At 55.8% G+C, this 55,911-nt stretch carries 56 protein-coding genes (2 of these 56 running past the window's edge); 31 read left to right on the forward strand and 25 right to left on the reverse strand.

Annotated features, from left to right (window positions below; genetic code table 11):
- Positions 1-412: the 5' end (the start) of a phosphoribosylamine--glycine ligase gene (purD, locus tag DSD30_RS12050; RefSeq protein WP_114009938.1), read on the reverse strand. Its footprint begins 884 nt before the window's first position; 412 of the gene's 1,296 nt are visible here — the first part of the coding sequence; its start codon is at positions 410-412; the stop codon falls past the left edge of the window.
- A 318-nt stretch (positions 413-730) separates the two neighbouring features.
- Here purD and ubiA point away from each other — a divergent pair, with 318 nt between their 5' ends.
- The gene (gene ubiA, locus DSD30_RS12055) at positions 731-1,702 is read left to right on the forward strand and encodes a 4-hydroxybenzoate octaprenyltransferase (RefSeq protein WP_245418459.1); all 972 of its coding nucleotides are present in this window, start codon (positions 731-733) and stop codon (positions 1,700-1,702) included.
- Positions 1,703-1,708: 6 nt separating this feature from the next.
- Here the strand turns inward: ubiA and DSD30_RS12060 are convergent, their stop codons facing one another.
- From DSD30_RS12060 to DSD30_RS12085, 6 genes are all read right to left on the reverse strand, one after another.
- Positions 1,709-2,467 carry a TlyA family RNA methyltransferase gene (locus tag DSD30_RS12060; protein ID WP_114009939.1) on the reverse strand — a complete coding sequence of 253 codons (759 nt, stop codon included), beginning with the start codon at positions 2,465-2,467 and terminating at the stop codon, positions 1,709-1,711.
- Between the two features lie 37 nt (positions 2,468-2,504).
- The gene (locus DSD30_RS12065; RefSeq protein WP_157967680.1) at positions 2,505-2,672 is read right to left on the reverse strand and encodes a hypothetical protein; all 168 of its coding nucleotides are present in this window, start codon (positions 2,670-2,672) and stop codon (positions 2,505-2,507) included.
- A gap of 86 nt (positions 2,673-2,758) precedes the next feature.
- Positions 2,759-3,379 (reverse strand): SCO family protein, encoded by a 621-nt coding sequence (locus tag DSD30_RS12070; protein ID WP_114009941.1) that lies wholly within the window; start codon positions 3,377-3,379, stop codon positions 2,759-2,761.
- 175 nt (positions 3,380-3,554) lie between these two features.
- Positions 3,555-4,190 (reverse strand): LysE family translocator, encoded by a 636-nt coding sequence (locus DSD30_RS12075; RefSeq protein WP_114009942.1) that lies wholly within the window; start codon positions 4,188-4,190, stop codon positions 3,555-3,557.
- A 197-nt stretch (positions 4,191-4,387) separates the two neighbouring features.
- On the reverse strand, positions 4,388-4,831 hold the full coding sequence (locus DSD30_RS12080; protein WP_114009943.1) for a VOC family protein: 444 nt from the start codon (positions 4,829-4,831) through the stop codon (positions 4,388-4,390).
- A gap of 113 nt (positions 4,832-4,944) precedes the next feature.
- Entirely contained in the window at positions 4,945-5,316 is a 372-nt protein-coding gene (locus DSD30_RS12085; protein ID WP_114009944.1) for a DUF4189 domain-containing protein, read from the reverse strand.
- 360 nt (positions 5,317-5,676) lie between these two features.
- Here DSD30_RS12085 and dxs point away from each other — a divergent pair, with 360 nt between their 5' ends.
- The gene (gene dxs, locus DSD30_RS12090; RefSeq protein WP_114010418.1) at positions 5,677-7,596 is read left to right on the forward strand and encodes a 1-deoxy-D-xylulose-5-phosphate synthase; all 1,920 of its coding nucleotides are present in this window, start codon (positions 5,677-5,679) and stop codon (positions 7,594-7,596) included.
- 380 nt (positions 7,597-7,976) lie between these two features.
- Here dxs and DSD30_RS12095 read toward each other — a convergent pair whose 3' ends face one another.
- Together DSD30_RS12095 and DSD30_RS12100 are read right to left on the reverse strand one after the other, a co-directional pair.
- Positions 7,977-8,693, reverse strand: a complete 717-nt coding sequence (locus DSD30_RS12095) for an LrgB family protein (protein WP_114009945.1) — start codon at positions 8,691-8,693, stop codon at positions 7,977-7,979.
- Complete coding sequence (locus DSD30_RS12100) at positions 8,690-9,148, reverse strand: CidA/LrgA family protein (RefSeq protein WP_245418460.1); 459 nt, start codon at positions 9,146-9,148, stop codon at positions 8,690-8,692. Before DSD30_RS12100 ends, DSD30_RS12095 begins: the two co-directional genes overlap by 4 nt.
- Before the next feature lie 83 nt (positions 9,149-9,231).
- On the opposite strand from DSD30_RS12100, the gene DSD30_RS12105 reads away from it, so the two are divergent.
- On the forward strand, positions 9,232-10,167 hold the full coding sequence (locus DSD30_RS12105) for a glutaminase (RefSeq protein ID WP_114009946.1): 936 nt from the start codon (positions 9,232-9,234) through the stop codon (positions 10,165-10,167).
- Between the two features lie 391 nt (positions 10,168-10,558).
- Positions 10,559-11,128, forward strand: coding sequence for a DUF805 domain-containing protein (locus DSD30_RS12110; RefSeq protein ID WP_114009947.1), 570 nt, complete (start codon positions 10,559-10,561; stop codon positions 11,126-11,128).
- An 84-nt stretch (positions 11,129-11,212) separates the two neighbouring features.
- On the opposite strand, the gene DSD30_RS12115 is transcribed toward DSD30_RS12110, so the two are convergent.
- Positions 11,213-12,265 (reverse strand): M42 family metallopeptidase, encoded by a 1,053-nt coding sequence (locus DSD30_RS12115; RefSeq protein WP_114009948.1) that lies wholly within the window; start codon positions 12,263-12,265, stop codon positions 11,213-11,215.
- A 329-nt stretch (positions 12,266-12,594) separates the two neighbouring features.
- On the opposite strand from DSD30_RS12115, the gene DSD30_RS12120 reads away from it, so the two are divergent.
- Entirely contained in the window at positions 12,595-13,569 is a 975-nt protein-coding gene (locus DSD30_RS12120; RefSeq protein ID WP_114009949.1) for a DnaJ C-terminal domain-containing protein, read from the forward strand.
- 155 nt (positions 13,570-13,724) lie between these two features.
- The gene (locus tag DSD30_RS12125; protein WP_114009950.1) at positions 13,725-14,576 is read left to right on the forward strand and encodes a hypothetical protein; all 852 of its coding nucleotides are present in this window, start codon (positions 13,725-13,727) and stop codon (positions 14,574-14,576) included.
- Here the strand turns inward: DSD30_RS12125 and DSD30_RS12130 are convergent.
- Both DSD30_RS12130 and DSD30_RS12135 read right to left on the reverse strand, forming a co-directional pair.
- On the reverse strand, positions 14,561-15,214 hold the full coding sequence (locus tag DSD30_RS12130; protein ID WP_114009951.1) for an HAD-IA family hydrolase: 654 nt from the start codon (positions 15,212-15,214) through the stop codon (positions 14,561-14,563). The two genes, DSD30_RS12125 and DSD30_RS12130, sit on opposite strands and share 16 nt — an antisense overlap.
- A gap of 589 nt (positions 15,215-15,803) precedes the next feature.
- Entirely contained in the window at positions 15,804-17,030 is a 1,227-nt protein-coding gene (locus DSD30_RS12135; protein ID WP_114009952.1) for a winged helix-turn-helix domain-containing protein, read from the reverse strand.
- Between the two features lie 265 nt (positions 17,031-17,295).
- Between DSD30_RS12135 and DSD30_RS12140 the strand changes: the two genes are divergently transcribed.
- The 4 genes from DSD30_RS12140 (at position 17,296) to DSD30_RS12155 (ending at position 22,160) form a co-directional block, all read left to right on the forward strand.
- Positions 17,296-18,756, forward strand: a complete 1,461-nt coding sequence (locus DSD30_RS12140) for an OmpA family protein (protein WP_157967681.1) — start codon at positions 17,296-17,298, stop codon at positions 18,754-18,756.
- 140 nt (positions 18,757-18,896) lie between these two features.
- The gene (locus DSD30_RS12145) at positions 18,897-20,594 is read left to right on the forward strand and encodes an NADH-quinone oxidoreductase subunit E (RefSeq protein ID WP_114009954.1); all 1,698 of its coding nucleotides are present in this window, start codon (positions 18,897-18,899) and stop codon (positions 20,592-20,594) included.
- A 141-nt stretch (positions 20,595-20,735) separates the two neighbouring features.
- The gene (locus DSD30_RS12150; protein ID WP_114010420.1) at positions 20,736-21,143 is read left to right on the forward strand and encodes a VOC family protein; all 408 of its coding nucleotides are present in this window, start codon (positions 20,736-20,738) and stop codon (positions 21,141-21,143) included.
- 174 nt (positions 21,144-21,317) lie between these two features.
- Positions 21,318-22,160 (forward strand): M15 family metallopeptidase, encoded by an 843-nt coding sequence (locus DSD30_RS12155; protein ID WP_198662934.1) that lies wholly within the window; start codon positions 21,318-21,320, stop codon positions 22,158-22,160.
- 18 nt (positions 22,161-22,178) lie between these two features.
- On the opposite strand, the gene DSD30_RS12160 is transcribed toward DSD30_RS12155, so the two are convergent.
- Positions 22,179-23,207: an L-threonylcarbamoyladenylate synthase gene (locus DSD30_RS12160; protein WP_114009955.1), complete on the reverse strand. Its 1,029-nt coding sequence runs from the start codon at positions 23,205-23,207 to the stop codon at positions 22,179-22,181.
- 241 nt (positions 23,208-23,448) lie between these two features.
- Here DSD30_RS12160 and DSD30_RS12165 point away from each other — a divergent pair, with 241 nt between their 5' ends.
- Complete coding sequence (locus DSD30_RS12165) at positions 23,449-25,245, forward strand: acyl-CoA dehydrogenase family protein (protein WP_114009956.1); 1,797 nt, start codon at positions 23,449-23,451, stop codon at positions 25,243-25,245.
- 267 nt (positions 25,246-25,512) lie between these two features.
- The gene (locus DSD30_RS12170; protein WP_157967682.1) at positions 25,513-27,234 is read left to right on the forward strand and encodes a tetratricopeptide repeat protein; all 1,722 of its coding nucleotides are present in this window, start codon (positions 25,513-25,515) and stop codon (positions 27,232-27,234) included.
- A 100-nt stretch (positions 27,235-27,334) separates the two neighbouring features.
- Here DSD30_RS12170 and DSD30_RS12175 read toward each other — a convergent pair whose 3' ends face one another.
- Positions 27,335-28,825: a M16 family metallopeptidase gene (locus tag DSD30_RS12175; protein ID WP_114009958.1), complete on the reverse strand. Its 1,491-nt coding sequence runs from the start codon at positions 28,823-28,825 to the stop codon at positions 27,335-27,337.
- Between the two features lie 12 nt (positions 28,826-28,837).
- On the reverse strand, positions 28,838-30,682 hold the full coding sequence (locus DSD30_RS12180) for a M16 family metallopeptidase (protein WP_114009959.1): 1,845 nt from the start codon (positions 30,680-30,682) through the stop codon (positions 28,838-28,840).
- Positions 30,683-31,227: 545 nt separating this feature from the next.
- Between DSD30_RS12180 and DSD30_RS12185 the strand changes: the two genes are divergently transcribed.
- From DSD30_RS12185 to atpF, 5 genes are all read left to right on the forward strand, one after another.
- A complete protein-coding gene (locus DSD30_RS12185) occupies positions 31,228-31,584 on the forward strand; it encodes an AtpZ/AtpI family protein (protein WP_114009960.1) in 357 nt (118 codons plus the stop codon).
- Positions 31,585-31,709: 125 nt separating this feature from the next.
- Positions 31,710-32,459 carry a F0F1 ATP synthase subunit A gene (locus DSD30_RS12190; protein ID WP_425359463.1) on the forward strand — a complete coding sequence of 250 codons (750 nt, stop codon included), beginning with the start codon at positions 31,710-31,712 and terminating at the stop codon, positions 32,457-32,459.
- A 92-nt stretch (positions 32,460-32,551) separates the two neighbouring features.
- Positions 32,552-32,779 (forward strand): F0F1 ATP synthase subunit C, encoded by a 228-nt coding sequence (locus tag DSD30_RS12195; protein WP_114009962.1) that lies wholly within the window; start codon positions 32,552-32,554, stop codon positions 32,777-32,779.
- Between the two features lie 164 nt (positions 32,780-32,943).
- Positions 32,944-33,579: a F0F1 ATP synthase subunit B gene (locus DSD30_RS12200; RefSeq protein ID WP_425359464.1), complete on the forward strand. Its 636-nt coding sequence runs from the start codon at positions 32,944-32,946 to the stop codon at positions 33,577-33,579.
- 11 nt (positions 33,580-33,590) lie between these two features.
- Positions 33,591-34,073 (forward strand): F0F1 ATP synthase subunit B, encoded by a 483-nt coding sequence (atpF, locus tag DSD30_RS12205; RefSeq protein WP_114009963.1) that lies wholly within the window; start codon positions 33,591-33,593, stop codon positions 34,071-34,073.
- Positions 34,074-34,427: 354 nt separating this feature from the next.
- Here atpF and DSD30_RS12210 read toward each other — a convergent pair whose 3' ends face one another.
- A complete protein-coding gene (locus tag DSD30_RS12210; protein WP_114009964.1) occupies positions 34,428-35,156 on the reverse strand; it encodes a hypothetical protein in 729 nt (242 codons plus the stop codon).
- A gap of 337 nt (positions 35,157-35,493) precedes the next feature.
- On the opposite strand from DSD30_RS12210, the gene acuI reads away from it, so the two are divergent.
- From acuI to DSD30_RS21540, 3 genes are all read left to right on the forward strand, one after another.
- On the forward strand, positions 35,494-36,486 hold the full coding sequence (gene acuI / locus DSD30_RS12215) for an acrylyl-CoA reductase (NADPH) (protein WP_114009965.1): 993 nt from the start codon (positions 35,494-35,496) through the stop codon (positions 36,484-36,486).
- 385 nt (positions 36,487-36,871) lie between these two features.
- A complete protein-coding gene (locus DSD30_RS12220) occupies positions 36,872-37,492 on the forward strand; it encodes a TetR/AcrR family transcriptional regulator (protein WP_114009966.1) in 621 nt (206 codons plus the stop codon).
- Between the two features lie 561 nt (positions 37,493-38,053).
- Positions 38,054-38,206: a hypothetical protein gene (locus DSD30_RS21540; RefSeq protein ID WP_157967683.1), complete on the forward strand. Its 153-nt coding sequence runs from the start codon at positions 38,054-38,056 to the stop codon at positions 38,204-38,206.
- Between the two features lie 264 nt (positions 38,207-38,470).
- Here the strand turns inward: DSD30_RS21540 and DSD30_RS12225 are convergent, their stop codons facing one another.
- The 3 genes from DSD30_RS12225 to pdxH form a co-directional block, all read right to left on the reverse strand.
- Entirely contained in the window at positions 38,471-39,094 is a 624-nt protein-coding gene (locus DSD30_RS12225; RefSeq protein WP_114010423.1) for a LysE/ArgO family amino acid transporter, read from the reverse strand.
- A gap of 173 nt (positions 39,095-39,267) precedes the next feature.
- Entirely contained in the window at positions 39,268-40,206 is a 939-nt protein-coding gene (locus tag DSD30_RS12230) for a hypothetical protein (RefSeq protein ID WP_114009967.1), read from the reverse strand.
- Between the two features lie 188 nt (positions 40,207-40,394).
- The gene (pdxH, locus tag DSD30_RS12235; RefSeq protein WP_114009968.1) at positions 40,395-40,991 is read right to left on the reverse strand and encodes a pyridoxamine 5'-phosphate oxidase; all 597 of its coding nucleotides are present in this window, start codon (positions 40,989-40,991) and stop codon (positions 40,395-40,397) included.
- A gap of 91 nt (positions 40,992-41,082) precedes the next feature.
- Between pdxH and DSD30_RS12240 the strand changes: the two genes are divergently transcribed.
- Positions 41,083-41,544, forward strand: coding sequence for an RT0821/Lpp0805 family surface protein (locus DSD30_RS12240; RefSeq protein ID WP_157967684.1), 462 nt, complete (start codon positions 41,083-41,085; stop codon positions 41,542-41,544).
- 69 nt (positions 41,545-41,613) lie between these two features.
- Here DSD30_RS12240 and DSD30_RS12245 read toward each other — a convergent pair whose 3' ends face one another.
- Positions 41,614-42,834 carry an MFS transporter gene (locus DSD30_RS12245; RefSeq protein WP_114009970.1) on the reverse strand — a complete coding sequence of 407 codons (1,221 nt, stop codon included), beginning with the start codon at positions 42,832-42,834 and terminating at the stop codon, positions 41,614-41,616.
- A gap of 728 nt (positions 42,835-43,562) precedes the next feature.
- Between DSD30_RS12245 and nadA the strand changes: the two genes are divergently transcribed.
- The 3 genes from nadA (at position 43,563) to nadC (ending at position 47,420) form a co-directional block, all read left to right on the forward strand.
- Positions 43,563-44,639, forward strand: coding sequence for a quinolinate synthase NadA (gene nadA / locus DSD30_RS12250; protein ID WP_114009971.1), 1,077 nt, complete (start codon positions 43,563-43,565; stop codon positions 44,637-44,639).
- A 158-nt stretch (positions 44,640-44,797) separates the two neighbouring features.
- Positions 44,798-46,429 (forward strand): L-aspartate oxidase, encoded by a 1,632-nt coding sequence (locus tag DSD30_RS12255; protein WP_114009972.1) that lies wholly within the window; start codon positions 44,798-44,800, stop codon positions 46,427-46,429.
- Positions 46,430-46,526: 97 nt separating this feature from the next.
- Positions 46,527-47,420 carry a carboxylating nicotinate-nucleotide diphosphorylase gene (nadC, locus tag DSD30_RS12260; RefSeq protein WP_114009973.1) on the forward strand — a complete coding sequence of 298 codons (894 nt, stop codon included), beginning with the start codon at positions 46,527-46,529 and terminating at the stop codon, positions 47,418-47,420.
- A gap of 82 nt (positions 47,421-47,502) precedes the next feature.
- On the opposite strand, the gene DSD30_RS12265 is transcribed toward nadC, so the two are convergent.
- From DSD30_RS12265 to DSD30_RS12275, 3 genes are all read right to left on the reverse strand, one after another.
- Entirely contained in the window at positions 47,503-48,207 is a 705-nt protein-coding gene (locus DSD30_RS12265; protein WP_114009974.1) for a fumarylacetoacetate hydrolase family protein, read from the reverse strand.
- Between the two features lie 155 nt (positions 48,208-48,362).
- Positions 48,363-49,061, reverse strand: coding sequence for a DUF805 domain-containing protein (locus DSD30_RS12270; protein ID WP_114010424.1), 699 nt, complete (start codon positions 49,059-49,061; stop codon positions 48,363-48,365).
- Positions 49,062-49,134: 73 nt separating this feature from the next.
- Entirely contained in the window at positions 49,135-49,623 is a 489-nt protein-coding gene (locus DSD30_RS12275; protein ID WP_114009975.1) for a DUF805 domain-containing protein, read from the reverse strand.
- A 368-nt stretch (positions 49,624-49,991) separates the two neighbouring features.
- On the opposite strand from DSD30_RS12275, the gene DSD30_RS12280 reads away from it, so the two are divergent.
- The 3 genes from DSD30_RS12280 to DSD30_RS12290 all read left to right on the forward strand — a co-directional run bounded on the left by DSD30_RS12280 (position 49,992) and on the right by DSD30_RS12290 (position 52,336).
- Positions 49,992-50,927, forward strand: a complete 936-nt coding sequence (locus DSD30_RS12280) for a histone deacetylase family protein (protein ID WP_114009976.1) — start codon at positions 49,992-49,994, stop codon at positions 50,925-50,927.
- A gap of 260 nt (positions 50,928-51,187) precedes the next feature.
- Positions 51,188-51,424 (forward strand): exodeoxyribonuclease VII small subunit, encoded by a 237-nt coding sequence (locus DSD30_RS12285; protein WP_114009977.1) that lies wholly within the window; start codon positions 51,188-51,190, stop codon positions 51,422-51,424.
- 156 nt (positions 51,425-51,580) lie between these two features.
- Positions 51,581-52,336, forward strand: coding sequence for a crotonase/enoyl-CoA hydratase family protein (locus tag DSD30_RS12290; protein ID WP_114009978.1), 756 nt, complete (start codon positions 51,581-51,583; stop codon positions 52,334-52,336).
- A gap of 16 nt (positions 52,337-52,352) precedes the next feature.
- On the opposite strand, the gene DSD30_RS12295 is transcribed toward DSD30_RS12290, so the two are convergent.
- Positions 52,353-52,601, reverse strand: coding sequence for a hypothetical protein (locus tag DSD30_RS12295; RefSeq protein ID WP_114009979.1), 249 nt, complete (start codon positions 52,599-52,601; stop codon positions 52,353-52,355).
- A 227-nt stretch (positions 52,602-52,828) separates the two neighbouring features.
- Here DSD30_RS12295 and DSD30_RS12300 point away from each other — a divergent pair, with 227 nt between their 5' ends.
- On the forward strand, positions 52,829-53,044 hold the full coding sequence (locus DSD30_RS12300) for a hypothetical protein (RefSeq protein WP_114009980.1): 216 nt from the start codon (positions 52,829-52,831) through the stop codon (positions 53,042-53,044).
- Here DSD30_RS12300 and DSD30_RS12305 read toward each other — a convergent pair.
- A complete protein-coding gene (locus tag DSD30_RS12305) occupies positions 53,041-53,700 on the reverse strand; it encodes a GDSL-type esterase/lipase family protein (RefSeq protein ID WP_157967685.1) in 660 nt (219 codons plus the stop codon). The genes DSD30_RS12300 and DSD30_RS12305 overlap by 4 nt on opposite strands.
- Before the next feature lie 126 nt (positions 53,701-53,826).
- Between DSD30_RS12305 and DSD30_RS12310 the strand changes: the two genes are divergently transcribed.
- From DSD30_RS12310 to DSD30_RS12320, 3 genes are all read left to right on the forward strand, one after another.
- A complete protein-coding gene (locus DSD30_RS12310; protein WP_114010425.1) occupies positions 53,827-54,228 on the forward strand; it encodes a YchJ family protein in 402 nt (133 codons plus the stop codon).
- Positions 54,229-54,304: 76 nt separating this feature from the next.
- Positions 54,305-54,895, forward strand: coding sequence for a TetR/AcrR family transcriptional regulator (locus DSD30_RS12315; RefSeq protein WP_114009982.1), 591 nt, complete (start codon positions 54,305-54,307; stop codon positions 54,893-54,895).
- Positions 54,896-55,016: 121 nt separating this feature from the next.
- Positions 55,017-55,911, forward strand: partial view of an NADP-dependent oxidoreductase gene (locus DSD30_RS12320; protein WP_114009983.1) — the 5' portion only. 140 nt of this gene lie beyond the right edge of the window; 895 of the gene's 1,035 nt are visible here — the first part of the coding sequence; its start codon is at positions 55,017-55,019; the stop codon falls past the right edge of the window.

Genomic DNA, 55,911 nt, shown 5'->3' on the forward strand with positions numbered 1-55,911 from the left:
TCAGATAGGCCAGCGCGTCCTTTTCTGCGGTGAAACGGGCATAGGCAGCGGTCGGGATATTGAACTCGGCGCAGAGATCTTTCGTATAGCCTTTTGACCCCTCCAGCTGGGCGGCTTCCTTGGACGGACCGAAGGCTTCGATGCCCGCAGAAGTCAGGCTGTCAACCAGACCATCCACCAAGGGGGCTTCAGGGCCGACAACAACAAAGTCGATATTCTTGTCCTTGCAGAAGGCGATAACCGCCTCATGATCTGCTTCACTGACATCGGCTTTTTCGGCCATTTGCCAAAGCCCAGCATTGCCCGGTGCAACATAGAGTTTGCCCAATCTGGGCGATTTCTTCAGGCCGAAGGCGAGGGCATGTTCGCGGCCACCGGATCCGATGAGCAGAATGTTGAGGCGATCAGACATGAAAAAATCCTTTCCGAAAGGCAGAGCCGATGCTTGTTGCAGTTCAGGCTGTTGCCTGTCTGCTAACGCTCAAGACAGGCAAAAGCAAGCCGCAAGACGTGCATTTGCTGTCCATGATGAGGCAATCTGTGCAGTTTGTCTGCCTGTCGATCCAAACGCTCCCCTTGTGGCATCAATCAGGGGTAAATTGTCCGTTGATGGTTTTCACAATATGTCTACCGATGCATTCTTGCGGTTGACGCAAGGCTGTCGATGGGCGAAACCTCTCCACAAAGGAACAACAAAGGCCACAAATGGCACGAGGCGGGACAGAGGACTATGAGTGGGCATATCTCGATGAATGAGAAAAAAGGCACGATCGATGGTCGTGTGGCCGACGCGGTGTCTGACCATTGGGTCGATCGATTTCTGCCACTTGGCTTCCGTCCCTATGCGCGTCTTTCGCGGCTTGAGCGCCCCATCGGTTGGTGGCTTCTGCTCTGGCCCTGCCTGTGGTCTTTGACACTGGCCGTGGCCACCAAACCCGCAGATCAGCTCCCCCCTGTCTGGCAGATTCTTTGGTACGCCTTTGCATTCTGGCTTGGCGCCGTGGCCATGCGCGGGGCAGGTTGCACCTATAACGATCTGGTCGACCACAAGATCGATCAAAAGGTCGAGCGCACCCGCTCCCGTCCATTGCCAGCCAACCAGACGACCCGGATGCGGGCTTGGCTCTGGTTGGGCCTTCAGGCCCTGATCGGCCTGTTCGTGCTGTTGCAATTCAATGAATTCTCGATCCTGCTCGGCTTCTCGTCGCTCGGCGTCGTGGCGATTTATCCTTTCATGAAACGCATCACCCACTGGCCACAGCTGGTGTTGGGGCTGGCTTTCTCATGGGGAGCCTTGATGGGCTGGGCGGCGATCAATGGCTCATTGTCTCTTGCGCCCGTCCTGATGTATGCCGCTGGCATCGTCTGGACCATCGGCTTTGACACCATTTATGCCCATCAGGACAAAGAAGATGATGTCATGATCGGTGTGAAATCGACCGCCTTGCTGTTTGCCGATCACACCAAGCAATGGCTACTCGGTTTTTATGCGGTCATGGTTTTGCTGATGGCTGGGGCGTTTGTGGCTGCCGGTGTGGCATGGCCCGCTTATCTGGGCTTGATAGCCGCTGCCGCGCATATGGGCTGGCAGATCTGGAAGCTCGACATCAACAATTCTGCCCAATGTCTCGACCTGTTCCGCTCCAATACCCAGATTGGCTGGTTGCTGTTTGGCGGTCTTGTCGGTGCGCTGTTGGTCTAGACTTTCCTAACAGCGGTCCTTGATCGCGCCGAGCAGAAATTCCGCATTGCCGTCTCCGCCCAAAATGGGGGAGGGGACCATATCCAGCACACGCCAGCCGCGACAGGCTTGCTCTTCTTCGCTGTCGATCCATGCGGCAATGGCTTGCGCTGCCTGCAATCCTTCCGCAGGGTCGCGCACCAGCCCGCCCTTGCCAATGCCATCCTTGCCAACCTCGAATTGCGGCTTGACCAGCAACGCAGCCTTGCAGCCAGTCGACGCCATGCTCAAGGCGGGGGGCAAAGCCAGCTTCAGTGAAATGAAGGACACGTCGCTGACAAGCACCGAGAAGGGCTCTGGCACATGGCTTTGATCCAGATGGCGGGCATTGACCCCTTCGAGCACATGAAGTCTCGGATGGGATTGCAAGCTCTTATGCATCTGACCATGGCCGACATCGACCCCGTAAACACTGCGGGCACCGCGTTCAAGCAGCACCTGACAAAAGCCACCGGTCGAAGCGCCAATATCAACACAGATCTGATCGATGGGATCAAAGGAAAAATGGTCGAGCGCATGGAGCAGTTTCAATGCGGCGCGTGACACATAGCGGGCGGCCGGATCGTCATAGGTCAGTTTCGCATCCAGTCCGACCATCTGGCTGGCCTTGGTCGCAGACAGGCCATTGACCTTGACTGAGCCGCGCTTGATGGCGTCGCGAGCCCGAGCTCGGGTTTGCACCAGACCACGAGACACCAATGCCTGATCAAGCCGCAATTTGCTCATGATGTTACTGAACCTGCCAAGAAAGGGATATGTCGCGTTAGAAACAGTTGGCGATGGCACCGGCAATGCGGTCGTAGAAAACCGCAATACCAACACGAGACCAGATAGCCATGCCAACGAGCGCGACCACGGCCAGAATGCCTGCCGACCAATAGATCAGCCGGTTCACCTCGTCGGCCTGCTGTTGTTCGCTCAAGTCATTCATGGCCTGCTCCTGTTTGCCAGCACATGATAGCATAGAGGCAAGAGTTGCTCCAGCTATGCGCATGGCCATGCCCGCCTTGGAAAGGATCACTCGGCGCTGGCGATCAGTTTTCTCAGTTTGCCGACCGCACTGTCATGGCTCTCGCCATAAGCAATGGTGCCGGAAAAGACATTGCCTTTCTTCATCAGGAAGACCGAAGCGGTGTGATCCATCACATAATTGCTGTCCGCCTGATCGTCTTCCACCTTGCGGGCATAGACCCGATAGGCCTTGACCACAGCATCCGTCTGTTCACGGGTGCCGCGCAAACCCACCAATTGCTCAAAGAAGGCATCAGCATAGTCTGCCATCGATTGCTGGTCATCCCGCTCTGGGTCAACGGTGATGAAAAGATAGTTCAGCTTGTCAGCCTCTTCTCCCAGCTCCTGCACCCACATGGTCATTTCCGCGAGGGTGGTCGGACAAACGTCGGGGCAGAAGGTATAGCCAAAATAGATGGCCATAGGCTTGTCGGAAAAGTCCGCTGCAGTCACCTGCTTGCCCGTGTGATCGGTCAGAGTGAAATCGCCCCCGACGGCAGCCGTGGTTTGACCAGCCTGAGTCTTTTGAACGGTCAGTTCCTGCTGATACCAGTCGATCATCATAAAGGCCAGGCCCAGTGCCAGAAGGGCGCTGAGGGCCCAAGCGCCATAACGGACGAATTTCATTCTCGTTTGTTCCTTCTGTTCGTTGTCTTTGCCAGCCTAGGCATGTGGCACGGTCTCACCACATCACCCGATGCCTGTCAATGCACCATTCTGTGTGTTCCCAGATCAGGTGATGCTGGCAAATTCCAGCGAGGCCGGATCCTGATCCATTGACGCCATATCAGATAGCGGCGCATTAAGGCCGTTCAAAGACGGCAAGTTGCCCTCCAAAGCCGATCAGCAGAATACCCGCACATCCATTGAGCAATCGCGACATCAAAGGTCGAGCAAAGACACGCCGCGCCCCGTGGACTGCAGCTGCAAGACCTGACAGCCAGATCATGCCCAGCAAGAAATGGATGGCCGCAACAAGCAGAGCTTGTGGCAGAGCTGAAGAGGACGGATCAATAAATTGCGGCAGAAACAGCATATAGAAAACAATCAGCTTGGGATTGAGCAGGTTGGTGAAGAAACCGTCGCGAAAGGCACGCAGACCTGTCAATTTCGAGGTGCCAGAGGTTTCGACCACCAGCGTTTCCCCGCGCCATGCGGCCAAAAGCGACTGTGCCCCCAGATAGATCAGGAACAGGGCCCCGGCAAACTTCATCCATCCAAACAGGCTCGCCGATTGCAACAGGATCAGCGATAGGCCAAGTGCTGAAATTGTCCCATGCACAAACAGGCCCGAACAGATGCCCAAAGTGGTCAAGACGCCCGCTTGCACGCCGCCACGGGCTGCATTGCGCAACACCAACACCGTATCAAGTCCCGGTGTCAGCGTCAGGGCCGCCAATGCCAGAAACACCGAGACAAAAGGGAAATGGTCAAACATGCTTGCAGGATACCAATGCAATGGAAGAAGAAGGGCAATGGAAGAGGGAGGCGGGCAGGACGCCTTGGGTTGTGGCCAAGGCCGAAGAGAGGCAGAGCTTAGCGTCTGCCTCTGCTTCAGGCAAGTGTGGCTGGGTGTCAAGCCATCACCGCCTCTATCCTACATCCTTGCCTGTATCCTCATCGAGTGCGGTATCGTCAATCATGCCCTTCGTTAGGGGAAGCATTCCACGCCATGGCCTCAATCTTGTGCCCATCCGGATCTCGAACGAAGCAGCCATAATAGGCCTCTCCATAATGCGGCCGCGGGCCGGGTTCTCCATCGGGGCTGGCTCCCAGTTCGATGGCCTTGTCCCAGAAGGCATGCACGGCCGCATTGCTGGGGGCAAGAAAACCGAAATGGGTGCCATTGCCAACGCTGGGCGCTTGACGGTCATGGGGAATCTGAACCCAGAATTCAGGAAAATACTTACCAAAGGCAGCCGCTTTCATGCCGTCCTCATCGACTTCCATTATGATCTTGGCTCCGATGGTCGCCAAAACCGCCTCATAAAAAGCTCGGGACTTCGTATAGTCGCTGACCCCAATCGATGTGTGCGACATGATCGAGGGGATGTCGTCTTCGAATGCTGTGGTTGTCATGGAAAATCCTGTTGACTGGATAGAGCAATGTTCACTAAATGTTCTTTTTACAATGCCCGCCTTGCGCACACTTGTCAAGGCGGGCGACACACTATCGAGGCGATGGCAAACAATTATCGCGAGGTACAGGCCCAGCGTTTAATATAGCAGCCACCAAAGCGGTTGTTGCAGTTTCTCAGGGCGATATTCTGAGCGACACCGCGATTGGAACCCCATGCGGTTGCCCAATCATTATAGTCATTCATTGCCAGTGCTCCGCAGGCATTGCGGAACCACAGGGCGGATCGACATCCGCGTGCGCGGTTACGGCATTCATTCATAGCGCGGTTGGTCGCAGCCCCGCGTGTCGAATAGTCCCACGAAATGCCATAGGCACCATTCGGGGCCACAGCGATGGCGCCAAAATAGTCTCTGGCATCAGCTGTTTGTGGTGAGGTAAATGTTAAAAAAGTTGCAATCAGGGTAAGGAATACTGGTTTCATCATCTGGTTCCTTCCAATCCAATATTAGGAATATATACTATATTACCGCACAAATTGGTAAGTGGCGACTCAAGATATAGTCGAGTGGGTTCGCGACCATTTGGCGAGAGGCCATCATCTTGCCCTGACGGCATAATCAGTATAGACCTGTCCGATTAGAGACATTGCTTTCTGACGCGCCTGAAAAAAGGCTTGTAAGATCATAAATTGGACCCGCTTTGGGGCTATTTCGTATCAGGGAAGACAGATTGCGAACCAGCAGCGCTTGATCCGAAGCCAGGCAATGGACATGTAAGAGACGGTCTCTGACGGCCTAGGCCGACTTGTGTCAGGGACAGCGAAAAACAGAGACAGGTGAAACCAGTGTCCAAAACACCAACACTTGATGCCATCTCAACGATTGATGATGTGCGATCCCTTGATATGGCTGGATTGAAGCAGCTGGCTGATGACGTCCGGACCGAGATGATCGATGCGGTCTCCGTCACTGGTGGTCATCTGGGGGCAGGACTTGGTGTGGTGGAACTGACCGTCGCTTTGCATCATGTGTTCAACACACCCCATGATCGCGTGATCTGGGATGTTGGTCATCAGGCCTATCCTCACAAGATCCTGACCGGACGCAGGGACCGCATGCGCACCCTGCGCCAACCAAAGGGTCTGTCCGGTTTTACCAAGCGGGCCGAGAGCGAGTTTGACCCCTTCGGTGCAGGCCACAGTTCAACCTCGATTTCCGCTGGTCTGGGCATGCAGGTCGCCTCCGATCTGGAAGGCACCGAGCGCAATGTGATTGCCGTGATCGGCGATGGTGCCATGAGTGCCGGCATGGCGTACGAAGCCATGAACAATGCAGGCGCACTCGACAGCCGCCTGATCGTCATTCTCAATGACAATGACATGTCCATCGCCCCGCCAACTGGCGCGATGAGTGCCTATCTGGCTCGGTTGATTTCGGGCAAGACCTTCCTGTCCTTGCGTGATGCCGCCAAGCAGATGGCCTATTCGCTGCCGCGATTCTTCAAGGAAAAAGCGCAGAGAATGGACGAATTCGGCCGCGCCTTCTTCACCGGTGGTACCCTGTTTGAAGAGCTTGGTTTCTATTATGTCGGCCCGATTGACGGCCACAATCTCGACCATCTTCTGCCAATCCTCAAAAATGTCCGCGACAGCGAAAAGGGACCATTGCTGGTTCATGTCGTCACCCAAAAAGGCAAGGGCTATGAGCCTGCAGAAAATGCCAGCGACAAATATCACGGCGTCTCGAAATTCGATGTAGTCACTGGTGCGCAAGTCAAAGCCCCAAGCAATGCGCCAAGCTACACCAAGGTCTTTGGCTCCAGCCTGACCAAGGAAGCCCACAAGGATGACAAGATTGTCGCCATCACCGCCGCCATGCCAAGCGGCACCGGCGTTGACATTTTCGAAAAAGACTTCCCGGACCGGACCTTTGATGTGGGCATCGCCGAGCAGCATGCCGTGACCTTTGCCGCAGGTATGGCCTGTGAAGGCTACAAGCCTTTCTGTGCCATCTATTCCACCTTCCTGCAGCGTGCCTATGATCAGGTCGTTCATGACGTGGCAATCCAGAATTTGCCCGTTCGCTTTCCGATTGACCGGGCAGGCTTTGTCGGCGCTGACGGGCCAACCCATGCAGGCTCCTTTGATGTCGGGTTCCTCGCTTCGCTGCCCAATATGGTGGTGATGGCCGCTGCAGACGAGGCCGAATTGGTGCATATGGTCGCGACTGCCGCCGCCCATGATGATGGCCCGATTGCCTTCCGCTATCCCCGTGGTGAAGGCGTGGGCGTTGATATGCCAGAGGAAGGCGTGCCGCTCGCCATTGGCAAGGGCCGGATCGTCAAGGAAGGGGGCAAGGTTGCCATTCTCTCCTTCGGCACCCGCCTTGCCGAAAGCCTGAAGGCGGCGGAACGCCTTGATGGCTTTGGGCTCAGCACCACGGTCGCCGACGCCCGCTTTGCCAAGCCACTTGACAAAGACATGATCCTCAAATTGGCGGGCGAGCATGAAATGCTGATCACCGTTGAGGAAGGTGTCGCTGGCGGCTTCGGCTCACAGGTGCTGCATTTGCTGGCCAATGAAGGTGCGCTCGACACCGATCTCAAGATCCGCTCGCTGACGATGGCCGATAAATATACCGACCACGGCAAACCGGACGCCATGTATGCCGACAGCAATCTGGATGCTGACGGGATTGTCCGCTCTGTTTTCGAGGCTCTTGGCCGGGATATCAACGAAGCGCTGGAAGCGGGCGAGATTGCCTAGATATAGGTTGATTTTGGTATTAAATCAAACCATAGATTGCAAGTGTGTAATCTATGGAGAAAACCTGTGCTACGAAACTTCTTAATTATGTGTTTCATTACCGTCACCTCAACCGCTCAAGCAGAGACCCTCAAGGGCGGATACGTCGCGTGTCTGACGGAAGAACTGCTTGATCAAATAATTACAGCTTCGGTTAAAGAAGATACCAGAGCAATCAAATACCTTCTTGATGTAGGATGTTTTGTTCCTAGAGCGGGAATTCCAATTTCTGTTCTTGATAGAAGCTGGACTGTGTCGAAAGTCAGAGCCTACATAAATGATGGAACAGTCGAACTTTGGACTGTTAACGAAAACATTGTTCGATGAGTAATTCGTAGCTTTTAAAACAACCAAAACCATATGAGTGGCAGCAAAATGGCTGTCGCCAATGCATTCAGCCCCATGGCAAGGCCAGAGAAGGCTCCGGCTTCCTCATTGACCTGCAGAGCACGCGCCGTGCCGATGCCATGGCTGGCCGTGCCCATGGCCACGCCGCGGGCCGCCCAGCTCTTTACCCCCACGAAATTCAGCACATAAGGCCCGAGGATCGCCCCGATAATCCCGGTGGTAATCACCAGAACCGCAGTCAGCGAGGGCAAGCCACCCAGCTCCTTGGTGATGCCCATCGCCACCGGCGCGGTGACAGATTTGGGTGCCAGCGAAAGAAAGGACTGCTCCGATCCCCCCAAGGCCCAAGCAATCAGAACCGCGCTGCTGGCCGCCACAAAGGAGCCGCTCAGCAGGCTGACCATCAGCGCGAGACCGGAGCGTCGCACTTTGTCAAATTGTCGATAGAGCGGGATGGCCAACGCCACCGTTGCCGGGCCAAGCAAAAAATGGACAAACTTCGCCCCATCGAAATACCGCTCATAGGGTGTGCCAGACAGGGCCAACACCGCCACCACAATCAGGATCGCCAGCAGCACCGGATTGAGCAAGGGCGTCATGCCGGCTTTCTGGTAGAGCGTCAGCCCCAACTGATAGGCAACCAGCGTGAGAGTGAGATGAAACAACGGGCTGGCACTAAGATAGACCCAAAGGGAGGAAAGGTCGCTCATTGACTTGTCTCCTGCGCGTCCGATTTGCCATCCTTCATCAGCCAGCGCATCATCAGCCCTGTTGCCGCAATGGCGAGCAGGGTGCTGACCAGCAACGCAGCGGAGATGGGCAGCAGCTCCGTCCGCAACAGCTCCGCATGCAGCATCACCCCGACACCCGCCGGAATGAACAGCAAGGAGAGATGCTTCAACAGATTGTCTCCAACCATGGCGATGTCGGCTGGTATCCCGCCTTTGATGGAAAGGCCAACAAACAAAAGAGCCATCCCCACCACCGGGCCGGGCACCGGCAGGTCAAGCAGGGTGACGATGCTTTCGCCAAGCAATTGGCAAAGGAAAATGAGTGTCAGGGCGAACAGCAAATCGATACCTCCTGCGCGCATCATGTGGGCAAAGCTGTCTGCACCATAAAGTGCTCGCCAGCTCTTGCCATTGGTCTTTCGCAGGCCTAACACAGATCAGGTCTGAGCGGAAAGCGCCAGATGGGTTTTGAGCCGTCGAAATGGCAAAGGCAAGATCAAGGGGGGAAGCCACTGATATGGGCAACAGGATCAGCGAAAGCTACTTGCAGGCGCTCGTCGGTGAAGCGCATGAGCGAGGCGCCGCCCATCCAGATTATTGGGGCATGGTTGCCGACTATATCCCAGAGCTTGCCCACATCAAGCGCGAACAATTTGCCATTTCGGTGGCGCTGGAAGACGGTCATGTCCTGTCGTCTGGCGATTGCGACACCGGCTTCTCGATACAGTCCATTTCCAAGGTCTTCACCTTGTCGATTGCTTTGGGGCGGATTGGCGACAGTCTGTGGAAACGGGTGGGGCGCGAGCCATCCGGCAATCCGTTCGATTCCATCATTCGTCTGGAACAGGAGAAGGGCAAGCCGCGCAATCCCTTCATCAATGCTGGCGCCATCGTCACCACCGATGCATTGCTGTCCGGCCATGCCCCAAAAGAGACCTTGTCCGAGATCATCCAGTTCGTGCGCAATGCTGCCGAGGATGATGATATTCACATCAACAAGAAAGTTGCCGCGTCCGAAAAAGCCACCGGCTATCGCAATCTGGCACTCGCCCACTATCTGCGTTCCTATGACAATCTGCTCAATGAGCCGGACTTCACTTTGGGTGTCTATTACCACCAATGCGCCATCCAGATGACCACCATCCAGTTGGCGCGGGCCGGACGGTTTTTGGCGGGGTTGGCCGATGCGCCCCGGCTGATTGCCCCGTCCAAGGTCCGCTCATTGAATGCGGTGATGATGACCTGTGGCCAATATGACGGGTCAGGGGAGTTTGCTTATCGCGTCGGCCTGCCGTCGAAATCCGGTGTCGGTGGCGGCTTGTTGATCATCGCGCCACGTAAGGGCGCGATTGCCATCTGGTCCCCGGGTCTCAACGAACAGGGCAATTCCAAAATGGGAACGTGGGCCGCTGAGCGGCTGTCGCGCGATTGGGACTGGGGTGTGTTTGGATGATCTGGTTTCGCGGTGAAGAGAGGCTACACGCGCTCCTTGCATCGTGCGAGGGGCGGAGTCTTAACCTGATTTCAGGTGTGTTCACTTCGGTGGGCGTGTTTCAGAAGCATGGTTAACAAGAACTTTAACAAGGCGGTATATCGCTTCAGAAGCGCAGGGCAAGTGATTCAAATGACTCATGATTCCGGACTCTTAAAGCAAAGCCTTGAGAGATTGATTCAAAGTCTGAAGGGCCACCCTATCGTGCATTCAGATTGAATCGCTTTCTCAAAAGCCGCGGCCAAGTCAAAACCACAGGTAAGGAAACGTTAAGCAATTCGTTTGAACCGGATTTAACGATTCTCCTCTAGGTTGTTGGCTGGATCAGGCCACTCCCACCGAGAAACGACCCATGTTTGCATTGTTCAATCCCTTTTATGGCGAGATTTCCCGCAAGTCCTGGTGGACATATCAATCGGTGATTTGGGTGATTTTTGCCCTGTTGGCAGCGGCCTTCTATTTTCTGCTTGCCGCATTGCGAATGGGCGATGGCATCGCTGATGCTTTCTCAACGCTGTTTGGCGTTGTTGCTGCAAGTGTACTGGCGATCGTCGCGATCTATATGAATTTCTGTTCCTGCGTCAATCGCTTGCGCAATACGGGGCGCACCGGCTGGTGGTGGTTGATCTTTCAGGTGCCGGTCATCGGTGTCCCTCTGATGCTCTATTTCTGCGGCATCGAAGAAGGCGATCCGGTCCAGAGGCCGATGAATATTCAACGGGATCTTGATGCTCTGAAGGCACGCTATGAGCCGCAGGTTGAGGAGACGAGCGATCCAGACTCCCGGTTTGAAAAAGCCATTCCGTCGGCGCCATCTCCCCACGACTATGGCAAAAGAAGCCTGCGTCAGACGGGCCGTAGGCCGGTTTCTATCGGAGGGGGGCAGCCGCGCACCAGCTTTGGTCGCCGTGGCGCAATTTAAGGCTCAATCAGATCATCCATCAGGGCATAAAAAAGGGGAGCCACGCTCCCCTTTTCGCATTCATTTGCCCCAAAGGCGCAAAGCTTACTTGCTGCCGAGATAAGCCGCGATGATATCGCGGGCGGCAATCAGATCGTCTTTTTCGATCATCTCGGTGACCGTATGGATATAGCGGGTGCCGACCACGATGCCGATGGCACGGGCGCCAGACCCAGCCTGCTGACCAGCCGCCCCATCCTGACCGCCTCGGGCAAGGATCGTGCGCTGGCAAGCAATGCCTTTGTCTTCGGCCAAGGCTTCGATTTCTTCCACCAGATCAATATCGGCGATGAAGGAGCCATCCTTCACATGCAGGCCAAAGCCCTTGCCCTGAACGGTGACGGTGTCTTTTTCAGGGGTACCCGGCGTGTCACAGGCCAGCGTCGTGTCAATGCCGAGGGCAATGTCCGGAGCAACGCCAAAGGAAGCGGTGCGTGCGCCGCGCAAACCCACTTCTTCCTGAGCGGTGAAGGCAACAACGATTTCGCAAGCATGCTTGACGTCGGCCTCAACCATTTGGCGGATGGCTTCGATGCCCAGCCAGCAGGCAATGCGGTTGTCGAGCGCCTTGGAGACGACTTTCTTGTCGAGATCAAGCAGCGGCTCGTCCATGACGATGAAATCGCCAACTTTGACTTTGCTCTTGGCTTCTTCGCCCATGCCCAGATCAACAATGAAGTCGGTCACTTCGGGCAGCTTTTTGCGCTCTTCTGGCGACGAAATATGCAAAGCTTTGCCGCCCGCATTCATCACGCCCTTATAGTCACCATCCTTGGTGCAAACCAGCACGCGGCGGGCAAACAGGGTGCGAGGGTCAAAACCGCCAACCGGGTCAATATGCAAAAAGCCCTTGTCGGACACATGGCTGACCAGGAACCCGATTTCATCCATATGGCAGAGCAGCAGGATGCGTTCCGCTTCCGAATCGTCCGGCAAATCCGCAGTCGGATAGCGGGTGCAGATCAGCGACCCCATCGGATCGACGTAGGTTTCGTCGAACAGGCCCTCGATTTCAGATTCAATCAGGGCACGGACCCGATGTTCACGACCCGGAACACCCGGCGTTTCGCAAAGGCGGCGAAGAAGATCGATATTCATGGTTTCTAGCAATCCTATGGAAATTTGCGTTGGAACTCTCTATATCAGGGGTGACATGAAAAGAACAGCGTGACGGATTCGCCCGCGGTTGCTTGTTGAAGGACTGCGGCCGTCGCTGTGCTGCTTTTCCCCTTGTCTTTTGACCGCTGTTGGATGGCGATCAATTGGCTTGGTGAAAGGCATTTGAACCTGACTGTGAGTTGGGGCGGAAGCCTTGCAAAAGGGACTTCTGAAGGCTGCCGACCGGCGCCAAGGCTGGCTCACATCACGCAACCAGTAACACTGCCAACAGGCGCCATTTGGGCCCGGTGGCGGGGGTGAGGAAAGACATGAGAGATCCATATAGCGTTCTTGGGGTGCCAAGATCGGCAAATGAGCGTGAGATCAAAAGCGCCTTTCGCAAACTTGCCAAGCAATATCACCCGGATCAGAACAAAAACGACCCGAAAGCGCAGGAAAAATTTTCTGAAGTCAATCAGGCCTACGAGATTGTCGGCGACAAGGAAAAACGCACCCGTTTTGACAATGGCGAAATCGATGCCGAAGGCAAAGAACGGTTTCAGGGCTTTGGCGGTGGCGGTGGTGATCCGTTCGGCGGTCGTGGCAATCCCTTTGGCAATGCGACAGGCGGCGGCTTTGGCGGCGGAGCGGCAGAAGACATTCTCAATGAGATTTTCGGCAATATGGGCGGCGGTCGCCCAGGCGGCAGCCCCTTTGGCACCGGTGCCCGAAATGACCCGTTTGGAGGCACACGCCAGCGTGCTCAGCCGCAAAAGGGGCAGGATGCCGAAGCCAAATTGTCGGTGAGCCTTGAAGACCTTGTTTCGGATGACAAACGCCGGGTGCATCTGCCCACCGGTAAGAGCCTCGACATGAAGGTGCCCAACGGCGTCAAGGACGGCCAGACCATCCGCATGAAAGGGCAGGGCTTTGAGTCCCGCACCGGTCCAGCTGGCGACGCTCTGGTGACCATCGAGATCCTACCGCACAGGCTGTTCAAAGTAGAGGATCGGAATATCCGCCTTGACCTGCCATTGACCCTTTATGAAGCGGTGCTCGGTGCACGGATCCGCATCCCGACGCTGGAAGGCAAGGTGGAAATCAAGGTGCCTGCAGGCATGAGCTCGGGCAAATCGATGCGCCTGAAAGGCAAGGGCCTGCCGGACCGTGATGGCAACCGGGGAGACTTGTTTGTCACGGCCAAGATCATTCTGCCCGAAGGCTCCGATCCGGGCTTGCGCACCCTGATGGAAGATTGGCAGGACACCAACACCTACCGTCCACGCGGGCCGGATTTTGGGTGATTGGATCGAGTGCATTGACCAGACCAAGCGGCCCTTCGGGGCCGTTTTTTGTTGCTCCACGCCCCGCCTCTTGACCATGCTCAAGTGACAGGTCCCTGCCTTTCTGCTTTAGTGGCCCTCAAACAGAAAGCCCAAGATCAGGGCAGGGGGAGCGCATGCGGAAATTGATACTAGCCGGTTTGGCAACATGGTTTCTGACCGGATCGACCTTGGCTGAAGGTTGGAACCCCAAGGAGCCGATCAATGGATTTTCACGCGATTCCTTTTTCCGCTCCATCAAGGCCTTGTCGCGCCTCTTGTCCGAAGACGAACGGGTAATCTTCCGGCGCGGGTTGAATGCCCTGATCCTGAGCGATTTCCCGCTGACCCATGGAATGACCGCCCAAGAGGCCGCGCCTTTCCTGCCGATGGCGCTGGATGCCGCTCATGTCACCCTTGATGGTGTTTCGCTGGGAGCTGTGATGGCCGCAGGAGAGAGACAGCCCTCCGATCCCGCCCCCACAAACGAGAATGCCGGATCCTTCGTTGACCGCAACAAGCAGCCAAATCCGTTCGAGCGCATCGCTGCGTTGGATGCCGAGGCGGAAAAGCGCCAAGAGGAGCTTGAACAGCATCTGATCGCGGTGCGTCACTGCCTGAGTGACAAAATCCCGCTTGCCGTGCATTTCGTGCGGAAAGAAGGGCTTTATGACGATCTGGAGCTAACATTGACCAACGGCCTTCGTTGGCCCATCGGCTCACTGGCTTTCAGCTATGTCATCACCACAGAAGGGCGTCGCCTGCCTTTCACGCAAAAGGAAATGTCCCGTACATTACGGGGTGGATTGAAACCCGGCGAACAACGAACGGTGCCGATCACGGTCTCATCGGTCCCCGCCGACTTGGCTCCGGCTTCTCTTGCCATTGCCGTCGATATTCTCAATGTCGGCGACATGGAAGGCAAGTCTCTGCTCAACCACCCCAAAAGCCTTTTCACAGGTGGCCTGACTGATCAGACCTGTGAGTGAGGCCCCAGCAGGGGAAAGGAAGCATAGTGCGAAAAATGCGGCCCATCATAGCCTTTGGGTGGCTGATGGCTGTCCGGGCAATGTAGCAGATATTGCATGCCTGCCGCCTTGGCCGCCTCAATGCCGGGACCGCTATCCTCAATCACCAGACAGGCCTCTGGCGCAACGCCCATCGTCTCGGCCGCATGCAGAAACAGATCCGGCTCCGGCTTCCAGCTGTCAATGGCATAGGAGCTGAACAAATGCGGCTCGAACAAGGGCAACAGGCCTGTCAGCCCCAGCGAATGGCGCATCTTTTTCAACGGGCCAGATGATGCGATACAGCGCGGCAGATCAAGTGCCTTGACCGTTTCCGTCACATCGGGGAAGGCTTGCAACTGGCTGTCAAACAGCTCGGCCACCCGTGCGCGATACCGCGTTTCATAATCTGCGCCCAGCGATTGCCCGATCCGGTCTTCGATCGCCCGGACGATATCCACCAGCTTGATGCCCCGATAATGGTTGATCAAATAGGCAGCGTCCCAGTCGAGGTCCGGCACCACATCGCAATGGGCCTGTTGGCACAAAACCTCGCTGTCGACGAGGGTGCCATCAAGATCGAAAATCAGGCATTCAATCCGGTTGATGTCCAGTGTCATTCGCAGCTCCTGTCAGCCTGTGATGTGCCTTCTATTCACACCTCACGCTCTGTTCATGATGTCGTGATCAAAGTCAACCGGTCGTGATTGGCCAGTGATAGATGCATGCGGGTAAGGTTCGGGCATCATTAGTCTTCAACCCTCAATGCCACGCGGAACAAAGTGAGCAGACCCATGACACCTTATCATTTGCCTAGCATGAAGCCATCACGCCTGAAATATGCCCGACTGGCCTTTTGCACGTTGATGATGTCAGCGTCGACCGCCTTTCGCACCAAGGCATAACAGACCCGATCCGGCCAATGAGTGCCTCCCTGTTCATTGGCCAAGCGGACCCCGTCTGACGGGTTTATGAGGATTTTTGTTCGTTCTAACCTCTGGCAACCTTTGGGTGGAAACTCTGGCCATCGCCTCGCCGCTTTTTCGGGGCGTGACCACCCTATGGGGATGCCGGCAACTCAAAGGGCCGGTCGCATGCATCCCTGAGGACAAGGATTGCCACGCACTTGCCCAATACGAAAGCCCGCGCATTGGCTTTCGGGCCCGAATGGTGGCTTCACCACACCGCCGCCATTCGGGCTCCTTTTTTCTATTCCGCGCTTGCCTGTTTGAGGCTTACTGCCAGATCCCCCTGTTCATGGATCCGGATATCGGACAGGCCCATCCATTGCGCCATCATCTCAAGCTCTGCGATCAGTGCTTTGGCCACTTTTCCCTGATCAATTTTCGGTTCACCATGGCTGGCGAAGACTTCCAGAATGCCCTCCTGCCGATTGGCCTTCAGGTCCAGCCGTGCCACCAACTGATCGCCCATCAGGAAAGGCAGCACATAATAGCCAAACTGGCGCTTTTCCTTGGGCACATAAATCTCGATCCGGTAACGGAAGTTGAACAGGGTCTCCGCCCGGTCGCGCATGAAAATCAGGGAATCGAACGGCGCCAGCAAAGCCTGACACTGGGCACGCGCCGGGATGACGGCGTCCTTGTGCAAATAGGCCTGTTTGGCAAAGCCTTCCACCTCGACCGGGTCCAGAACACCCATCTCGACCAGTTCGGCAACCGCTTGCTTGCTGTCTTTGGGTGATAGACGGAAATAGTCGCGAAAACAGGCCTCGGTCCCGACACCGTGGCTGCGTGCACCGATCTCGATCAGCTGCCGCTTGGCCTCACCGGCGGGCAAGGTGCCTTGGGCCAGAATATCGGCGGGCAACACCCGCTCGGGGATGTCATAAAGCCGGGCAAAAGTCTGCCGCCCCGCCGAAGTGATCCGGCCTGACCAGAACAGAAATTCCAGCGCTATCTTGGTGTCGCTCCAGCCCCACCAAGCGCCTTTGCCCTTGCGCTCCTTGTCCAGCGCTCCGACCCCGATCGGGCCTTGTTCTTCAATCGTGCGATAGACCGCTTCCACCCGCTCGGGATTTTCTTTCGCAAAGCGACCAATGCCACCCCAAAGCCCCTGATGGCGGGCTGCATCCTCCATCCGCCAGCGAAGCGCCGGATACAGGGCCACGGGCAGGATCGAGGCCTCATGCCCCCAATATTCGAAATAGGCCTTCGGTTTGCTGAGGGACGTCACTTCATGGGCTGCCCGGTCGATCAGCTTGCGATCATAAGCCCCTAGCCGGGCAAACAGGGTGAGATAGTGCGCCCGGTCCAGCACATTGACGCTGTCGATCTGCAACAGCCCGATGGAATCGAAGATGGCTGCCAGATGGCGTTGATCCGGGCGCTTCAGGCCACGCATTTGGGGTAGAAAACCCTGCGCCTTCAAGGCGATTCGCCTTGCCTGTCGATTGGAAAGGGATTGCATGGTCATGTCGCTGTACCGAAACCTCAGCAAATAGGCGAAAATGCGGATGGAAGGGACGCAGGAGTCACGTCATGTGGCAGTGCCATTGGGCAGAGTCCCTATCCTACAGAACAGGTCGCGTCAGGAAAGGTTAATTTTTCCAAGCATTGCCGGTGCTTTGCCTTTCACCTTGTCACCGAGTGGGTTAGTCTGGCATCAACAACAGACGGGCCGCGCCGCCCGGTCGGACAATGTGGGGCAGGCGCAGACATCACGAGAAGGGACTGTCAGAATGTCAATGTTGAAGAACTGGGTGATTCCCGGTGCCTTGGCCGTCGGGGTCGTCACTGCGATCAGTCTATATACCAAGACCGCGAAGATGGAGGCCGACCTGACCGAACGGGCGACTGCCATACTTGCCGACAAGGGGATGGATTGGGCAACAGTTACCTTTGATGGCCGCGATGGCGTGTTGACCGGTGTCGCACCGGAAGAGGGAGTCAGCGCTTGGGCGGTTGAACTGATCGACATTGTTTGGGGCGTTCATGCCATCACTGACGAAGCCACCTTGCTGCCAACGCATTCCCCCTTCACCTGGGGGCTGGAGCGCGATGGCAACAAGCTCGCCATGATCGGTTACCTGCCTTACGATCTCTCCAAGAGCGTGCCGGCCGAAATGCAAACGCTGTTTGACGGCGTCGTCTTCGCCTCCAGTGCCGAAGCTTCGCGCGGCGCGCCGGATGGGATGGACAAAGTCGTGGCCCTTTCCGCTGATCTGGCTAGCCAACTGCCCAATGCCAAAATCATGCTGGTCGATGACACCTTGACCGTCACCGGCACGCTGGAAGACGGCAACAAGGATCATATCGAACTGTTCAACGCCATTCAGTCCCGACTGGCCGCCGCAGACCTCGGAGCCATCAAGCTTGACCTCAAAATTGCCGAACCCAAGGCCCCGGCCGAGGACACCGACAAGGGGGGCAGTGCAAAGGCAAAAGATGGTTTGCTGATCAGCCGCACCGAACAAGGGGTTTCTATTTTCGGCACGGTGCCGAGCGAGGAAATCAAAAACCAGCTTGTCGATCAGGCAACCCGTAAATTTGGTCAGACTGGCGTTAAGTTGGAGTTGGCGATTCAGGAAGGTGTCAAGATTGCTGGCCTTGGCTATGACGAGTTCAAGAAGGCCGCGCTGACCAGCCTTCAGGCGGTTTCCCGCCTTGATGCCGGGATTGCCGATCTCAGCCCCGAAGGCCTGTCGCTGAAAGGCGGGGCTTATTATGATGCCGCCATGCAGAAGGTGAAGGACAGCCTGACTGGCATCCTGCCAGACGGGTTCACATTGAGTGCGGATTTGTCGGTGGCCGCTCCCGGCGAAGTGGTCGATGCCGGTGTCTGCCAAACCCTGATGCGTGGTGCATTGGCGGACAATACGATCCTGTTCGACTCTGGCAAGTCAACCATTTCGGAAGATTCCTTCGGTCTGCTTGATGGGCTGATTTACACCGCCCGCCGTTGCCCTGACAGTCGTATCCAGATTGCTGGCCACACCGACAGCGACGGGGACGATGCCACCAATCAGCAGCTGTCTGAACGTCGCGCCGATGCCGTGGTCGCCTATCTCAGCGAAGCGGGGCTGTCGCAAGACCGCCTCGAGCCGAAAGGCTATGGTGAAACCATGCCCGTTGAAAGCAACGACACTGCCGAAGGCAAGGCAAAAAACCGCCGTATCGAATTTGTCATTTTGGCTCAATAAGGTCCTGAGGAGATAGAAATGGGATATCTAATTGCAAATCTCTATCCATTGCTGCTGCTTGGGCTGGCTTTGGGTGCGGTTATCGGCTGGTTGGCCAGTGACCCTGAAAAAGACCAACGCTAGGGAAGGGGAGAAGATCCATGACCGCTCTATTCTGGCAGGAACTTGTCCTGATCATTTTCGCCGTCGTCATTGGCATGATGCTCGGTGGCTATTTCCGTCGCTACTTCTCTCCTGCCGCCGCAGACCAGCGCAAGGCAACCAAGGAGAAACTGGCCGCCGCAGCAGCCAGCACCGCCGTTGGCTCGGCCACTGTCTCCAAGCTGACCGACGTGAAGGACAAGGTCCTCACCAAAATGGCCGAAGCCCATCTGGAAGCCGAAGCTGAGGCCCTTGCCGCAAAGACCAACAAGGATCTGGAAGGCCAGACCGTCGAGGTCGACAAGGCCGTGTTGCGTGACATGACGGTGGTCGCGATCGAAGAAGACAAGGAGCCGCCGGTCGAGACGCCGGATGACGCGCATTTTGAGCAATATTCCGATGCGGATGCGAGCTTCCTGAATGATGAAATTGCCGCCAAGACCGAAGAGGCCCGTGAGGCTGTGGTGGAAGCTGCAAGTCTTGGTGCCAGCGATGCCGAATTGACCCAGTTGGGCACGGATTATGCCGCCGCCAGCGAAGCCGGTGATGCCAATCAGGCACCAAAGGCGGAGGAAACTGTCGAGGCTCCCTCTGCGGCAGAAAAAGCCGAAGAGGCCCGCGAGGCCGTGGTGGAAGCCGCAAGTCTTGGTGCCAGCGATGCCGAACTGACCCAGTTGGGCACGGACTATGCCGCCGCCAGCGAAGCCGGTGATGCTAATCAGGCACCAAAGGCAGAGGAAACTGTCGAGGCTCCCTCTGCGGCAGAAAAAGCCGAAGAGGCCCGCGAGGCCGTGGTGGAAGCCGCAAGTCTTGGTGCCAGCGATGCCGAACTGACCCAGTTGGGCACGGACTATGCCGCCGCCAGCGAAGCTGTCTCTGACGAAGCAGGTATGGCTGCAGCCCTTGCTGCTCTGCCAGCCGACGCGTCCGATGAAGACCGCGCCAATGCGGTTGGCTCCCGTCCAACCCTGCTCAAAAAGCCCAAGGGTGGCAAGGCGGATGATCTCAAAAAGATCAAGGGAATCGGCAAGGTGCTCGAAGGCAAGCTCAACGATCTGGGCATCCATCACTTTGAGCAGATCGCCAACTGGAGCCAAGCGGAAGTCAATTGGGTGACCACCTTCCTCAGCTTCAAGGGGCGGATTGAACGCGAAGAGTGGATCCCACAAGCCAAGGGCTTGCTCGCCGCAGCCGCGCCAACGACCAAAGCCCAAACGCCGGCAAAGGCCAAAGCAAAAGCCGCTCCCAAGGCAAAAGCCCCAGCAAAAGCAACTGCAGCAAAAACGGCTCCGGTAAAACCAAACGAGACGGTGGATCTTGCGGCTGAAGAAGCAGAGGTCGCTGCCGCCCTTGCTGCCCTGCCAAAGGATGCTTCAGCGGAAGACAAAGCCAATGCCGCCGGGGCCAAGCCGCAAATGCTGGCTGCACCAAGGGACAATGCTGCGGACGATCTCAAACGCATCAAGGGCGTTGGCAAGGTGCTCGAAGGCAAGCTTAACGATCTGGGCATCTATCACTTTGATCAGATCGCCAATTGGTCACGCAAGGAAATCAACTGGGTGACCACTTTCCTCAGCTTCAAGGGACGCATCGATCGCGAAGAGTGGATCGAGCAAGCCAAATTGCTGGCCGCCGGTGAAGACACCGCCTTCTCCAAGCGCGTCGACAAGGGTGAGGTGGACAGCTCGAAAGCTTGACATCCACAACTCTTGATTTATCTTGATCAAAAGCGACATGCCCCAGCAACTGGCTCTACGGGCATGCCGCTTTTTTTGTCTCTTGGAAACTGGCTCGACCTTTCGCACGCCAAGGCAACAAATCTCAATCGGAGCAACAGCATGACCCAAACCGCAGCAACCCAAGGCATTGACCATGTCGGTCTCACTGTTTCGGACCTGATGCTGAGCCTGTCCTTTTTTACCGATTGCCTTGGTTGGGAGCAGTTTGGTGGCAATCCTGATTATCCTTCAGCTTATGTGACAGACGGTACAGCAAAACTCACCCTCTGGCAGGCGAAAACCGATGATCCGACCAATTTTGACCGCCACCATAATATCGGCCTGCATCACATTGCCCTGAAGCTCCCCAGTGAAGAGGCGCTCTTGTCTCTCTTTAAACAAGTGAGTGAATGGCCGGATGTGGTCGTCGAGTTTGCTCCGGAATTGTCCGGCAAGGGCCCCAAGAAGCATTGCATGCTGTATGAACCGGGCGGCAACCGCCTCGAACTGAGCTATGATCCACGCTGACGATCCGAGAGGCTGACAGGCGCCTTTTCCACGCATCCTGCTATCATTGACGAATGGTCTTTTGCCAGAAAAACGGGGATAGTGGGGTATGGCTTGCCTGTGATTGCCTGTGATTGCCTGTGATTGTCTGTGGCACCCGCGATCACCGGGCTATTGTGCGAAATGGAGTCCAGCATGCTCAAAACCCGGTTCGCTCTTCCCTTCGTTGCCTTCTGCATCGGTTCGCTGTCTGGCGGGCCGCAAGCATTGGCAACTGACTGTGCAAAGCCGGTTGACTTTCTCACCTTGTCCCTCACCAAGACCAGCAATCCGGTGCATGATGCTCTGACGCAAGCCTATCCCGGCCTGACCATCAAGGCAGGCGCGGTGCATCTGGTGACAGGCGAGGTGGTTCCGCTTGAAGGACCGCGCAAGGTTTCCAAGCCGGAGCGGCTCGAAAACGCCACCATCGGCGACATGTTCGTCTATCGCTACCCTCTCGATTTCTCGCTTGAGCAGAGAAAGACCCCATTCCACGATCCCGGCCGGGTGCGCAACGAGGCTTTCTTCCGCGCTCTGATGTTCGACAACAAGTCTGCAACCCGCAAAAGCCTGACCACAGTGCGCTATCGCGGCGCAAAGCTGACGGCCAACTTCTCGGTGACAAAGAAGCATTGCGTTCATACCCAACTGGCCGCAGCGCTTGAGGAAATAGCCCTCCAAAAGCCAAGCCGTGACAAATATTTCCGCAAAATCGGTGGCAGCTTCAACTGGCGAGTGATTTCCGGTACCAAGCGCCTCAGTAGCCACTCCTTCGGCTCAGCAGTCGATGTGAACAGCCAGTTGGGTAAATATTGGAAATGGTTGGGTGTCAAACCCGGCAAGGCGGCACGCTATGACAATGCCATTCCGCATGAGATCGTCGAGGCCTTTGAACGGCGCGGCTTTATCTGGGGCGGCAAATGGCATCATTTCGACGGCATGCACTTTGAATACCGCCCGGAATTGATCCTCTATGCGCGCCTGATGGGACAATAGCACTCAAAACGGCTTGGCTCAGCGCCCTTGCGCTGCTCGCCGCAATCGATCGTTGATCGCTTCGCCCAGCCCCCCATTGGGAATCGGGGCGACCGCAATCGCTTCAACATCGTCGCGATCCAGCGCCCGCAGGGCAGCGAACAATTTTTGTGCCGCTTCCATGCTGTCACCACGTTCAGACAGATTGATCATGGCAACCGCATCGCTGGAATATTCAGGCAGCTCCGGCCCGAAAGCCAACAACGCTTCGCCATCTTCAATCTCGGTGGCATTCAAACGCACCGGAATGGAAGGCGCATAATGCGAGGACAGCATGCCCGGCGATGTCGGTGTCTGATCGTTTGTTCCCGCACGGGCCAGCGGGCGATGCAGCACAGTTTCTATTGCATCAGTGGCGATCCCACCCGGTCTTAGCAAAGTGACCTGCGCACCATCGACACATAGTATAACGGTGGATTCCACACCGACCCGGCACGGGCCGAGGTCTGCGATATAATCAATGCGCCCGGACAATTCTTCCAGCACATGCGCGGCACTCGTCGGACTAACCCGGCCAGACCGGTTGGCTGACGGGGCGGCAAGCGGCTTGTCAATCGCGGCCGACAAGGCCCGCATCAAGGGCGCATCCGGCACGCGCAAGGCCACAGTGTCGAGCCCGGCGGACGTCAGATCGGCAATCGGGCTGTCCGGCAGACGAGGCACCACCAAGGTCAACGGTCCGGGCCAGAAGGCCTTGGCCAAAATCAGGGCTTCTTGATTGAAGAATCCATGGCGTTGGGCGGCCGCCAGATTGGGCAAATGCGAGATCAACGGGTTGAAACTTGGCCGATCCTTGGCGGCGAAAATCCCGGCCACGGCTTCCGGGTTGGTGGCATCGGCTGCCAGTCCATAGACTGTCTCGGTGGGGATGGCCACAAGGCCACCGTCGCTCAAACAGTCGCGCACACTGACAAAGCCTTCATCGCGGGCAAGGCTGTCGAGCGCCGCACCCGTGGCAGGGTCGATCAAACAGAGTTGCGGATGCCAGATTTCGGTCGGCTTGGTCATGGAGGCGGCTTTCCTTGAAGTAAGGTGGATGCTTTTTATAAGAGCCCTGTCAATCCGTCCAGCATTGAACGCAAAAGCAGGCGCTTCGCGTCGCAATTGCCCTTCAGGAAGTGGAAAAGCGCCTCTTTTGCTGCGAAGGAATGAACAACATTCCCTTGACGTACTCGTCAACATAGTTACTCTTCCTGATCAATAGGGGCACCTGAAGGCTGCCCGGACGATTGATCGGGGAGGAACAATCATGACCTATCGCACACCTGTTGCGGATATGGCATTCACGCTCAAGCATGTTGCCGGTCTTGCAGAGATGCTCGGGGAGGGACTTTATCCCGACCTGTCTGACGATCTGGTCGATGCGATTATGGAAGAAGCCGGTCGCTTCAATACCGAAGAGGTCGCACCCAAGCTCGCCCATTCCGATCAGCATGGCTGCAGCCTCGAAGATGGCAAGGTGACCATCCCGCCGGGCTGGAAAGAGCTTTATCACGCTTGGGCAGAAGGTGGCTGGAACGCTCTGACCGGACCGGAAGAGTTTGGTGGGCAGGCACTGCCCCTGCAAATGGCCACTGCGGCCATGGAAGTCTGGAATCAGGGCTCGATGGCCTTTGCCATTGGTCCGACCTTGACCATGGGCTCGGTCGAGGCGATGGAACGGCATGCTTCCGACGACCTGAAGGCCAAATATCTCGAAAAGCTGGTTTCCGGTGAATGGATGGGCACCATGAATCTGACCGAGCCGAGCTGTGGCTCGGACCTGTCGGGTATGCGCACCCGCGCCGAGCCGGTGGGCGATGGCACCTACAGGATTTCTGGTCAGAAGATTTTCATCACCTATGGTGAGCATGACATCACCGACAATATCATTCATATGGTGCTGGCCCGACTGCCCGATGCACCGGCAGGCACCCGTGGCATTTCGCTGTTTCTTGTGCCGAAATTCCTCGTCAATGAGGATGGGTCGCTCGGCGCGCATAATGACGTTCGGGCCGTCGGGCTGGAACACAAGATGGGCATCCATGCCTCGCCCACCTGCACGATGTCCTATGGCGACAATGGTGGGGCCATTGGCTGGTTGATCGGCGAGGAGAATCGTGGTTTGGCCGCCATGTTCACCATGATGAACAATGCCCGACTGATGGTTGGGGTTCAGGGCGTGGGGGTTGCTGAACGCGCGTTCCAGATGGCCCGCGACTATGCTGCCGAGCGCAAGCAGGGCAAAAGCGTTACGGCAGCAAAAGATGCCGAGATGGAGCCGATCATCGTTCATCCCGATGTGCGTCGCATGCTGATGACCATGGCTGCGGCGACGGAGGCCATCCGTTCGATCTGCTATCTTTGCGCCAATGCTCTTGACCGGACCAATGCCGCCGCAAAGGCAGGAGATGGTGAACAAGCCAAGCTTTGGGGCGAGCGAGCTGGCCTTTTGACACCGATTGCCAAGAGTTATTCCACCGACATGGGCACCGAGGTCGCCTCGCTTGGCATTCAGGTTCATGGCGGTATGGGATTCATTGAGGAAACTGGCGCAGCACAATTGTTGCGCGACAGTCGCATCGCCTCGATCTATGAAGGCACCAACGGCATTCAGGCCATCGACTTGGTGACCCGCAAGCTGCCCCTGTCCGACGGTATGGCGGTCAAGGAACTGTTTGTCGAAATGGGCATCTGGGCCAAAAAGGCTGCTGAAAGCGAGGACGCGGTTCTGGCTGATGCAGGCGAAGAGCTGGGCGAGAGCCTCGAGGATCTGAACTTCACCACCGAATGGCTGCTATCTTGCCTGAAAGAAGGCCGCACTGAACTGGCGCTGGCAGGGGCGACCCCGTTCCAGCGCATGTTTGGCATCACCCTTGGCGGATGCCTGATGCTCAAGGGAGCGCTCAAGGCTGCGGAAAATGACGATCCTTCAGCGGCCCGCCGCAAGACACTGGCCAGCTTCTTTGCCACCAACATAGCACCGGAAACCACCGCCCTGATGGATCTGGTGATCAATGGTGGTGACGCAACGCTTGATAGCGACCTGATCCTTGCGGGCAACTAGCCGTCCACACCGTGTTAGATATCCAGAGGCGCCTCGGTTCTTACCGGAGCGCCTTTTTTGTTGGCCAACTGGTGCGTTGAGAACAAGGCACTCGGCTCGGTTTTCGCGAGCGTCTTGAGCTTCCTAAGGAAATCTACTAGGCTATGAATTTGTTCCTATAGCATGTGACGACGTTCCCCGACGTTGTTTTTTGTCGCATGCCAATTGATATTGTCAAAATGATCTGGGGCGGTCTTTCGTGCCAGTTTTCAAATGAGGATTGAACCCATGAAGTCAGGCAAGCATGTTGGCCTGTTTGCAGCAATTCTATTTACGCTCGGCTTTCTGTATCAACCGGTGGTGCAGGCTCAAACTGCGGGCGAAATCGCCTTCTGGGAGACGGTCAGTCGCAATGCGTCACCGCGTATGCTGCGGCTCTATCTTGAAAAATATCCCGACGGGCATTTTTCCGACCTGGCCCGGGTGATGCTTTCCGATGACACGGCTTCGGATCCATCCAGCAGCCAGTCATCCCGTCCCACGCCGCGACCAGAATCCCAAAATGGGCTGACAGAATGTGATCGTCTGGCCACGCATCCCGATGATCCAGATGGAACAGGGGCGTCGGTGTCCTGGTCGCAATTGAAAAAGCAATCGGAAAGCGCCGTGCAGGCCTGCCTTCGGGCGGTCGAGAAAAAGAATGATGGCCGATCCAACTATCAGCTCTATCGCGCCTATCTGGCCAATGACCAACCCTCTTTTGGCAAGGACTATCTTCTGAAAGCGGTTCGCAAGGGCTATTCCCATGCGCGCTTCATGCACGCGCAGAATCTGGCTGATGGGGACGCGAGTTTCAACAAAGATATACCCAAGGCCGTGAGGTTGCATCTGGCCAATGCCCGTGACGGCAACAGCTTGTCCGCCTTTCGCGCTGGTTATTACCTCACGCTCAACAAGGATGTCCCGGCTGATTACGGCAAGGCCCTCCGGCTGCTCAAGCAGGCTGAAAAAGCCGGTCGCAAGGAGCCATTTTACAGCCTCGGCTGGATGCATTATGCCGGCAAAGGGGTTTCCAAGGACCCGCAGCGTGCCCGATATTATTATCGAAAGGCCGTGGAAGCTGGACGATTTGGCGTCAACTCTTCTCGCACCCGTCTTGCCAAGATGATCATGGCGGATGTGGAGAACCGTCAGCGCAACACCGTTCGACCTGTTGGCCTTTCTGGCATACGCGAAGCTGCCACCTTGTATCGGGATGCACGCACCAAGAAATCCAAGAGCCATTCGGACTATATCCGCTTTCTGTCCGAAGGCATCCGCAAGGCCCATTACAACATCGCCAAGGCCAGAGCCAATGGCAATGGACTGTCTCAGAATGACCGCCAAGCCTATCAAAATTTTGTCGCCGACATGGAAGGCCGTCTGATGAGGGCGTTGCCGGAACGGGCGAAGGCCTTTCCGTCGAAATACCGGCAGCATTCCAGCAAGGCCATCAAGGCCAAGCTCTCTTCCTTCCGCAAAGTCGGCACACGCTCCGAAAACCGCATCAGCACGATGAAGCGTTTCCAGTCCTGGTACTTCAAAAACAAGCAGGCCATGAAGAATAGCGGCGGCTCGTCCAAATATTGTTTGCGTACAAAGGCCAAGGCCAATCGAGACAACTGGTATATGCGGATTACCAACAAATGCCCATTCCCGATGACTGCCTCTGTCTGGGTCAAGGTAACCTCGGAAGGCAGAAAGAAGCATGAGAGCACCAAGACGGTTCGGATCCCGGCCAATGGCTCCAAGACCCGCAAGGTCTATTATCGCTACACCAGTCGTGCCATCCGATCCACAAGCCGCATGCGGGCCTGTTTTGAACGATTGGGGGCCCCATTCGACATCAGGGGAACCAAGTTCAAATGCAAGGGTGTGCCCAGCACGGCACATCAAACATCCGTTGAACTGTCGCAAATCATGAGCAATCTTCGCTCGGTTGAAAATGATCTTGTGTCCGGAAAATTCTAGGTCCCACGCCAAGAGCATAAAAGAAAAGCGCGGATCTCGGATCCGCGCTTTTTGTTGACTGACAATCTGACAATCTGGCGGTTTCGGCGCGTTGGCCTGTCTACTGGCTTTTGGCAGTCTGCTGCATCTGGTTGTCGTTTGCAGCGGCCTTGGGCTTTGACGGAGCGGCATCCGCGGTTTTCATCTGCTTGCCGACAGTGATCATCAACAGCTTGTTCGGGTTAAGCAGTTGGGCGGCCACACGCTTGGCATCCTCAAGGGTCACTGCCTCGATATAGCTGTTGCGGCGTTCGAAATAGTCTTTGCCGAGCTCGGAATTTTGCACAGCGACCAGCTGACGAGAGATTTTCGACGAGCTGTCAAAGCGCAATGGATAGCTGCCGATGAGGTACTTTTTCGCCTCGGCCAGTTCCTCTGCGGTCGGGCCATCCTTGGCCATGCGGGCGATTTCCTGCTTCAGCAGCATGATCGCCTGCTGGGTATTGTCGGTACGGGTCGACATTCCGCCGCCAAACAGGGAAATATGATCGAGATCGGCAAGATAGCTATAGACCCCGTAGGCAAGGCCGCGTTTCTCGCGCACTTCGTTGTAAAGGCGAGATGAGAAGCTGCCTCCACCCAGAACGTGATTGACCAGATAGGCGGGGAAGAAATCCGGATGCTTGCGATCGATGCCCGGCGCGCCAAACCGAATCGTCGTCTGTGGCGCGTCAAACGGCACTTCGATCAACCCGGTGCTGGAGAGCGTCACATCTTCGACCACTTTCAGCGCACCTTTTTCTGGCAGGGGCGCAAAAACCTGATCAAGGATCTTGGCCAGGCTTTCTGCATCAATCGCTCCAACCACTCCGATGGTCAGATCCTGACGGGTAAAAATGGACTTGTGCATGGTCGTCAGATCGTCACGGCTGATGGCTGTGAGGCTCTCAACGGTGCCGCGTGATGGCTTGCTGTAGGGATGACCCGGATAAGCCGCTTCGCCCCAGGCCTTGGCAACAATCGTCTCCGGTTGGGTGGAGGCGCGACGTACCGAGGAGATCCAGGTTGCCCGCATCCGCTCAATCGGATCGGCATCAAAGCGCGGCGCCTGAACGGCTTTGGCCAGGAGATCGAAACCGGCTGCTTGATTGGGGGTCAGAATTCTCAAAGAACCGAAGAAACGGTCGCGTCCCGCATCAAAGCCGAGTTTGATCGCATCCTTTTCCAAAGCGGTCTGAAAGGCCTTGGCATCCAGATCCGCAGCACCCTCGTCCAGCAGGCTGGTCAGCATATTGACCGTGCCTTCCTTGCCTTCGGCATCCTGTGCCGTGCCACCGGCAAAGGAAAAGTCCATCGAGATGATCGGAACAGTATGGTCCTCCACCAGCCACGCTTTAATGCCGGACGGTGAGGTGACTTCCTGAATTTCCTGAGCTTTGGCAACAGACAGGCCGATCAGCATGGAAAGCGTTGCGATGAAAGTCACCAAGGTCAGATAGACCTTTGAATTGAGTTTGCGCGACGCGGATGGCTGCGGGGCACGCGGATGGCTGTCGGCCTTCGATCTCTGGAAATGAGGGCCATGGTGAAAGGCAGCTTTATTGGTTTTCATCAGGTGATTCCCTTATCCTTTGATTTCGGTCTTCTGGGACGGTTTCGGCTTGGGATGTCCCTGAGGTCGCGATTGCGGTGCAGGTACCTTCGATGAGTCTTTCGGGGCGTGTTTTGGCATCGACATCTTGCGCGCTTTTGGGCCGGGCAGGGTCACAGCGTCCTTGTCTTGGACTGGATCTAGGGCAGGATCTGCCTTTGTATCTGACACTGCCCCGGCATCCGACTTTGCCTCCATTGGCTGCGCAGCTTTTGCGTCCGCGTCTGATGCTTTGACCATTTTTTCCGCTTCCGGTGGCAGCAAATAGCCGGTTACCGAGCGATGCTCCTGAAAATAGGTTTTGGCAGCTGTGACCACCTGATCCGCGGTTGCTCCGGCAAGGCGCTGTGGCCAGCTTTTGATTCGCTCCAGTGTCGAGCCCGAGGTCAGGTTTGTGCCAACAATCCGCGCCAGTGTTGCCTGATTGTCCTGCGCAAAGAAGCCATCAGCCAGCATCGAGCGTTTGGCGCGTTGCATTTCCTCGTCAGTGACCCCGTCGGCAATGAGCTTGGCAATCTCTCCTTTGATGGCATCGAGCACATCCTCGACATTTTTGCCTTCAGCGGGGGAGCCATAGAATAAGAAGCTTGTATCATCGAGGCCACCGGACATGTAAAATGCCCCCGCAGACGTCGCGACCTTCTGCTTGATCACCAAAGACTGATAGAGCCGGGAATTGGTGCCGGAACCCAAAATATAACCAAGAATATCAAGGGCCTCAGCTTCCCCCGGTGCGGCGGAGGTTTCCGAAGGCGTCATGTATGAGCGTCGCACACTGGGTTCGCGCACCCGCTCGTGGCGCAAGGTGACGGTTCGGGCAGTGCGCTGCGGCGGTTCGGAGACCCGAATTCGCGGCGCGATATCGGCACGTTTGGCAATTTTCCCGTAAGTCTCTTTGGCCAATGCTTTGACTGCATCCGGGGTGACGTCCCCGGCGACAATCAGGATGGCATTGTTGGGTGTGTAGAACTTCTTGTAGAAATCGAGCGCGATTTCGCGGTTCAATCCCTTCATTTCATGTTCCCAGCCAATGATCGGAATGCCGTAGGGGTGATTGCGATAAAGCGCAGCGCCCAACGCCTCGCCCAACTGGGCTGCAGGGTTGTTGTCAATCCGGCTGGCGCGTTCCTCGAGGATCACCTGCAATTCAGGTTCGACCTGTTCCTTGCGCAGTTCCAGATTAATCATCCGGTCTGCTTCCAGTTCCATCATCAAGCGCAGATGCTGTTTGGCAACCCGTTGAAAATAGGCGGTATAGTCTTGCGACGTGAAGGCATTTTCCTGCCCGCCGATCGAGGCCACGATTTTGGAAAACTCCCCGTCCGGATGGGCTGGAGTACCCTTGAACATCAAATGCTCGAGAAAATGCGCGATTCCCGACTTGCCCGGTTCTTCGTCAGCTGCTCCGACCTTGTACCAGACCATATGGGTGACCACGGGCGCCCGATGATCGGGAATCACCACCACCTGCATGCCATTGTCCAGCGAGAAACTGGCAAAATTGCTGCCAAGCTCTGGCAAATTGGAAAGATCCGAGCCCAGCAACGCGGAAACAGAAGGCGTGCCATTTGTCTTGGCTTCGGTCTGATTGCTGGTTGGGACCGACGGGGGAGCGGCGGAACCTGCCACTTCGGCCGACGACAACATCGTGCTGCCAAGAAAGCCACCAGCCACTAAGACCGTCAACAGGGCCAGTTTCGGGGAACGACTGTTAAGCAAGGAGCGAATTGGCATCAAACCTCCACCATTCGATTGATTGCGATCCCCCACATCGCCTGCTGTCACCGGTGCCCGGCTTTCCATGGTGATTGTGACCATGGGGTTGCTGGGTGCCGAACGGGGGCATGAAAGATCGAAATATGGTCCGCTTTGGGCGAAGATGAGGCCAAAGCGGCCTTTTCTTGCGCTGGAACATGAAAATTTCGTAATTTCCCTAAGGTAGGGATCAATTCGATCACTCCCAAATGAAAAGTTCGTAAGGACGATCCATGTGGGGTGCACGAATAGATTCTTTTTTGAATGGATTTCTTCTCGATTATCCAGAATTATCCCCTCAATGGCCAAGACTAACAGCTAGGCCGGAAGGAAAACTGTCGGAAAAGCTTCTACTTTCGTGGTATATCGGCAGAAATCCGGATCAACGTCGCTCCGAAATCACGTGTTTTTTCGTGGATTTCCACCTGTTTTGCGCCGCTGGGACCGGTTTCGCATTCGCAATTGGGCGGAGAATGTATGGAAAAACGGTGTCGAATGATTGATAAATCAACAAATTCAATAAGATAGGATTGGTTAGAGTTATCTTGACACCCCTTGCCCCCCCGATTATGGTGCGCCCGTCTTTGACAGTGGCAGGAACAAACCGGATGACCGGACAGAAAGATACGGAAATTCTGGGCGAAACTGCTGGTGACAAGGGTGGGAAGCTGGACAATCGCTTGGAGCAACTGGACGCTGAACTCTCTCGTTTGAAAGAGGATCAGGCGACAGATGCCCGCAAGCAGAGCCAACAGCAATCCGGTGCAACAAGCCTCGCTCTGGCGTGGCGTTTGGGCTCGGAGTTCATTGCGGGCGTTCTGGTTGGCGGCGGAGTGGGCTTCCTGATTGACACATGGTTTGGGCTGGCACCTTGGGGATTGATTATTTTCCTTCTTCTCGGTTTTCTGGCTGGCATGCTAAACATGCTGCGCTCGGCGGGCAAAATTCCACCGCCGGGAGCTTGAATGAAACGGACGGAAGCTGCTAAAGGCATACCGATCCTAAAAAACACGTGCCGGATCTGCGGAGCATTGAGGCTGAGACCTTGTGCCCCGGATAGGCTGAACCAGATTTAAAGAGGGCAATAGTCGTGGCCGGTCCTATTGAGCAATTCAAGATCAAGAACTTCTTCTCGCTTGGTGAAGTTGGCGGCGTCGAGTTCGCGATGACGAACTCCGCATTCTTCATGATCTTGATCGTTTTGACGATCTCCAGCTTCCTGATCCTGTCCACTTCTGGCCGTGGTCTGGTGCCGACCCGCTGGCAATCCGCGGCGGAACTCATGTATGAGCTTGTGGCGAGTACCTTACGAAACACCGCCGGCACGGAAGGCATGAAGTTCTTCCCACTGGTCTTCTCGCTCTTCGCCTTCGTGCTGACGGCCAACCTGATTGGCCTGTTTCCTTACTTCTTCACCGTGACCAGTCACCTGATCGTGACTCTGGCACTGGCCCTGTTGGTGATCACAACCGTGATCGTCTATGGTTTCATGCGCAACGGCATCGGCTTCCTGAAGCTGTTCGCACCATCCGGTCTTCCCGGTGCAATCGCACCTTTCATTATCCTGATTGAAATTCTGTCATTCCTGTCGCGTCCGGTCAGCCTCTCTTTGCGTCTGTTCGGGAACATGCTTGCAGGCCACATCGTGTTGAAAGTTTTCGCCGGTTTTGTGGTCTCGCTGTCTGCGATGGGGGCCGTTGGCTGGTTTGGGGCCTTGTTCCCGTTCGCCATGACCATCGCTTTGACAGCTCTGGAGTTCCTGGTTGCAGTCCTGCAGGCCTACGTATTCACGATCCTGACCTGTGTCTATCTGAATGACGCGATCCATCCGTCGCACTAGGATACACAGCAAGGTCCGTGTGGAACACAAATTCAACCCAACGAAAACTCTAATTCTCGAACTTCTCGATTGATGTAATAGGAGAGATTACAATGGAAGCAGATGCAGCAAAGCTGATTGGTGCTGGTATCGCATGTGTCGGTATGGGTGGCGCTGGTATCGGCGTTGGTACCATCTTCGGTAACTATCTGAGTGGCGCGCTTCGCAACCCTTCCGCCGCCCCTGCACAGTTCACCAACGCTCTGATTGGTGCAGCTCTTGCAGAAGGTCTTGGCATCTTCTCGCTGGTTATCGCACTCCTGCTCCTCTTCGTAGCTTAATTCGTTTCACCGATTTAAGCCGAACGAAGACTCAAAACACGTCAGAAGCCGTCTGACGCGGCCACCAAACTGTTCCGACAACGGAGCAGAAAAAGTGACCAAGTGACGACAGCTCTTTCACCGCGAACAAGCTTCACGGCGGCTCTGGCTCTTTTGACTGGGAGATGACGATGGCGCAGCAACAGAGTGATGCGCACGCAGAAACTGAACAAGCAGCCGAAGTCGGTCAGCCAATGGCAACCGAATCCGGCCAGCCAGTGAATGCGCATACGGAAGTTGCCGGGCACGGTGGTGATCATCACGACGGCGGGGCTTTCCCTCCGTTTGATTCCACCACCTACGGCTCACAGCTTCTGTGGTTGGCCATCACCTTCGGACTTCTGTATTACATTATGTCCAAGGTGGCCCTGCCACGCATCGCAAATATTCTGGAAGTTCGGCGTGACCGAATTGCCAGTGATCTGGGTGAGGCTGAGCGTCTCAAGCGGGAGACCGATGAAGCAATTGCTTCTTACGAGCAGTCTCTTGCGGAAGCGCGCCAGAAAGCCCATGGCATTGCCCACACCGCCCGCGAAGAAGCCAAGACACAGTTCGACGCTGAATTCGCCAAGGTAGAGGCAGACATTGCCAAGCAGCTAACGGCAGCGGATGAGAAAATCACCGCAGTCAAAACAGCTGCCATGGGTGAAGTCGACGCCATTGCCCAGAGCACAACCGAAGCCATTCTGGAGAAACTGCTTGGCTCCGGGGTCGCGAAAAAAGACATTGCAGCGGCTGTTTCGGCAGCTAAAGCGAACTAGGGGAGTGACCAATGGGTGATGCTACTTTATGGGCCCTTGTTGCTCTGGTCTTGTTCCTTGCCCTCATCGTCAAGATGGGTGTGCCGGGCAAGATCGCTGACGCTCTGGACAAACGCGCCAAAGGCATCGAAGACGAGCTGGATCAAGCCCGTCGCTTGCGCGAAGAAGCTCAGGCCCTGCTCGCTGAATATCAGCGTAAGGCCCGTGAGGCCGAAAGCGAAGCTGAGGAAATCATAACCCTCGCCAAGCGTGAAGCAGAAGCGATGGAACGGGAAGCACGCGCCAAGATCACGGACTATGTGGCCCGCCGCACCAAGCAGGCCGAAGACAAGATTGCACAGGCCGAAGGCCAGGCGATCGCCGAGGTCAAGGGCGCAGCGACCGATCTGGCCGTCAAGGCAGCTGAAGGCATTTTGACGAAGGAAATGGCTGGCAAGTCCGGCAAGGACCTTTTGAAAGCCTCTATCGCCGAGCTCGGCACCAAGCTGAACTGAGCAATCCGCGTTTCGCAATAGCCGAATGCAAACAATTGAAAAGCCGTGGCTGCAGTGCCGCGGCTTTTTTTTTGTGGCTCGCATGCATCGCACTATCTTTGACAATGCGCTCCGAGATCCATGATTGAGTCCTCAATGCCCACAACACAGACGACCTCATGAAAGCGGCTATCGTCGCTGGCGCACACTATGTCGGAGGCTCACAGTGCGATGGGGCGATCTGATCCGGGACATGGTGTTTTTGATTTGGTGACATGCGCAGGCACATTCACCACCGCCCATGGTCACCCCGCGCCCACCAAATACGATAGTGAATTCGAGCTGTCCCAGTCCAACGTGGTCTTTTTGCAGGTGCTATAGGCCATCCCCCAGCAACCACTTCACCCCTGTGCGAAAACCGACGACACAGATCCCGGCAAAGACACCATTGCAGGCGCGTTTGACATCCTTGAGGAACTGCGGATCATCCAGGCGATAGGAGAGGGCGCGCGGTTCCTCGCGCAACCAGATGATCAGGGTGGTGTGCGGTTCATAATGCTTGGCGGCCTTGCGCAACACCGCACGCAACACTTCCTGTTCAACTTCATGAACTTCATAGCCAAACTTCGAAGCGATTCCCATATGCATGCCGATGCGCGAGATTTCCCGGTCACGTCGCACCAGATCCGCGCCCTGACGGGGATTCATCGCGCGGGTGATTTCCAGATACCCTTCCCGGTCCGGCGAGATATGCGGTTGATTGGAGACAATGCGATAAAGGGCGTCAAAGCTGCAGCCATTCTGCGTTTTGGGGTCCGCGCAGCCTGTTCGACACGTGCAGACCTCCACAGTCGAATCCCAATAACGCATGTCTCCGGCAATATGCTTGCCAAACAAAAGCAAAGGGAGCCACTCATCAACATGCTTGGCTCCCGGCCCGACGTGGGAAGTGGATGGATGTTGCTGGACAAAGCTCGGTCGCTCGTTGGCCAACGCGCGGTCGAAATTCTGTATTCGGATGCTCTCTTCCCAAAACAGCGCTTCAAAATCGCAGATGTTGAGCCAGTCCGTTAAAGCTGGGTCAGATGGACTTTCATAAATCATTCGACTGCTTCCCAGAATCGTTTGATCACATCCATTCGTGCTACTATTGAGCCATGAAACCGAAACAAAAATCAACTTCTATGCATTTTTGCCCGTGCGAGACTATATCTGGTAGGTGCACCGCTTGCGCTTATAGCGCCGCATAGCATGCTCCTAAAACATGGGCTGCATGCATGACTTCCCTTTGACAGACCTTTGGAAAAAGTGTTTCGATGCGTGTTGAATGCAAGGGAGCAGGATCGGGTGATGGTTCGTGGATAACCCGTCATAATTGCGCTCTAGATTTCTGTCAAAAACAACGCCTTGCGGCATAGAATATTGGAAGGGAAACGTCCCCATGGGCTCATTCAAAGCCATCGTTATCGATCGCGGTGAAGACAAAAAGCAGACAGTCTCCGCTCGACAGTTGACAGAAGCAGACCTGATGGAAGGCGATGTGACCATCAAGGTCAGCCATTCCACGGTCAACTACAAGGACGGGCTGGCCATTACCGGCAAAAGCCCCGTCGTTCGCCGGTGGCCGATGGTGCCTGGCATTGACATGGCTGGCACGGTTATGAAATCCGACAATCCGGATTTCAAAGAAGGCGACGCGGTGATCCTCAATGGCTGGGGCGTCGGTGAAACCCATATGGGTGCTTACAGTGAAGTGGCCCGCGTCAAGGGTGACTGGCTGATCCACAAACCTGACGCGCTGACCCCGGCTCAATGCATGGGCATCGGCACAGCGGGCTATACTGCCATGCTCTGTGTGTTGGCGTTGGAGAATGCTGGTGTCACCCCGGACAAGGGGCCTGTATTGGTCACTGGGGCCGCAGGTGGTGTTGGCTCGGTAGCAGTAGCTATTCTCTCAAAACTCGGATATCATGTGGTCGCGTCGACCGGTCGGCTAACCGAGGAGGCCTATCTGAAAGGTCTCGGTGCGGCAGAGCTGATCGATCGCAACGAACTATCGGGAGAAGGCCGACCGCTGGGCAAGGAACTCTGGGCTGGCGCAGTCGATGCGGTTGGCAGCAAGACTTTGGCCAATGTGCTTTCACAGATCAAGTATGGTGGTGCTGTGGCAGCCTGTGGTCTGGCTCAAGGCTTTGACCTGCCGACGACGGTGATGCCATTCATTCTGCGCGGTGTCAGCCTGCTGGGTGTCGACTCGGTCATGGTCGAACGTTCCAAGCGGATCGCCGCATGGCAACGTCTGGCGACAGATCTCGATCTGGCAAAGCTGGAAAGCCTGACCAAGACCGTCAATTTCGATGATGTCATCCAATCCGCCGAAGACATCGTTGAGGGTCGTGTGAGAGGTCGTGTAATCGTCAATATCGGTGCCTAACCGCGTCTAGACTATCGAAACAAAAGCAAATGGTCGCTTTTGGCGACCATTTTTGCATCAAAAGCGACCTGCAATAAGGGAGGGAGATGCGGTTAACATTCCGTTTTTCATTTTGTCACTAAGACCAATGAGCAAAGACTTGTTGCTTGTTCAGATTTTAAAAAAATGAACAATGGACGCGAGAGTTGATGCAAATGCCAACCTTTGATGGCGTTTGGGTGCATCGCTCACAAGGCAATTGCATAGAAAGAAGCTAGGGCGCATATGGAAAGTGAGTGAACGAGACATAAGAGCAATCGAAGACCCGAAACGGGATCGCCAATTGCCAGTAGGTTCCTCTCTTGACCGCCCAGCATAAACAGGCAAGGCAAACCCGGACGACATCATGCCACACAAACGCAAGAATTTTACCAATGAGGCCCGCAAGACTCGCGATTTGATTCTCGATATCGCGGAGGTCGAGATTGCGGAAAAAGGTGTCGAAGGCTTGCGCTTGCGGGACATTGCGGATCAGGTTGGCATTCAGCTTCCCTCTCTGTATGCCCACTTTGCCAGCCGCAAGGAACTGCTTGAGGCTCTGGCTGATCAACTGATGGATGAGCTGATTGCAGTCTACGAGCAGCTTGACGGCTTGCCGCCACGCGAAGCCTTGCTGGCCAGCGCAGATCGGACAATCGATTTCTATGTCGCGAAACGGGGCTATGCCCGCCTGCTTCTGGCGGACTTCCCCGCCCCCTATGATCATTCGATCTTCAACAAAACCAACGTGAAAATCGGGCGTGTGATCAAAATTATCAACCAGTCGATTCAGCAAGGCATTGCCGAAGGCACCGTGAGGGACATTCCACCTGACTTGTTCCTGTCCTTCCGGATGGGGGTGACATTGTTTCCTCTCTTCATGCGTGGCAACAGTGAGCAAAAGGAGATGGTCCGCGATCCCGAAGTGATTGAGCGGATCAAGCGAGAATCCAACCGCCTGCTTTCCCTCTATATCACGCCGTCCTGATCAGCACGCGACCTCGAACCATTTACTGGCTACATCGTGAGCATTTCTGAATTTCTGCCCAAGAAAAGAGCAGGGAGCGGAATTGCTTGCCTCCGTGCGACTGCTTAATCTTGGGGCAACCGCCCTAAGAGTGGTCAAAAAAAGACAGCTCCCCCACGAATTACGACTTCAGTCGTATGCCTCTAGCGCATATCGCGCATGAAATTTTTGCATATGTGTCGATAAATCTGGAAAAATCCGTTCGCCAGTCCCATCTCTCGCAAAGCTTCGGTGAAGTCTAAAGGGGTGGAGTGAAATAAATGAACTTATATGTGGAAATATTTTAAACAATATTTCAATTAATGCATTGATGATTAATATTTGTTGTCCATGATGGAGTGATCGAAACTGGCTTTAAATTTGCAAAGCTGGAATGTGAGCCATGCTGCATCCAAAATTGGGACTGAAATTTTTCGGGGATAGAAAAGCGGTGTCAGGTTTGAGTCAAACTGATGCCCTACCATCATGCGGTATAGTTCGTTCAACCCTTGTTACCTTGGCAAAAGTGCGTGAGAGAAAGCCATGACTGAACAGACCAAAAACTACGTCAAAGAAGACCAACTGGAAAAAGAATACCACAAAATCGGTATTGGTGCGATTGCCGCAGCATCTTGCGTCAAGAAGCATCACGAACAGAAGCACACCGATTACGATCCGCATCCGGAAAACTACTAAGTTTCCCCATGTTTGTGCTGACAGCTGGGTGACGTCCTGTCATCTACGCCAGTTGGTGGCCTGTTCGATCGATCGCCGGATGTCCGGAGCGCATGCCTGCAGTCGGTCACTGACAGAACAGGGCTGTTGGGCAAGATCATCGGCTACAGATTATCAAAAAAGCGCATGCCTGTCGGATGCGCTTTTTTTGTTGCCACCCCGGCGCGCCCCGGAATGATCAGAAGTTCCCAGAAGTTTCATGCCTGATGGCATCAACGGTGATGGTCAGTCTGCGATGAAGCTCCAGATCAATGTCAAGGCGATCGTCCACATGACAAGGCCAATGAAGAAATCAAGAATGCGCCAAGCAAGGGGTTTTTCGAACAACGGCGTGAGAATGCGGGCGCCATAGCCCAGCGCGAAAAACCAGACAAATGACGCTGACATTGCCCCGATGCCGTAAATCCAGCGGGCATGTCCTTCCCATTGCGCTGACAGGCTGCCAATCAGCAGCACCGTATCGAGATAGACATGCGGGTTGAGATAGGTGAAGGCCAGCACGGTCAGGATGGCGCGTTTCAGACTGATTGCACCTCCATTGCCGACATGCATCTCTTCGCTTTTGAAGGCACGCAGAAAGGCCTGACCGCCATAGACGGCAAGGAACAGAAAACCACCCCAGGTGATGATCGTCAGGATCATCTCTGATTTCTTGACCAGCACCCCCATGCCAGCGACGCCAGCCGCGATCATGAGAGCGTCTGACAAGGCACATACAAGGACCACAGGCAAGACATGCTGTCTCTGTAGGCCCAGTTTCAGAACGAAGGCATTTTGCGCGCCGATGGCAATGATGAGGGACGCGCCGATGATGAAGCCCTGAATGAGCGGGGCAAGGGAAAAAGTCATGGGCCTGAGATCTGTGATGATTGGAAATGAGGTGAGGGCAGGGATCCCCTTCATACTCCATTTCCGTGGGCAAATCAGTCACTGACTTGCCTTGTCTCCCCTCCATTGTTGATAACACGCCTTCGCCAATATCGGACGCATGTGGCGTGGGGACCTCCGCACGCACTGAGGCCTCAATCGAACCAGTGGCCGCTGGGATCATCCAACTGATAAAGCTGCCCGTCTGCCAAAACCAGCATGACGGATTGATGCCCACTGGTGTCCCTTTGGACGCCGAAATCGCGCACAGGCCGTGCAGGCAGAGGCACGAAGGCCAGAATAGTGAGTTGATCCCCATCCAGCAGCAACAACCGCCTTTGCCGGGCGTCTGGTAGCAAGATGCGCCGGGCCTTGCCTTTGGAAAGCACGGCAGAAAGCCCAAGCGCCCGGCTGCCGATGGTATGGTTTGAAAATCCCTCAGCGACGGCGATGCGGCGGAATGCGCCCCCAGCATAGCGCCAGATCTGCAGCTGCCCACCAATGTGCGGCGTGCGCACCAGCCCGACCCGCACCTCCCCGGTGTCAGGGGCATCAAGCAGAATGGACGGATTGAGCCAGCGGTTCGCCGTGCCAATGGCGGTATTCTCGGCCAAAATTTCAAGCTTGCCGTTGCGCAACCCCAAAATGCTAAGCGCCGCCCCTTTGGTCAGATAGGACCGCACCAGGACGATTTCTGTGCGCCCGTCTCCATCGAGATCCGCAAGGCGGGGATGCAGATCCTCAAACACGGAATCGTCAGGCAGAACAAAGCTGACAAGCATGCCATCTTTGCGCCGAGCCGTAACCGCTCCGGCCTCGATGGCATCTCCCATCACTCCGTGGCGATAGCGGTCTGTGGGTTGGCTGAGCCAGACTGCTCGAATGTCGCCATTGGCCTTGGCGACGCGCCCGTCAGGCAATGGGGCACCATGAGCGCGCCGCTCACTTTCAGACAAGGCTGGACCTACAGGGACAACGGCGGCCGGTGCTGTGCCGATGCGGTTGAGTCGCAGGGATTCTGCTGCTTCGGCTGTCAGAGGCAGACACAGCAAACCACTGAGACAAGAAACAAGGATCGTTCGGACAAGGACCATGCACTGCACCCTTCAGATAGCAAGTTTGACCATCCTTACCACGCAAGCGGAAAGCCGGGAGATAACGTTCCGTCCGTGTTGGTCACACTGCCGTGAAGTCCCGTTTGCTCAGACAAGCAAAAGCCCGGAACAAGCAAGGCTCGTCCGGGCTTTTGATATCTGTACTGGATTGACAGCAGTCCGTCAGATCATGGATAGAGCTGGCTCTTTTGCCAGCCACCTTCAACGGCGTTGAATTGAACGCGGTCATGCAGGCGGAAGGGGCGATCATGCCAGAATTCCATCTGCTCTGGTTTGACAATGAAACCGGACCAATAGTCAGGCCGCGGAACCTTGCCCAGACCATACTTGGCGGTATATTCCGCCACCGCCTTCTCCAGCGCAAAGCGGCTTTCAAGGGGGCGGGATTGTTTCGACGCCCAGGCACCGATCCGGCTGCCACGAGCGCGGGAATGGAAATAGGCATCCGCTTCTTCCTGTGTCACCACACTGACCGGGCCGCGAATACGGATCTGGCGTCTGAGGCTCTTCCAATGAAACAGCAGGGCAGCCTTTTGTGAGGCCAGCAATTCCCGTCCTTTGGCACTTTCGAAGTTGGTATAGAAGACGAATCCCTCTTCAGAGAAATCCTTCAACAGAACCATGCGGACATTCGGCATACCACTTTCGTCTACCGTCGCAACGGCCATGGCGTTCGGGTCGTTCGGTTCGCTGGCTTCAGCATCCTTCAGCCAAGCAGAAAACAGCTCCAGAGGCTTGTTTGCCTCAATAAAGTTACCAGTCATTAACTTTCCTAGCAGAAAATAAAACGAGGTGTGACAGGCGGGTTTCGTTGCGACAATGCAGCTTTGCCCGGCTATTGTAAAGGACAGCAACGTGATTGGTCAGAGCTACCATACATCTATACCCACCATCCTCAAGAAGGGTGTTCGGATGTGTGCCTTGGCCGCCTGTTGCTCGCTTGGCGCCTGCGCATCCATCGGAATTGGTGGCCCTGAGGTGGATACAGCGACAACCGGATCCATCGGCACCACCCCGTCTCTTCTGGCGGGCATTGATCCGTCTGACTGGCAGATTTTGTTGGCCAAGATTTCATCCTTCGATCAAGGGGATTTAAACACCGATTTGGCGACCGGCAATTGGGACAATCCCGTGACCGGATCAAAGGGACGCATCACGCAAGTCAAAATGCTGCCCACTCTGGTCGATCAGGAATGCCGCTTCTTCAAAAGCTCGATGCATCGTGTGACCGGGGTTGAGAATATTCAGGGTGAAATCTGCCGTGTGCCAAACGGCGATTGGCAGATTACCGGTTTTGCCAGTGGCACGCCGGCCTGATCCAGCAGAAGCAGACATGCAAATGAAAGGGAATTAGAGCACCTGGCGGGTGCTCTTGTTGTTTGTGCCTCAGGCTTCGTTGGTCTGAAGGCGAGCAACGGCTTCTTCCTTGATCGGCCAATGAACCAAAGCGGCAAACACCCCCAGTCCGATAGAAATGAACCAGATCACGTCATAGCTGCCAAAGGCATCATAGAGCACACCGCCAAGCCAGACGCCAAGAAAGGCACCAATCTGGTGGGACAGGAAGACAAACCCGAATAAAGTTGCCACATAGCGGGTGCCAAACATCTTCATCACCAGCCCCTGTGTTGGCGGCACGGTGGAAAGCCACAGCAGCCCCATCAGGGCAGAGAATACAAGAATCGACGGAACGGAGACTGGCAGGATTACAAAACCGGTAATCACGACCGCCCGCGCCAGATAAATGAAACTGAGCATGTAGCGCAGCTGCACCCGCCCGCCAAGAATGCCTGCCGTGAAGGCCCCGATCATGTTGAACAGGCCAATCAGCGCAATAGCCCAGCCACCCCATTTGGCATCTATGCCATAGTCGGCGATGAAGGGCGGCAGGTGGGTCGTGATGAAGGCCACATGCCAGCCGCAGACAAAGAAACCGAAGGCCAGCAGAATGTAGGAATTGTGGCCAAAGGCCTCCCGCAAGGCGTCGAGCAGGCTCTGGTCCGCCTGACCACCTGTCGCGAATGCAGCAGGTTTGCCGCGAAAGATCGGGGCAATCAGCGGCACGATCAGCACGATCACCGCCATGATGGCAAGGGTCTCACGCCAGCCATAGGCCGCCAACAGGCCTTGACTGATCGGCGCAAACAGAAACTGACCCATCGAGCCTGCTGCGGTTCCCAGGCCGAAAGCAACGGAGCGATAATGTGGGGGCAAGAGGCGGGTAAAGGCAGCGAGCACCAGAAAGAAGCCTGACCCTGCAATGCCGATCCCCATCAGGACGCCTGCGCTCATGGTGAAAGAGGTGGGATCGGTTACGCCGGACATCCAATAAAGCGATACCGCATAGGTCAACGCCCCGGCAGTCAGGACCTTGGCCGTGCCAAACCGGTCAGCGATCATGCCGACAATTGGTTGTGCGACGCCCCAGACCAGATTCTGCATGGCGATGGCCAATGAAAAGACTTCACGGCTCCAGCCATTCTCGACAGTGACGGGGTTGAGAAAAAAGCCCATGGTTGAGCGCGGCCCAAAGCCAATGATCGCGACAAGACAACCCAAAAATATGATCAGGCCATAGGGTAGGCGGCTTTTTGGTAGTTCGGTCATGGATCCGTCTCCCAATATCGGATGGAATCACAAGGCATGAAGAGTGCTGCCGATTCCCAAGAGGCGCCAGTTTAAGCGTCAAAAGGCCTCAGGAAAAGTGATTATTCATGATCAATGCATCAAATTCTTTCATCAATAAGCACTGTCTCATAGGCATATTTGTCATGTATCTGTCACGTTACCGTCTTATGGTCATAGCCATTGAGTGATCATCAAGATCTTTGAAGCCAAGCTTTTTTTACATGGTTGCTATCATCTGATTTTCAGAGCGACAGTATATTTGAAACTCTTCGAAAAACCCGTATCCCTTTCAAGAGATACGGGTTTTTCACCTTCCAGCCTCTTGAAACAGCGTCCTTGATGGCGTCATAGCAGCCCTTCCGTCATGCATACTTACGGCTCCGACTTAGGTAGCACTTATCCCCTGTTGCTCGGTGGGGTCTGGAATTTTCAATAGTCTGCACCTATATTAGCATTCGAAAAACAATCGAGACCTGCCATGCGGCAGGAGGACCAGCGGAGCGCTGGTTGTTTTATGGCCCCCTTTATGCTCAAGTTGAGTATAAGTAATGAAGCGCAAGTTGGCAATTTACCAGTGTCATTACATGTGCCGATAAGCCATCAAACACCAGACAGTCGAGCCGGGTTGCAATCACACCGGCAAGACCCGAAGGCGGGAGGCATCATCCTCCGGCCATCCGTTCCGCAAAAGAGAGGAGGCTCAAAGCATGATGCCTGCACAAAGCGCGACCGATTTTGCGACCCGTAATCCGAGCAAAGCCGCCAAGGAACGCGGTATTTTGCCGATGCCTTCGCTCGAATATACCGACGAAGTGGCTGCCGAAACCGCGCCCATCTATGAGCTGGTCAAGAATGTCATTCCTCCAATTGAATGGCCATTCCATGCGCCTTACATCTCCGCCATCAACAAGATCAAGAAAGAGCGCGGCGCGGTCATTCTGGCCCACAATTACCAAACCCCGGAAATCTTCCATGGCGTTTCGGACTTCAAGGGCGACAGCCTGCAGTTGGCTATTGAGGCGGCCCGCTCGGACGCGGATCTGATCATCCAGTGTGGCGTTCATTTCATGGCCGAAACCTCGAAGATTCTCTGCCCGGAAAAAACGGTGTTGATTCCCGATGCGACGGCAGGTTGCTCGCTGGCCTCCTCGATCACCGCGGCTGATGTGCGCGCCTTGCGTGACAAATATCCCGGTGTTCCGATCATCACCTATGTCAATACCAGTGCCGACGTGAAGGCCGAATGTGACATCTGCTGCACCTCTTCCAACGCCGTGCAGGTGGTAGAGAGCATGGGCACTGACAGGGTCTTGCTGATCCCGGATCAGTATCTGGCCAAGAATGTTGCCCGTCAGACGGATGTCGAAGTTCTGACCTATGCGGGATCCTGCGAAGTGCATGAGCGTTTCTCGGCAGATGAAATCCGCTCCTACCGTCGCCAGATGCCGGATGTACAGATCATTGCGCACCCGGAATGCCCGCCAGAAGTGGTTGAAGAGGCCGATTTCTCCGGCTCTACCAAGGGCATGATTGACTGGGTGCTCAACAACCGGCCGGAAAAGGTGATGATGATCACCGAATGCTCGATGGCCGACAATGTGGCCAGCGAAGCGCCGGACGTGAATTTCGTCCGTCCTTGCAATCTGTGTCCGCACATGAAGAAGATCACCCTGCCGAAAATCCTCGACAGCCTGCTCTATATGCAGGAGGAGGTTACCGTGGATCCGTTGGTCTCCGACAAGGCCCGTTTGGCGGTTGAACGGATGATCAATCTGAAATCCTAACCGAGCCGCGGCCCGGTCTACTCGCCTTTTGCAGAGGTATGACCGGGTCTTTTTCGTTTGCGTGCCCTTGGTTCCTGTGATTGTGTTTTCACTGGTTCAATTGTCTCACAAGCCATTGTCTCACAAGCCATTGTCTCACAAGTCAGGGACACCTCGCGATGATCTTCTCCGCGCCCGATGATTTCCGTCCGGCAAGCTGGCAAACCAACGATGATGTGATCATCGTCGGTGGTGGCTTGGCTGGCCTGTTCTGTGCCTACAAACTGGCCCCGCGCCCGGTCACCGTCATTTCGGCGGCTCCCATTGGCGAAGGCTCGTCCTCCGTCTGGGCACAGGGAGGCATCGCCGCCGCCGTGTCCGAAGGCGATAGCGTCGAGGCCCACCTCAAGGATACGGTTTCGGCCGGTGCGGGCATCGTTGACGAGCAGATTGCCCGTTTGATGGTCTCATCTGCGGCGGATCGTATTCTCGATCTGCTGGAGGTTGGCGTGCCGTTTGACAAGGATTTGCGCGGCACCCTCAAACTGAGCCGTGAGGCAGCCCATTCCGCCAACCGCATCGTGCGGGTGTCCGGCGATATGGCAGGCGCATCCATCATGCGTGCCCTTATCAAGCGGGTTCAGGATTTGCCATCCATCCGTATCGTCTCGGACTATCAGGCCGAACGACTGCACATGAATGGCCGCTATGTTGAGGGCGTCATTGCCCGTGCACGCACCAGTTCCGAGACCGAAAGCATCAGCACCGTTCTATTCCCCGCCCGCGCCGTTGTGCTGGCGTCCGGGGGCAGTGGCCACTTATATCGGGTTACCACCAACCCAGTCGAATCCAAAGGCGATGGCATCGCCATGGCTGCCCGGGCGGGTGCTGTTATTGCAGACCCAGAATTCATGCAGTTCCACCCCACAGCGCTTGACTTTGACAAGGATCCGGCCCCTTTGGCAACCGAAGCCCTACGCGGCCACGGTGCTCACCTGATCGACAATGATGGCCATCGCTTCATGCTTGATGAGCATCCCGATGCCGAGTTGGCCCCACGGGATATTGTCGCCCGCGCCATCCATCGACAAGTGGAACAAGGCAAAGGCGCCTTTCTTGATTGCCGAGCGGCGATCGGTGAGAAATTCCCCGAAGACTTCCCGACGGTCTTTGCCTATGCCCAGGCGGCAGGGCTCGATCCGCGTAAGGACCCATTGCCCATTGCGCCAGCGGCCCACTATCATATGGGCGGCGTGCTGACCGACGCCATGGGGCGCACGACGCTGGACGGTCTTTGGGCCGCAGGCGAGGTAACCTCGACCGGGGCGCATGGTGCCAATCGTTTGGCCTCCAACTCCTTGCTTGAAGCCGTCGTCTTTGCGTCCTTTGTTGCCGAAGACATCAATCGACAGGTCAACAGCCCCCAAATTCACGTCCGCGAGCCACTGGCCAATCAGGACCAGTTGCCCGGCGTGCCTCAACCGGCAAAAGATGTGAAAAAGCTGCGCAAGACCATGAGCCGCTATGTTGGCGTGGAGCGCAATGGGGAAGGGCTGGAAAAGGCCTTGCAGATCATTGTGAAACTGGAGAAAAAAGCAGTCAGCAACAGCTTTCGCAATCAACTGATCACAGCAAAATTGATGACGGCCTCTGCCTTGCAACGCACCGAAAGTCGGGGTGGCCATTATCGCACTGATTATCCTACGCCAGATAAGGCGTGGGAAAAGCGGACCTACATGACCCTGAAACAAGCCGATGCCATCGTGGCAGCCGTTCTTGAGAAGCATCACGGTGAGGAAGATCTGGACTGAGCGGCACGTCAATCGGACCAACTGACATCTACCCACCCACCAATGAGCCATAGCAATTTGTCTCGACCGGAGCGTCGACTAGGAGGATATCTCGCCCATGAGCGAAGCGACCAGCTTTTCAGCAGACAAGCTCTATCTGCCACAACCCATCATTGACGAGGCAGTGCTGGCGGCGCTGAAAGAGGATCTGGGACTGGCCGGGGACATCACGACCCTGTCGACGATCCCCGAAACCGCCCACGCAAAAGCCGTGATTGCCGCCCGTGACGAAGGAGTCATTTCCGGTATCCCGCTGGCAGACAGCGCCTTCCGGTTGATCGGCAAATGGCATGGTGAAATTGTCACCTTCAGCCCACAAATGGAAGATGGCACGGAAGTCAGAAAGGGTGACGTGGTGGCCCGCATTTTTGGCCCCGCCCGTCTGGTGCTGTCAGCCGAGCGCATCGCCCTCAACTTTATGGGCCGCATGTCTGGCATTGCCACGGCAACCAACCAGATGGTAAAGCTGACCGAAGGCACCGACGCCAAAGTGACCTGCACCCGGAAGACCACTCCGGGTCTCAGGGCCTTTGAAAAATATGCCGTGAAATGCGGCGGCGGCTCGAACCATCGGTTTGGCCTTGATGACGCGATCCTGATTAAGGACAACCATATTGCCGTCTCCGGCTCTGTCACCGAAGCGATCCGTCGTGCCCGCGATTATGTCGGCCATCTGGTCAAGGTGGAAATCGAAGTTGATACCCTCGAGCAGCTCAAAGAAGCCATCGCAGCCAAGCCCGATGTTGTCATGCTCGACAATATGGGCCCGGAGACCATTCGCGAGGCACTCGCCATGATGGAAGGCACGGGCATCATTTCCGAGGCTTCCGGTGGTGTCAGCCCTGAGACCATCCGTGCGGTGGCCCAAACTGGCGTTGACTTCATTTCCGCCGGTTACATCACCCATTCGGCCCCCAACTTCGATTTGGGCCTCGATATCACGGTCAGCTGATCGGGCCTGGATACGCCACAGAACAAGCAAAACCCCGGTGCAGTGCATCGGGGTTTTGTGTTTTGCTCTCAAGGATGACGGCTCAGACGACGCGAAAAGACAGCGCGGCAATATCCTCCACCGCGCAGTCGATACGGTCGCCGATCTGAACAGAGCTGACCCCGGCTGGCGTTCCGGTGAAAATTACGTCCCCGGCGGCAAGTTTAAATTGCTTTGACAGTTCGCTGATGACCTCTGGTACGCTCCAGATCAAGTGGTCGAGCGTGCTGTCCTGTTGCAGCTCGCCATTCCTCTTGAGCCAGATGCGCCTGCCCGTAAGCGAGGAAGCAGCGCTGGCAGGCACAATGGACGAAGCGGGCGCTGAGGCTTCAAACGCCTTTGCTGCGGCCCAAGGGCGACCCTGTTTTTTTGCCTGAGCCTGAAGATCCCTGCGGGTGAAGTCGACCCCGACGCCATAGCCGAAGATCAGGTTTTCAGCCTCATCGACCGGAATATCGCACCCACCTGCCTTCAAGGTGACGAGCAACTCGACCTCAAAATGCACGTCCTTGCTCAGGGGCGGGTAGGGAAAGTCCGCATCACACAGGATATTGTCCGGATTTTTCTGGAAGAAAAAAGGCCGTTCGCGGTCGGGATCGTGTCCCATTTCGATGGCATGGGCGGCATAGTTGCGACCAACACAATAAATCCGCCTGATGGGAAAAAGCTGATCTGATCCGGTGATCGGCAGCGTGGGAACGCTCGGTTGCGGGATGGCATATGGGGAGCCAACATCCTTGCTGTTCATGGCGAGACCTGCTGTATGAAAGAGATGAAATTGATTTGTTGTTTCAAGTCAATACACGGTTTGGCCTGTGCGTCAACAGAGCAGCATGCGGCCCGGTTCGCTAAAGAACACCCTGGCGCGCTTCAACCCGTGAGACGCAAAGTCAGGTTTTGGTCCTATTTGTCCTTGAACCGTTCCTGCGTCGTCTGGAACCCATCCTTGCGGGTGGATGGGGTTCGCCATGAGGGGCGAGACGGAGCTGTCTCCTTTGTCCTCGGTTCGGGTTTGGGTTCGGGTTCGGGGTTGGATGGAGGGCGCCGTCCTGATGCTTCGTCCTCAACGATATCTTCTGACATACGGTCGTCTGGCACCGCATCCTCATCCCTTGGCAGGCCTCGATAGCGTCGTCCCTCATGCTGGGCTGGCGCATCGCTTGTCCCGCGCTGCCAGTCTTGTTGGAGATTAGAGGACGGGTCAAGCGGATCGGGACCAAACCGGTTGGGGCCATCGGTGCCGCGTCGGATCAGCAGATAAAGAAAGAACAGCATCCCCAACAGGGGCACAAAGACGATAAAGAACCACCAGCCGCTCATGTCGCTGTCATGCAGGCGACGCACCATGACTGCCAGATTGGGAGTTATGGTTGCCAGTGTTACAATCGTTGAAAGTGGGCCATTATGCTCCACGGAAAAGGCGCCCGGACCTCGCATCATATGCACTTGGGTCGCCAGAAATGAGATGTCGACGATCTGCGCCGCAGTCGCGATCAGAATTATCGCCAGCGTCCACCACCAATATTCCGAACGCAGGGCGCGGCCCTTGAAGGTGGCATATTTCTTGAAAAAGACTGTTTGAACCGCTGTCGTGAAATGCATGATGACCATCCAGCAAAAGACATATCGTCAAGCATTGCAGTGATCATTGTGTCTGGCAAGTAGACGGACAATTTTATTCAGCGGGTGCGTAAGACGAACCGGTCGCTTCGCTATGGCTGTTCTGGTTGTTCGTCTCGGACTGCATCACATGGGCCAGCGCCAGAGGGTCCGCCCCAAAGCGATTGAAGCCTTGCTGTCCCTTGCGACCCAAAAGATAGGCCAGCGGCAGCCAGCCCAACAGCGGCAAGAGGCCAAGCAACGACCACCAGCCATCAAACCCCCGATCGTGCAGGCGGCGCACGGTGAGAGAGACCAGTGGTGGCGTGAAGACGAGCAGGAACAAAGGCACGAATGGTTCGCGCCCTCCAAACAGGTCTCTCAGCACGATCAGCAAGCCCGTTGGCTGTGCCTCGCGAAAATATGTTACGTCAGCACCAATCGCGGCAAAGAACATCAGCACATAAACCGTCAGGAACAGCCAGAATTCTCTGCGAGGCGCGCGTCCCGAATAGAGGAATGTCGCCCGAAAGATCATGAATAGCTTCTGATAGAAAGAAAACATCGGCTGGCTCCGGTCGCCTTGCTTGGTAAGCGAACTCTAGTCAGGAGCTTATGGTTAATCAATTCTTAAGGGAACTATTTTGCCGCCCATGGTTAATGCGGTGGACGAGTGAGCCCATCACCTCTCATCCTTACGCAAGGCGAGGGGCCAAAAAAGGGGCACCCTGTGAGCAGCAAGGCCTCTCCCTTTGGCGAGGATCGGGGCGTGGATCATCTCGCAATGCTTGTATTGTCATCGTCTTGCCCCAAATGTTGCATTGACTTGCATGCCCGTCCTCCCGTTGGATAGGGTATCCTGAAAATTACGGATAGCGGGGAATCTCAGCCAGCAGTCAAAGATTGGCGAGCCCCTTGGAGGAGTATCCGACTGTGTCCACGGTCTATATCACGCACCCGTCTTTTCTCAAGCACGAGACCCCGGAGGGGCATCCCGAACGCCCCGATCGCATGCGAGCGGTCAATATGGCGCTTGAACATGAGAAATTCCACTTCATGCCGCGCGAAGAGGCGCAGATGGGACGGCGTGAAGACATTGTGCGCTGCCATCCGGAAAATCATGTTGGCATGCTGGAAAGTGTATCGCCCGAAACTGGTCTGGTCTCGATCGACGGCGACACCACTTTGTCGCCGGGCACGCTGGATGCTGCCCTCTATGCCGTAGGCGCGTCGACGCAGGCCGTCGACGAGGTAATGCAGGGGCATTCCCATAATGCCTTTTGCGGTATTCGCCCTCCGGGTCACCATGCGGAAATCAACCGGGCTATGGGCTTTTGCTTTTTCAACAATGCGGCCGTTGCAGCCCGATACGCTCAGGCCAAGTATGACGCCGAGCGGATCGCTGTGATCGACTTTGATCTCCATCACGGCAATGGCACGCAGGACATTTTCTGGGATGATCCGAGTCTGATGTATTGCTCCACGCACCAGATGCCACTTTATCCAGGCACCGGTGAATGGAACGAGACCGGCAAGGATGACGAGGGCAACATCGTCAATGCGCCCCTTGCCGCAGGCAATGGCTCCGATCACATTCGTGAAGCATTCGAAACCCGGATTCTCCCGTCCCTATACAATTTCAGCCCCGATCTGGTGATCATTTCCGCCGGATTTGACGCTCATATCCGCGATCCCCTAGGGGATCTTACGTGCACCGAGGCAGATTTCTCGTGGATGACTGGCAAGTTGATGGACGTGGCTGACAAATGCTGTAACAATCGCATTGTCTCCCTGCTGGAAGGCGGCTACGACCTGACGGCGCTTGCGCGGTCAGTGGCTGTGCATGTCGACAGGCTGATGCATGGATAGGGCATTCTGCCAGCGGGGCAAAGTTGGCGACATCTTGACCAAGAGCAATCCTGCGATCCTGTTCGTGCGATTGCGATAATAGGCGGAAAGACACAAGGCCGACTCCGGGGTCCACGTTCTGGCAGGCACTGGGCCCTTTTTCTTTGCCTGATGTTCTCTTTTCCAAGCCGAATTTTCCATGTAAGAAAGAGAGTAAGAATCGCGAACCCATTCGTGATTCTGGCGTTTCAAGGCTACCCCGTCATCAAAGGAACTTCACCATGTCCGACCTTTCCAATCTCACCTTCGAAGCCGCATTGGCTGAGCTGGAGCAGATCGTGCAGCGCCTCGAGCGGGGCGATGTCGCACTGGAAAAGTCCATCGAAGCCTATGAGCGGGGCGAAGCACTCAAGCGCCACTGTGACACTTTGCTGAAAAAGGCAGAAGAGAAGGTCGAGAAAATCCGCCTGTCCACCGAAGGGCAGGCAGCAGGCACCGAGCCCCTCGACGTCGACTGACTGACTTCTCGCCGACCGATTGCACGGCCACACCTCTCTTCTGTGACGCAATGCGCGATGGTGGCAAAAGCGCTGTCTTTGCGTTTCGCTCTTGTTTGAACGAATTGTTCCGTTTACGTTAGGTGTAGATGTGATGGCTCTGAGGGAGAGAGACAAATGAGTGAATGCGCTTGGGTCAAGGTTGAGGTGATGGACGGTATCCGCACGATCCGGCTGGACCGCCCTGAAAAGAAAAACGCCCTGACCGCCGATATGTATGATGCCATCGCCAAAGGCTTGCGCGAGGCCAATCTTGACGACGCAACCCGCGTGACGGTCCTGCTTGGCGTGCCGGGGGCCTTCAGCGCCGGCAATGACATCGGTGATTTCGTCAACATGGCTCAGAGCGGTGCCTTGGGCGAGCCGATAATCGCCTTTCTCGACACATTGGCTGAGTGTGGTAAACCACTGATTGCGGGTGTCGATGGATTGGCAATCGGAGTTGGCACCACCCTGTTGCTCCATTGCGATTATGTGGTGGCGTCTGACCGTTCCGTGTTCAAGACGCCTTTCACGGACCTCGCTCTTGTGCCCGAAGCGGCAAGCACTTTGCTGGCGCCTCGCATAATGGGACATGCGCGCGCCTTCGAGCTTTTGTGCATGGGCGAGGCCTTTGATGCTGCCGCAATGGAAAAGGCGGGAGTGGTCAACAAGGTGACCTCTGCCGAGGCGCTGGAACAGACCGCGTTGCAAGCAGCAGAAAAAATCGCATCCAAACCGGTGGGGGCCATGAAGTTGTCCCGCGACCTGATGCGCCAGAGCCATGTGGCCGACGTCAAGGCCCGCATCCGCGAAGAAGCGGACTGTTTTGCCAAACAGCTCAAATCAAGCGAGGCGATGGCCGCCTTTGCCTCCTTCCTCAATCGGAAATGAGACCGAAGAGGGCAGGTCAGTCTTCTGACGGCTTGCCTTCATCCTCAGCATCTGGCGCGTCTGTCGGACCTTTCGTGACAGCTGGCATGAACAACACCACCAGAATGCCGAAACCGCAGGTCACAACACTGAGCACGAACCAGAGAAAGCCCGAGCGTCCCTTTGCCTTGGCGGTGATGGCGCCTATGGTGCCAGCCAGAATCAATACCTGCAGAACGATCATCTCGTAACTGCCGATCTGAAAAATGCCGGGTAGGGAAGGCATACGCGTCTCCTTGGTCTGAGCTCAGTCATGGATTAGGCGTTGAAGCGGCAAAAAGCAATGGGGTGGGCTGCGAGATACGCACAAACCTGAACATTGAGCTGGTAGCGCGAATGGCTCGATCAGAGTATAACCGCGAGGCAGAAGAGCCAACTGGCTTCCCCGTTTGCCCCATTTGGGGGAGGGGATGCTAGTCTATTGGCCAGGATAACCAGCCCCAAGGATCCAACATGTCTCTACTCATCACGATTTTGCGTGCCATTGCTGTTGTCAGCATTCTTGTCGCTCTGGCGATCTATCTGGAATTCTGGAATGTCGCCGAGATCATCACCGCTGCCGAGGGACATTCGGAGCGCATCATGCAGGTGATGGTCATCGCTTCGGTCTTCATGTTTATCGGTGCGGCCTATATCGAGGAAAAGATCCTCAAGCGCAAGACACGCTAGGCCCAGCCTTTCTCCAGCGCAGCCTTCCAGGCACTCCATGCCCCGACCTGATCGGCAATCACCTGATAGCCCATGCCGGTCGGGTGCAGACCATCCGCTCCTTCACTCAAGGATCGGCGATAGACAGGACTTTGGCTGAGCGCCTCATAAAGATTGAAGAAGGCGATGTCATTGTCCTTGCAGATGTCCCGATAGAGGAGGCTAACCGCTGCGATATCCTCGAGGCGGAAGTCAAGGCTCGGTTGCTTCTCCATCTTGAAAGGCATCCGGTTCTCATCAATCAGTGGCGGCCCGATCACCAGAAGCGTCGCAATTGCGCTGAGATCTGAGACCAGCTCGCGAAAATTGCGCAACAGGCTGGCCTGAGGCGTGCGTGGTTTGCCTTGGTAGTCCCCTTCGGCAAAGCGGCTGAGATCATTGGCGCCTGTTCCCAGAATGATGATTGGTCCCATCGTGCGCTGAAATCGCTGCTCGCACTCCTGACGCGCGCGTTTCCTGAACTGGTTCAATGTTTGGCCGCGGATACCCAGATTGTAGGAGACAAAGGCACTGTCTTCGCCCCGATGGGCCTGCCACAACCGCCCCGGCCAGCCCAGACCGGCCTCATCTCCCATCCCTTCAACGGTGGAGGCTCCGACAAAACAGATGCGGCGCATAATGGTGCTCCTTGGAAATGGGCAGGAAAGGGGAAAGGGTATCAGGACAGGCTTTGCTTCAGCCGGTCTTTTTAATACAAGGAAGCAGGAGGCAAGAAAAGATGGTAGAAGAGGATTAATGCACTTATGAGCAACGCACTCTGCCCATGCGGCACTGGCCAGCCACTCTCTGCCTGTTGCGGCACCTTTCATGATGGGGCAGCCCTGCCGCAAACCGCTGAACAGCTGATGCGCTCTCGCTATGCCGCTTTTGCCTTGCAGCGGATCGACTATCTGCGCGATACCCTCTGGCCCGCCTATCAAACCGGTTTTGACCCCTTTGCCACCGCCAAATGGGCCGCCGACAATCATTGGGTTGGCCTAACCATTTTGGGCAAAAATTCGGGCGGGGCGAAAGACCGAAAGGGAACGGTTTTGTTCGAGGCCCGCTATTTGGCCGGGGGATCACTGCAAACTCACCGTGAAAATAGCCTGTTCAAGAAGAAATCCGGCCGATGGTATTATGTCGAAGCAGTGGAAGAGACCTGAAAATACTGTGAAATGTGCAAAAATACGGGTAAGTACCAACTAGACGATTGGTCTATCTGATGCTTAGCTTGATTCCATGCAGAACAAAGGCACCCACACGCGCGATCACATACTCACCATCGGACGGGATCTTATGTCCGAGCGAGGCTTCAATGCGCTTGGCTTGGGCGAATTGCTCAAGACCGCCAAGGTGCCGAAGGGCTCCTTCTACCACTATTTTGAATCTAAGGAAGATTTCGGCTGCGCTTTGCTCGAGCGGTATGTCGAATCCTATCACCAGCGTCTGGATGAACTCTGGGTGGACAAGGCCGTAAGCGGTCGCGACCATCTGATGTCCTTCTTTAACATGTGGATGATCCGGCAATCGACCCGCCAGAGCGCGCAGCAATGCCTGATTGTCAAGTTGGGAGCTGAGATCTCCGACATGTCAGATGGCATGCGCAGGATCCTCGCCGAAGGCACCAGTTCGATTGTTGAGCGAATGGTGGACCAGATCAAGATTGGCATCACCGATCGGTCGATCCCGAGCCATGTTGAACCACGCTCCTTGGCCAACCATCTTTATCAAATGTGGCTGGGGGCCAGCTTGCTGGCAAAACTTGACCAGTCGATTCAACCATTTCAGTCTGCCCTGAAAAACACAGAATCCCTGCTTCCTCGTCCTTAGTAATCCAACACATCACCCGAAGATCTCCTTTCACGAGACGGAATGGTGAGATAGAAATCTTGCAATCAAAAAATACAGACGACTGGTCTAATATAGCTGGTCTAACAGGAAATAAAACAAGATGACACAATCAGAAAAAGCCAACCGCCAGCTGCTTCTGGCCGAACGCCCTGTCGGGTCGCCCGATGACAAGACCTTGAAAATGGTCACGGAAGAAATCCCTAAACCGGGAGAGGGGCAGATGCTCATTCGCACGGTCTATCTCTCCCTTGACCCTTATATGCGCGGACGGATGAGTGACGCCAAATCCTACGCCGAACCGGTGGCCGTGGGACAGGTTATGGTCGGAGGCACTGTTGGGCGCGTCGTGACCTCCCACCTTGATGGGTTTGAGACGGGGGACTGGGTGCTGTCCTTCAGCGGCTGGCAGGATTATGCCCTGTCCGATGGCACGATGGTGCAGAATATGGGCAAGGATCCGATCAATCCTTCTTGGGCCCTTGGTGTTTTGGGCATGCCCGGATTGACGGCCTATGCCGGTTTGCTTAAGATTGGCGAGCCGAAGGCAGGGGAAACGGTTGTTGTTGCCGCTGCCACCGGCGCAGTTGGTGCACAGGTGGGTCAGATCGCAAAATTGCAGGGATGTCATGTGGTTGGCATCGCCGGCGGCGCGGAAAAATGCACCTATGCGGTTGAAGCGTTGGGGTTTGACGCCTGCATTGACCGCTATGCGGATGATTTTGAAGCCCAACTGGCCGCCGCAGTCCCTGCAGGCATCGATGTTTATTTCGAAAATGTCGGCGGCAAAGTCTTGATGGCTGTGTTGCCGCTGCTCAATCCCAAGGCCCGCATTCCGCTTTGCGGCGTCATTTCGCGGTACAATGCAACCGGTCAGGCCGAAGGCCCTGATCTGTCCGGCCAACTGATGACGATGCTCCTCGTCAACAGGGTCAAACTGCAGGGTTTCATCGTTTTTGATGACTTTGGCCATGTCTATCCCGAGTTTGCCAGCCAGA

This window comes from Cohaesibacter intestini, from assembly GCF_003324485.1.
In the GTDB taxonomy this organism is placed as follows: Bacteria; Pseudomonadota; Alphaproteobacteria; order Rhizobiales; family Cohaesibacteraceae; genus Cohaesibacter; species Cohaesibacter intestini.

What these genes read in the sequence shown, in the direction of transcription:
- ubiA (WP_245418459.1), top strand. Translation starts at nt 731, where the DNA reads ATGAGTGGGCATATCTCGATGAATGAGAAAAAAGGCACGATCGATGGT.
- DSD30_RS12060 (WP_114009939.1), bottom strand. Translation starts at nt 2,467, where the DNA reads ATGAGCAAATTGCGGCTTGATCAGGCATTGGTGTCTCGTGGTCTGGTG.
- DSD30_RS12065 (WP_157967680.1), bottom strand. Translation starts at nt 2,672, where the DNA reads ATGAATGACTTGAGCGAACAACAGCAGGCCGACGAGGTGAACCGGCTG.
- DSD30_RS12070 (WP_114009941.1), bottom strand. Translation starts at nt 3,379, where the DNA reads ATGAAATTCGTCCGTTATGGCGCTTGGGCCCTCAGCGCCCTTCTGGCA.
- DSD30_RS12075 (WP_114009942.1), bottom strand. Translation starts at nt 4,190, where the DNA reads ATGTTTGACCATTTCCCTTTTGTCTCGGTGTTTCTGGCATTGGCGGCC.
- DSD30_RS12080 (WP_114009943.1), bottom strand. Translation starts at nt 4,831, where the DNA reads ATGACAACCACAGCATTCGAAGACGACATCCCCTCGATCATGTCGCAC.
- DSD30_RS12085 (WP_114009944.1), bottom strand. Translation starts at nt 5,316, where the DNA reads ATGATGAAACCAGTATTCCTTACCCTGATTGCAACTTTTTTAACATTT.
- DSD30_RS12095 (WP_114009945.1), bottom strand. Translation starts at nt 8,693, where the DNA reads ATGAGCGACCTTTCCTCCCTTTGGGTCTATCTTAGTGCCAGCCCGTTG.
- DSD30_RS12105 (WP_114009946.1), top strand. Translation starts at nt 9,232, where the DNA reads ATGGGCAACAGGATCAGCGAAAGCTACTTGCAGGCGCTCGTCGGTGAA.
- DSD30_RS12110 (WP_114009947.1), top strand. Translation starts at nt 10,559, where the DNA reads ATGTTTGCATTGTTCAATCCCTTTTATGGCGAGATTTCCCGCAAGTCC.
- DSD30_RS12115 (WP_114009948.1), bottom strand. Translation starts at nt 12,265, where the DNA reads ATGAATATCGATCTTCTTCGCCGCCTTTGCGAAACGCCGGGTGTTCCG.
- DSD30_RS12120 (WP_114009949.1), top strand. Translation starts at nt 12,595, where the DNA reads ATGAGAGATCCATATAGCGTTCTTGGGGTGCCAAGATCGGCAAATGAG.
- DSD30_RS12125 (WP_114009950.1), top strand. Translation starts at nt 13,725, where the DNA reads ATGCGGAAATTGATACTAGCCGGTTTGGCAACATGGTTTCTGACCGGA.
- DSD30_RS12130 (WP_114009951.1), bottom strand. Translation starts at nt 15,214, where the DNA reads ATGACACTGGACATCAACCGGATTGAATGCCTGATTTTCGATCTTGAT.
- DSD30_RS12135 (WP_114009952.1), bottom strand. Translation starts at nt 17,030, where the DNA reads ATGACCATGCAATCCCTTTCCAATCGACAGGCAAGGCGAATCGCCTTG.
- DSD30_RS12140 (WP_157967681.1), top strand. Translation starts at nt 17,296, where the DNA reads ATGTCAATGTTGAAGAACTGGGTGATTCCCGGTGCCTTGGCCGTCGGG.
- DSD30_RS12145 (WP_114009954.1), top strand. Translation starts at nt 18,897, where the DNA reads ATGACCGCTCTATTCTGGCAGGAACTTGTCCTGATCATTTTCGCCGTC.
- DSD30_RS12150 (WP_114010420.1), top strand. Translation starts at nt 20,736, where the DNA reads ATGACCCAAACCGCAGCAACCCAAGGCATTGACCATGTCGGTCTCACT.
- DSD30_RS12155 (WP_198662934.1), top strand. Translation starts at nt 21,318, where the DNA reads ATGCTCAAAACCCGGTTCGCTCTTCCCTTCGTTGCCTTCTGCATCGGT.
- DSD30_RS12160 (WP_114009955.1), bottom strand. Translation starts at nt 23,207, where the DNA reads ATGACCAAGCCGACCGAAATCTGGCATCCGCAACTCTGTTTGATCGAC.
- DSD30_RS12165 (WP_114009956.1), top strand. Translation starts at nt 23,449, where the DNA reads ATGACCTATCGCACACCTGTTGCGGATATGGCATTCACGCTCAAGCAT.
- DSD30_RS12170 (WP_157967682.1), top strand. Translation starts at nt 25,513, where the DNA reads ATGAAGTCAGGCAAGCATGTTGGCCTGTTTGCAGCAATTCTATTTACG.
- DSD30_RS12175 (WP_114009958.1), bottom strand. Translation starts at nt 28,825, where the DNA reads ATGAAAACCAATAAAGCTGCCTTTCACCATGGCCCTCATTTCCAGAGA.
- DSD30_RS12180 (WP_114009959.1), bottom strand. Translation starts at nt 30,682, where the DNA reads ATGGTCACAATCACCATGGAAAGCCGGGCACCGGTGACAGCAGGCGAT.
- DSD30_RS12185 (WP_114009960.1), top strand. Translation starts at nt 31,228, where the DNA reads ATGACCGGACAGAAAGATACGGAAATTCTGGGCGAAACTGCTGGTGAC.
- DSD30_RS12195 (WP_114009962.1), top strand. Translation starts at nt 32,552, where the DNA reads ATGGAAGCAGATGCAGCAAAGCTGATTGGTGCTGGTATCGCATGTGTC.
- DSD30_RS12200 (WP_425359464.1), top strand. Translation starts at nt 32,944, where the DNA reads ATGACGATGGCGCAGCAACAGAGTGATGCGCACGCAGAAACTGAACAA.
- atpF (WP_114009963.1), top strand. Translation starts at nt 33,591, where the DNA reads ATGGGTGATGCTACTTTATGGGCCCTTGTTGCTCTGGTCTTGTTCCTT.
- DSD30_RS12210 (WP_114009964.1), bottom strand. Translation starts at nt 35,156, where the DNA reads ATGATTTATGAAAGTCCATCTGACCCAGCTTTAACGGACTGGCTCAAC.
- acuI (WP_114009965.1), top strand. Translation starts at nt 35,494, where the DNA reads ATGGGCTCATTCAAAGCCATCGTTATCGATCGCGGTGAAGACAAAAAG.
- DSD30_RS12220 (WP_114009966.1), top strand. Translation starts at nt 36,872, where the DNA reads ATGCCACACAAACGCAAGAATTTTACCAATGAGGCCCGCAAGACTCGC.
- DSD30_RS21540 (WP_157967683.1), top strand. Translation starts at nt 38,054, where the DNA reads ATGACTGAACAGACCAAAAACTACGTCAAAGAAGACCAACTGGAAAAA.
- DSD30_RS12225 (WP_114010423.1), bottom strand. Translation starts at nt 39,094, where the DNA reads ATGACTTTTTCCCTTGCCCCGCTCATTCAGGGCTTCATCATCGGCGCG.
- DSD30_RS12230 (WP_114009967.1), bottom strand. Translation starts at nt 40,206, where the DNA reads ATGGTCCTTGTCCGAACGATCCTTGTTTCTTGTCTCAGTGGTTTGCTG.
- pdxH (WP_114009968.1), bottom strand. Translation starts at nt 40,991, where the DNA reads ATGACTGGTAACTTTATTGAGGCAAACAAGCCTCTGGAGCTGTTTTCT.
- DSD30_RS12245 (WP_114009970.1), bottom strand. Translation starts at nt 42,834, where the DNA reads ATGACCGAACTACCAAAAAGCCGCCTACCCTATGGCCTGATCATATTT.
- nadA (WP_114009971.1), top strand. Translation starts at nt 43,563, where the DNA reads ATGATGCCTGCACAAAGCGCGACCGATTTTGCGACCCGTAATCCGAGC.
- DSD30_RS12255 (WP_114009972.1), top strand. Translation starts at nt 44,798, where the DNA reads ATGATCTTCTCCGCGCCCGATGATTTCCGTCCGGCAAGCTGGCAAACC.
- nadC (WP_114009973.1), top strand. Translation starts at nt 46,527, where the DNA reads ATGAGCGAAGCGACCAGCTTTTCAGCAGACAAGCTCTATCTGCCACAA.
- DSD30_RS12265 (WP_114009974.1), bottom strand. Translation starts at nt 48,207, where the DNA reads ATGAACAGCAAGGATGTTGGCTCCCCATATGCCATCCCGCAACCGAGC.
- DSD30_RS12270 (WP_114010424.1), bottom strand. Translation starts at nt 49,061, where the DNA reads ATGCATTTCACGACAGCGGTTCAAACAGTCTTTTTCAAGAAATATGCC.
- DSD30_RS12275 (WP_114009975.1), bottom strand. Translation starts at nt 49,623, where the DNA reads ATGTTTTCTTTCTATCAGAAGCTATTCATGATCTTTCGGGCGACATTC.
- DSD30_RS12285 (WP_114009977.1), top strand. Translation starts at nt 51,188, where the DNA reads ATGTCCGACCTTTCCAATCTCACCTTCGAAGCCGCATTGGCTGAGCTG.
- DSD30_RS12290 (WP_114009978.1), top strand. Translation starts at nt 51,581, where the DNA reads ATGAGTGAATGCGCTTGGGTCAAGGTTGAGGTGATGGACGGTATCCGC.
- DSD30_RS12295 (WP_114009979.1), bottom strand. Translation starts at nt 52,601, where the DNA reads ATGCCTTCCCTACCCGGCATTTTTCAGATCGGCAGTTACGAGATGATC.
- DSD30_RS12300 (WP_114009980.1), top strand. Translation starts at nt 52,829, where the DNA reads ATGTCTCTACTCATCACGATTTTGCGTGCCATTGCTGTTGTCAGCATT.
- DSD30_RS12305 (WP_157967685.1), bottom strand. Translation starts at nt 53,700, where the DNA reads ATGCGCCGCATCTGTTTTGTCGGAGCCTCCACCGTTGAAGGGATGGGA.
- DSD30_RS12310 (WP_114010425.1), top strand. Translation starts at nt 53,827, where the DNA reads ATGAGCAACGCACTCTGCCCATGCGGCACTGGCCAGCCACTCTCTGCC.
- DSD30_RS12315 (WP_114009982.1), top strand. Translation starts at nt 54,305, where the DNA reads ATGCAGAACAAAGGCACCCACACGCGCGATCACATACTCACCATCGGA.